Annotated in this window: 49 protein-coding genes (1 of these 49 running past the window's edge); 33 read left to right on the top strand and 16 right to left on the bottom strand. The window is 66.9% G+C overall.

Going from position 1 to position 57,671, the window contains the following annotated elements; genetic code table 11:
• Positions 1-43 precede the first annotated feature (43 nt).
• Positions 44-643, bottom strand: coding sequence for an ArsR/SmtB family transcription factor (locus tag GUY23_RS17630; RefSeq protein ID WP_166974966.1), 600 nt, complete (start codon positions 641-643; stop codon positions 44-46).
• Between the two features lie 103 nt (positions 644-746).
• On the opposite strand from GUY23_RS17630, the gene GUY23_RS17625 reads away from it, so the two are divergent.
• Both GUY23_RS17625 and otsB read left to right on the top strand, forming a co-directional pair.
• Positions 747-1,583, top strand: coding sequence for an HdeD family acid-resistance protein (locus GUY23_RS17625; protein ID WP_208085401.1), 837 nt, complete (start codon positions 747-749; stop codon positions 1,581-1,583).
• Positions 1,584-1,668: 85 nt separating this feature from the next.
• The gene (gene otsB, locus GUY23_RS17620) at positions 1,669-4,314 is read left to right on the top strand and encodes a trehalose-phosphatase (RefSeq protein ID WP_166974964.1); all 2,646 of its coding nucleotides are present in this window, start codon (positions 1,669-1,671) and stop codon (positions 4,312-4,314) included.
• 198 nt (positions 4,315-4,512) lie between these two features.
• Here the strand turns inward: otsB and GUY23_RS17615 are convergent, their stop codons facing one another.
• Positions 4,513-4,965 carry a MaoC family dehydratase gene (locus GUY23_RS17615; protein WP_166974962.1) on the bottom strand — a complete coding sequence of 151 codons (453 nt, stop codon included), beginning with the start codon at positions 4,963-4,965 and terminating at the stop codon, positions 4,513-4,515.
• A gap of 130 nt (positions 4,966-5,095) precedes the next feature.
• Between GUY23_RS17615 and GUY23_RS17610 the strand changes: the two genes are divergently transcribed.
• Positions 5,096-5,635: a DUF1990 family protein gene (locus GUY23_RS17610; RefSeq protein WP_166974960.1), complete on the top strand. Its 540-nt coding sequence runs from the start codon at positions 5,096-5,098 to the stop codon at positions 5,633-5,635.
• A gap of 123 nt (positions 5,636-5,758) precedes the next feature.
• Here GUY23_RS17610 and GUY23_RS17605 read toward each other — a convergent pair whose 3' ends face one another.
• From GUY23_RS17605 to GUY23_RS17590, 4 genes are all read right to left on the bottom strand, one after another.
• A complete protein-coding gene (locus tag GUY23_RS17605) occupies positions 5,759-6,850 on the bottom strand; it encodes a M15 family metallopeptidase (protein ID WP_166974957.1) in 1,092 nt (363 codons plus the stop codon).
• Between the two features lie 243 nt (positions 6,851-7,093).
• The gene (locus GUY23_RS17600; RefSeq protein WP_166974955.1) at positions 7,094-8,380 is read right to left on the bottom strand and encodes a sensor histidine kinase; all 1,287 of its coding nucleotides are present in this window, start codon (positions 8,378-8,380) and stop codon (positions 7,094-7,096) included.
• A gap of 4 nt (positions 8,381-8,384) precedes the next feature.
• Positions 8,385-9,347: a response regulator transcription factor gene (locus GUY23_RS17595; RefSeq protein ID WP_166974953.1), complete on the bottom strand. Its 963-nt coding sequence runs from the start codon at positions 9,345-9,347 to the stop codon at positions 8,385-8,387.
• Positions 9,347-10,123: a hypothetical protein gene (locus tag GUY23_RS17590; RefSeq protein ID WP_228282517.1), complete on the bottom strand. Its 777-nt coding sequence runs from the start codon at positions 10,121-10,123 to the stop codon at positions 9,347-9,349. Before GUY23_RS17590 ends, GUY23_RS17595 begins: the two co-directional genes overlap by 1 nt.
• A gap of 214 nt (positions 10,124-10,337) precedes the next feature.
• Here GUY23_RS17590 and GUY23_RS17585 point away from each other — a divergent pair, with 214 nt between their 5' ends.
• Positions 10,338-10,619 (top strand): hypothetical protein, encoded by a 282-nt coding sequence (locus GUY23_RS17585; protein WP_166974951.1) that lies wholly within the window; start codon positions 10,338-10,340, stop codon positions 10,617-10,619.
• Positions 10,620-10,757: 138 nt separating this feature from the next.
• Here GUY23_RS17585 and GUY23_RS17580 read toward each other — a convergent pair whose 3' ends face one another.
• From GUY23_RS17580 to GUY23_RS17570, 3 genes are all read right to left on the bottom strand, one after another.
• Positions 10,758-13,124 (bottom strand): heavy metal translocating P-type ATPase, encoded by a 2,367-nt coding sequence (locus tag GUY23_RS17580; RefSeq protein ID WP_166974948.1) that lies wholly within the window; start codon positions 13,122-13,124, stop codon positions 10,758-10,760.
• Complete coding sequence (locus GUY23_RS17575) at positions 13,124-13,336, bottom strand: heavy-metal-associated domain-containing protein (RefSeq protein ID WP_166974946.1); 213 nt, start codon at positions 13,334-13,336, stop codon at positions 13,124-13,126. Before GUY23_RS17575 ends, GUY23_RS17580 begins: the two co-directional genes overlap by 1 nt.
• A gap of 78 nt (positions 13,337-13,414) precedes the next feature.
• On the bottom strand, positions 13,415-13,708 hold the full coding sequence (locus GUY23_RS17570; RefSeq protein WP_166974944.1) for a metal-sensitive transcriptional regulator: 294 nt from the start codon (positions 13,706-13,708) through the stop codon (positions 13,415-13,417).
• Between the two features lie 114 nt (positions 13,709-13,822).
• On the opposite strand from GUY23_RS17570, the gene GUY23_RS17565 reads away from it, so the two are divergent.
• From GUY23_RS17565 to GUY23_RS17545, 5 genes are all read left to right on the top strand, one after another.
• Positions 13,823-15,682, top strand: coding sequence for an MOSC domain-containing protein (locus GUY23_RS17565; protein ID WP_166974941.1), 1,860 nt, complete (start codon positions 13,823-13,825; stop codon positions 15,680-15,682).
• Between the two features lie 52 nt (positions 15,683-15,734).
• Entirely contained in the window at positions 15,735-17,690 is a 1,956-nt protein-coding gene (locus GUY23_RS17560; RefSeq protein ID WP_166974938.1) for a sensor histidine kinase, read from the top strand.
• Positions 17,691-17,796: 106 nt separating this feature from the next.
• Positions 17,797-19,014, top strand: a complete 1,218-nt coding sequence (locus tag GUY23_RS17555) for an acetyl-CoA C-acetyltransferase (RefSeq protein WP_166974935.1) — start codon at positions 17,797-17,799, stop codon at positions 19,012-19,014.
• A gap of 72 nt (positions 19,015-19,086) precedes the next feature.
• On the top strand, positions 19,087-19,821 hold the full coding sequence (locus GUY23_RS17550; RefSeq protein WP_166974932.1) for a response regulator: 735 nt from the start codon (positions 19,087-19,089) through the stop codon (positions 19,819-19,821).
• 282 nt (positions 19,822-20,103) lie between these two features.
• Positions 20,104-22,086, top strand: a complete 1,983-nt coding sequence (locus GUY23_RS17545) for a penicillin-binding transpeptidase domain-containing protein (protein ID WP_166974929.1) — start codon at positions 20,104-20,106, stop codon at positions 22,084-22,086.
• 37 nt (positions 22,087-22,123) lie between these two features.
• Here GUY23_RS17545 and GUY23_RS17540 read toward each other — a convergent pair whose 3' ends face one another.
• Positions 22,124-23,776 carry a succinic semialdehyde dehydrogenase gene (locus tag GUY23_RS17540; protein WP_166974926.1) on the bottom strand — a complete coding sequence of 551 codons (1,653 nt, stop codon included), beginning with the start codon at positions 23,774-23,776 and terminating at the stop codon, positions 22,124-22,126.
• Between the two features lie 49 nt (positions 23,777-23,825).
• Between GUY23_RS17540 and GUY23_RS17535 the strand changes: the two genes are divergently transcribed.
• Entirely contained in the window at positions 23,826-25,037 is a 1,212-nt protein-coding gene (locus tag GUY23_RS17535) for an amino acid deaminase/aldolase (protein ID WP_166974923.1), read from the top strand.
• A complete protein-coding gene (locus GUY23_RS17530) occupies positions 25,034-26,392 on the top strand; it encodes a D-arabinono-1,4-lactone oxidase (RefSeq protein WP_208085400.1) in 1,359 nt (452 codons plus the stop codon). Before GUY23_RS17535 ends, GUY23_RS17530 begins: the two co-directional genes overlap by 4 nt.
• A gap of 11 nt (positions 26,393-26,403) precedes the next feature.
• On the opposite strand, the gene GUY23_RS17525 is transcribed toward GUY23_RS17530, so the two are convergent.
• Complete coding sequence (locus GUY23_RS17525; RefSeq protein ID WP_166974920.1) at positions 26,404-27,393, bottom strand: alpha/beta hydrolase family protein; 990 nt, start codon at positions 27,391-27,393, stop codon at positions 26,404-26,406.
• A 178-nt stretch (positions 27,394-27,571) separates the two neighbouring features.
• Here GUY23_RS17525 and GUY23_RS17520 point away from each other — a divergent pair, with 178 nt between their 5' ends.
• Both GUY23_RS17520 and GUY23_RS17515 read left to right on the top strand, forming a co-directional pair.
• Positions 27,572-28,957 carry an MFS transporter gene (locus tag GUY23_RS17520; protein ID WP_166974917.1) on the top strand — a complete coding sequence of 462 codons (1,386 nt, stop codon included), beginning with the start codon at positions 27,572-27,574 and terminating at the stop codon, positions 28,955-28,957.
• A gap of 233 nt (positions 28,958-29,190) precedes the next feature.
• Positions 29,191-30,003, top strand: coding sequence for a transcriptional regulator (locus GUY23_RS17515; RefSeq protein WP_166974914.1), 813 nt, complete (start codon positions 29,191-29,193; stop codon positions 30,001-30,003).
• A gap of 113 nt (positions 30,004-30,116) precedes the next feature.
• Here the strand turns inward: GUY23_RS17515 and purB are convergent, their stop codons facing one another.
• Complete coding sequence (gene purB, locus GUY23_RS17510) at positions 30,117-31,550, bottom strand: adenylosuccinate lyase (RefSeq protein WP_166974911.1); 1,434 nt, start codon at positions 31,548-31,550, stop codon at positions 30,117-30,119.
• Between the two features lie 323 nt (positions 31,551-31,873).
• Here purB and GUY23_RS17505 point away from each other — a divergent pair, with 323 nt between their 5' ends.
• From GUY23_RS17505 to GUY23_RS17480, 6 genes are all read left to right on the top strand, one after another.
• Positions 31,874-32,119, top strand: coding sequence for a hypothetical protein (locus tag GUY23_RS17505; protein ID WP_166974908.1), 246 nt, complete (start codon positions 31,874-31,876; stop codon positions 32,117-32,119).
• The gene (locus GUY23_RS17500) at positions 32,116-32,979 is read left to right on the top strand and encodes a hypothetical protein (RefSeq protein WP_166974905.1); all 864 of its coding nucleotides are present in this window, start codon (positions 32,116-32,118) and stop codon (positions 32,977-32,979) included. The genes GUY23_RS17505 and GUY23_RS17500 overlap by 4 nt, the downstream gene beginning before the upstream one ends.
• Positions 32,979-34,496, top strand: coding sequence for a hypothetical protein (locus GUY23_RS17495; protein ID WP_166974902.1), 1,518 nt, complete (start codon positions 32,979-32,981; stop codon positions 34,494-34,496). The genes GUY23_RS17500 and GUY23_RS17495 overlap by 1 nt, the downstream gene beginning before the upstream one ends.
• Before the next feature lie 360 nt (positions 34,497-34,856).
• Positions 34,857-36,011 carry a pyruvate dehydrogenase (acetyl-transferring) E1 component subunit alpha gene (gene pdhA, locus GUY23_RS17490; RefSeq protein WP_166974899.1) on the top strand — a complete coding sequence of 385 codons (1,155 nt, stop codon included), beginning with the start codon at positions 34,857-34,859 and terminating at the stop codon, positions 36,009-36,011.
• Positions 36,011-36,988 (top strand): alpha-ketoacid dehydrogenase subunit beta, encoded by a 978-nt coding sequence (locus tag GUY23_RS17485; RefSeq protein WP_166974896.1) that lies wholly within the window; start codon positions 36,011-36,013, stop codon positions 36,986-36,988. Before pdhA ends, GUY23_RS17485 begins: the two co-directional genes overlap by 1 nt.
• Positions 36,989-37,006: 18 nt before the next feature.
• Positions 37,007-38,488, top strand: a complete 1,482-nt coding sequence (locus tag GUY23_RS17480; protein ID WP_166974893.1) for a dihydrolipoamide acetyltransferase family protein — start codon at positions 37,007-37,009, stop codon at positions 38,486-38,488.
• A 108-nt stretch (positions 38,489-38,596) separates the two neighbouring features.
• On the opposite strand, the gene GUY23_RS17475 is transcribed toward GUY23_RS17480, so the two are convergent.
• Positions 38,597-39,553: a protein kinase gene (locus tag GUY23_RS17475; protein ID WP_166974890.1), complete on the bottom strand. Its 957-nt coding sequence runs from the start codon at positions 39,551-39,553 to the stop codon at positions 38,597-38,599.
• Positions 39,554-40,240: 687 nt separating this feature from the next.
• Between GUY23_RS17475 and rpmB the strand changes: the two genes are divergently transcribed.
• From rpmB to GUY23_RS17435, 8 genes are all read left to right on the top strand, one after another.
• Positions 40,241-40,477 (top strand): 50S ribosomal protein L28, encoded by a 237-nt coding sequence (gene rpmB, locus GUY23_RS17470; RefSeq protein WP_025779147.1) that lies wholly within the window; start codon positions 40,241-40,243, stop codon positions 40,475-40,477.
• Positions 40,477-40,644 (top strand): 50S ribosomal protein L33, encoded by a 168-nt coding sequence (gene rpmG / locus GUY23_RS17465; protein ID WP_166974887.1) that lies wholly within the window; start codon positions 40,477-40,479, stop codon positions 40,642-40,644. Before rpmB ends, rpmG begins: the two co-directional genes overlap by 1 nt.
• 6 nt (positions 40,645-40,650) lie before the next feature.
• Positions 40,651-40,956 carry a 30S ribosomal protein S14 gene (rpsN, locus tag GUY23_RS17460; protein WP_166974885.1) on the top strand — a complete coding sequence of 102 codons (306 nt, stop codon included), beginning with the start codon at positions 40,651-40,653 and terminating at the stop codon, positions 40,954-40,956.
• A 69-nt stretch (positions 40,957-41,025) separates the two neighbouring features.
• A complete protein-coding gene (locus GUY23_RS17455) occupies positions 41,026-41,313 on the top strand; it encodes an HU family DNA-binding protein (protein ID WP_166974882.1) in 288 nt (95 codons plus the stop codon).
• Between the two features lie 165 nt (positions 41,314-41,478).
• Positions 41,479-43,536 (top strand): cytochrome c oxidase assembly protein, encoded by a 2,058-nt coding sequence (locus GUY23_RS17450; protein WP_166974879.1) that lies wholly within the window; start codon positions 41,479-41,481, stop codon positions 43,534-43,536.
• Positions 43,537-43,925: 389 nt separating this feature from the next.
• Positions 43,926-45,275, top strand: coding sequence for an MFS transporter (locus tag GUY23_RS17445; protein ID WP_323127136.1), 1,350 nt, complete (start codon positions 43,926-43,928; stop codon positions 45,273-45,275).
• Between the two features lie 79 nt (positions 45,276-45,354).
• On the top strand, positions 45,355-46,101 hold the full coding sequence (locus tag GUY23_RS17440) for a 3-hydroxybutyrate dehydrogenase (protein ID WP_166974876.1): 747 nt from the start codon (positions 45,355-45,357) through the stop codon (positions 46,099-46,101).
• 320 nt (positions 46,102-46,421) lie between these two features.
• Positions 46,422-47,489 (top strand): IS110 family RNA-guided transposase, encoded by a 1,068-nt coding sequence (locus tag GUY23_RS17435; protein WP_166969435.1) that lies wholly within the window; start codon positions 46,422-46,424, stop codon positions 47,487-47,489.
• 72 nt (positions 47,490-47,561) lie between these two features.
• Here the strand turns inward: GUY23_RS17435 and GUY23_RS17430 are convergent, their stop codons facing one another.
• On the bottom strand, positions 47,562-48,437 hold the full coding sequence (locus tag GUY23_RS17430; protein ID WP_166974874.1) for a LysR family transcriptional regulator: 876 nt from the start codon (positions 48,435-48,437) through the stop codon (positions 47,562-47,564).
• A gap of 139 nt (positions 48,438-48,576) precedes the next feature.
• Here GUY23_RS17430 and mmsB point away from each other — a divergent pair, with 139 nt between their 5' ends.
• Both mmsB and GUY23_RS17420 read left to right on the top strand, forming a co-directional pair.
• Positions 48,577-49,482, top strand: coding sequence for a 3-hydroxyisobutyrate dehydrogenase (mmsB, locus tag GUY23_RS17425; protein WP_166974871.1), 906 nt, complete (start codon positions 48,577-48,579; stop codon positions 49,480-49,482).
• Between the two features lie 78 nt (positions 49,483-49,560).
• Positions 49,561-50,301 carry a YggS family pyridoxal phosphate-dependent enzyme gene (locus GUY23_RS17420; protein WP_166974868.1) on the top strand — a complete coding sequence of 247 codons (741 nt, stop codon included), beginning with the start codon at positions 49,561-49,563 and terminating at the stop codon, positions 50,299-50,301.
• Between the two features lie 84 nt (positions 50,302-50,385).
• Here GUY23_RS17420 and GUY23_RS17415 read toward each other — a convergent pair whose 3' ends face one another.
• Positions 50,386-51,762: an enterochelin esterase domain-containing protein gene (locus GUY23_RS17415; protein ID WP_166974865.1), complete on the bottom strand. Its 1,377-nt coding sequence runs from the start codon at positions 51,760-51,762 to the stop codon at positions 50,386-50,388.
• A gap of 212 nt (positions 51,763-51,974) precedes the next feature.
• Here GUY23_RS17415 and GUY23_RS17410 point away from each other — a divergent pair, with 212 nt between their 5' ends.
• From GUY23_RS17410 to GUY23_RS17395, 4 genes are all read left to right on the top strand, one after another.
• Entirely contained in the window at positions 51,975-53,006 is a 1,032-nt protein-coding gene (locus GUY23_RS17410; protein ID WP_166974862.1) for a heme/hemin ABC transporter substrate-binding protein, read from the top strand.
• A 26-nt stretch (positions 53,007-53,032) separates the two neighbouring features.
• Positions 53,033-54,115, top strand: a complete 1,083-nt coding sequence (locus tag GUY23_RS17405; RefSeq protein WP_228282515.1) for a FecCD family ABC transporter permease — start codon at positions 53,033-53,035, stop codon at positions 54,113-54,115.
• A complete protein-coding gene (locus GUY23_RS17400; protein ID WP_208085399.1) occupies positions 54,109-54,918 on the top strand; it encodes a heme ABC transporter ATP-binding protein in 810 nt (269 codons plus the stop codon). The genes GUY23_RS17405 and GUY23_RS17400 overlap by 7 nt, the downstream gene beginning before the upstream one ends.
• A 130-nt stretch (positions 54,919-55,048) precedes the next feature.
• Entirely contained in the window at positions 55,049-57,103 is a 2,055-nt protein-coding gene (locus GUY23_RS17395; RefSeq protein ID WP_166974859.1) for an NHL domain-containing thioredoxin family protein, read from the top strand.
• 142 nt (positions 57,104-57,245) lie between these two features.
• Here the strand turns inward: GUY23_RS17395 and GUY23_RS17390 are convergent, their stop codons facing one another.
• Positions 57,246-57,671: the final stretch of a hypothetical protein gene (locus GUY23_RS17390; protein ID WP_166974856.1), read on the bottom strand. It continues 534 nt past the right edge of the window; only the last 426 of its 960 coding nucleotides appear in the window; its start codon lies off the right edge, out of view — the gene reads right to left on this strand; it ends in the stop codon at positions 57,246-57,248.

The following is a 57,671-nucleotide window of genomic DNA, read 5'->3' as shown; positions in this document are numbered from 1 at the left end:
ATGCGGTGGTGAACGGTGTGCGCCGGTCAGTGCGAGCCGCCGGTCAGTGCGTGCCGATGAGCACGAGCGTGAGTAGCGGGATGATCCGCTGGGCCGGCACCCGCCAGTGTCCTCGGCGGGCGTTCTCGAGCCAACCGGCCGAGGCCAAAGCATGGACATGGTGATAGATCTGCCCGGTCGTGCCGAAGCGTTCGTCCTTCCCGAGCTCGGCCACGGTGGTCGTGCCCTCGTAGATCGACTGGAGCAGCTGCAGACGGACGGGGTGCCCGAGCGCGGCCAGGGGGCCGGCCGCCTCGGCGAAGTCGATCTGAGCCAACCCCTCACTCGACATCCCCACCTGCCACGAGACGGGACCCTCGGATCCCGGCGGAGTCGTGTGCCCGGTGTAGGTCACCCCGTCGCCGAGGTGGTCGACCAGTCCGTGCAGAGCCCAGAACGTGTCCGCATCGCCGGGGAGACCGGCGCCGGTCGTGCCGCCGTCAAGCGCATGGTCGGCAACGGCCGAAGCGTCCTCGGCCTTGGGTGCGCTGGTCGCGTCGGCTTCGAGCTCGGCGACCCGACGTTCGAGTGCGGACAGGCGGTCGCTGACGTCGACGTGGCTGTCGTCGTGGTCGCGTTGCTCGGGTGACGATGTCGATTCCATGCCGCAATCATACATAAATTACGTAATTACGTAAATACCGCGCATAACGCTGAAAGGGGGCTGATCGGACAGACTCGGCCGGGAGACTTAGACTGGTGCCGTGATGAGTACCGAAGAACCGCGCACCGAATCCACGCCCCAGCGTTCCGAGGCCTCCCCCGAGGCCGTCGCCGCGGCGAAGCGGTTCGGCGCCCCGATGATCGTCCGCGGCATCCTCGGTGTCGTCTTCGGCATCGTCACCGTCTTCTGGCCCCGCGATGCCACGAATCCCGCGCAGCTGAGACTGCCGACCGACGTCGTCGACCACCTCGCCATCGCCTATCTCATCCTTTTCGCCCTGGTCCTCGTGTTCGAAGCCGTCCGCGCACCGCTGACCATGCGCACCGCGATCTACGGGCAGGCCGTCATCACCGTTCCGGCCATCGTCTTCCTCTTCCTCGCCGACCAGCCCGCCGAGCTGCGCGCGGCCCTGAGCATCTGGGCCCTCCTCCACGGGGCGCTCGAGTTCTGGAGCTACCGACAGCTGCGCAGCCAGCCGATGGCCTCGGACTTCCTCATCGCCGCCGGGGTCCATGTGCTGCTCGGCGTCATCCTCATCTTCGGCGACGGCATGGAGGCCCTGTCGATCCTCGGCTTCACCGGCGCGGCCACCCTCATCGTCGGCGTGATCTTCATCATCGGCGGGTACTCCCGCCTGAGCAAAGCCCGTCAGCTCGCCCGCCGGACAGACCGTTCCGATCTGGCCGACAACTCTGAACAGGCCGACCGTCCTGAACAGATCGACACCCCCGCCGAGGCGGCCGCACCCACCCCCGCCGCCGACGACTCCGAGGCCGCCGACACCCCGGTCGCCCCTGCAGGGCCGTCTTCCGACCCCACTGAAATCGATCCCTCCGACGACGAGACTCCCGACGAGACCGCCACGAAGAATGAGCCCTGACCGGCAGGACCTCTCCTGACCGGCAGTACGGAAACACCGCCCCGACGCCCAACGGCACCGAGCCGACCGAGACACCCGAGGTGAGATGAGCACTGTCGAGCACGAGAGCGCAACCGAATCCCGACTGGCCACCATCGCCGCCTCAGTGAGGTCGTCTGAACTCCTCGGCGACCTCGCCGAGGCCAGCCGTGCCCTCGACCCCATCCTGTTCCGGCGGCTCTTCGAACTCTCCCGCGCACCATCCCTCCTCGTCGCCACTGACTACGACGGCACGATCGCCCCGATCGTCGACGTCCCCAGCCAGGCGTTCCCACTGGAGAGCTCGGCCGATTCACTGCGCGCGCTCGCCCTCCTGCCGACCACCTCGGCGGGGGTGATCTCCGGTCGGAGCCTCCGCGACCTCGCGGCCATGTCGCGCCTGCCCCGGGAGGTCCACCTCTTCGGATCGCACGGAGGGGAGACGGACACGTTCACCGTCGACAGCCTCGACGAAGAGCAGCGGGCGAGCTTGGCCGACTTCCGCGCCGACCTCACCCGCTCCCTGCCCCGCGAGGTCATCGAACACAAGACGACCGGGGCCGCGGTCCATCTGCGCGGCCTCGCCGAGGCGGAGCGGGACCGCATCGAATCCGCGGTCGAGACGCTCGCTGCCGCCCATCCGATCCACCCGACCCGCGGCAAGCAGGTCATCGACCTGTCCGTGGTGCCCTCGTCGAAGGCCGATGCGCTGACGCGGCTGCGGGAGCGCACCGGGGCCGAATCCGTGGTGTTCATCGGCGACGACACCGCCGATGAGTTCGCCCTCGAGACCCTCGGAGACACCGACCTCGGACTCAAGGTCGGCGACGGCCCCGAGACCACGCATGCCGACTTCCGGCTGCGCTCGCCTGATGAGGTATCCGTCGTCCTCGGTGCCCTGTTCGAGCTGCGCAAATCCTGGCTCTTCGGCCGCCGCGCCACCCCGATTCAGCGACACAGCCTGCTCGGCAACGGGCAGTCGACCGCGCTCGTCGACCCGGCAGGCAGCATCTGCTGGATGCCGCACCCGCTGCCGCACTCGGCTTCGATGTTCTCCGAGATCCTCGGCACCGAGGCGGCCGGCTTCTTCGCCGTCGCACCCGCCTCGGGGGCGGCCCCGATGACGCAGCGCTACCTCGGGAACTCGACCCTGCTCGAGACCCGGTGGGCGGGGCTGAGCTGTGTCGACTACCTCGCCCCTGTCGACGGGCACAGCGATGACACGATCGTCGTGCGAGTCCTCACCGGCGATGCCCCCACCCGGGTCCGCTTCTCCCCACGCCTCGACTACGCGACCGTGCCCACCCGCATGGTCCGCAGCGCCGACGGGGTGTCCGTGCTCGGGACCTCGGAACCGATCGAGCTCCACGCCCCGGGTCTGGACTTCGAACTCATCGAGACCGGCGACTCCCACACCGCCGAGGCGACCGTCGTACCCTCGCAGCAGCCAGGCGGCCGGGTCGTGCTCGTGCTCGCATGCGGCACGGGCACCGGGGATGCCGGCTATATGGCCACCGGCGGGGAGCACCATGTGCGCGACCGTGCCCTGAACTTCTGGACGAACTGGGTCGAGTCACTTCACCTGCCCGGCCACCACCGCGAAGAGGTCATCCGCTCCGCGATCACCCTGCGCGCCCTATGCCACGAACCCACCGGCGGAGTCCTCGCCGCCCCCACGACCTCCCTGCCCGAGGGCATCGGCGGCGTGCGCAACTGGGACTACCGGTACACGTGGCTGCGCGACGGGTCGATGACCGTGCGCGCCCTGCTCGCGCTCGGCTCGACCGGAGAGGCCGAGGGGTTCCTGTCCTGGCTGGCCAGGATCCTCGCCCGCACGGTCTCACCCGAACAACTCCACCCCCTCTACGCCGTCGACGGTTCGGCACTGACCACCGAGGCGGTCCTCGCGGACCTGCCCGGATACGCCGGATCCCGTCCGGTGCGAGTCGGCAACGCCGCGGAGCACCAGGTCCAGTTGGACGTGTTCGGCCCGGTCACGGAGCTGCTCGACGAACTCAGCGGCCACCTCGGCGAGCTTCCCGATGATTATTGGACGCTGACGTGTCAGATGGTCGAGGCGGTCGGCAAGAGGTGGTTCGAGGCCGAACACGGGATCTGGGAGGCCAGGCGACCGCCGAAGCACAATGTGTACACGCGGGTGATGTGCTGGGTGACGGTGGATCGGGCGCTGCGGATCGCCGAGCGGTTCGATCGGGAGCCGCCCGGGGCGTGGCGGCAGCTGCGCGAGGAGATCGCCCAGGACGTCCTCACGCACGGCTACGACGAGGAGGTGGGAGCCTTCACCGTCGCCTATGGGGAGAAGGATCTCGACTCGGCGGCACTGTTCGTCGGGCTCTCGGGGCTCGTCGACGCCGACGACCCGCGGTTCGTGGCCACCGTCGATGCGGTCGAGCGGGAGCTGCGGGTCGGTCCCACGGTCTTCCGGTACCGCTACGACGACGGACTGCCCGGGCTTGAGGGCGGATTCCACATCTGCACGACCTGGCTCATCGAAGCCTTCATCAAGGTCGGGCGCATCGACGACGCGTGGGACCTGTTCCGGCAGGTCGACAACCTGCTCGGGCCCACCGGCCTGCTGTCGGAGGAGTACGACCCGGTCGCCGAGACGCACCTGGGCAACCACCCGCAGGCGTACTCGCACCTCGGTTACATCCGCGTCGCCCAGCTCCTCGACGATTACCGTCCGGGCTGAGGCTCGTTCGCGCGGGGCTCCGCGGAGTCGATGCTGGCGTGCGAGGGGCCGGAGCCCGCACTAGGTGGGCGAAATGGTCCACTCCACCGCGCGGACCATTTCGCCCACCTAGCGCGACCCGAGCGGACCATTTCGCCCACCTAAGGCCCTGTTCGGGGCGGCATCACGGGCGCTCCGGCCCACCCCGCGCGGTAAGCCTCACTCGACGAGGAGGGTGACCACCTCGGCGATGCAGGCGGGGCGCTCCTGGCCCTCGATCTCGATCGTGTGGGCTAGGACGACCTGCGTGCCCTTGTCGCCGCGAGTGACTTCCTTGACCTCGACCCGACCGCGCAGGCGTGAGCCGACGACGACGGGCTGGAGGAAGCGGACCTTGTTCAGCCCGTAGTTCACGCGGATTGACACGCCTTCGATCGTGAAGATCTCGGACGAGAACTTCGGGACGAGAGCGAGGGTGAAGAATCCGTGGACGATCGTCGCGCCGTAGGGGCCCTCGGCCGCGCGGGCCTCGTCGACGTGGATCCACTGGTGATCGTCGGTGACGTCGGCGAAGGTGTTGATGGCGTCCTGGTCCATCGTCGTCCACTCGGACGTGCCGAGCTCCTGACCGATGAGCGATTCGATCTCGTCGATGCCGTTGATGGTGCGCATGAGGGTCCTCCTTGACTGAGCGGACAATCGATTGAAATGCGTCGTCCTCAGCATCATACGCGGCCGACCGTCCGATGCGGCCGAGTCGTCCGGACTGTGAGTGGGTGGCAAGGGAGGATAGGTTGGAGGAATGGCCGAACCCGAGCACGACCGTCCCGTGACGCTCACCGATCCCCTCTCGCCGAGGTGGCTGGAGCGTCCCGACGGCTACCGGCACTTCGAATCCGCGTACTTCGTCGGACGCGGGAAGGAGGCCTTCGACCGCTGCGCCGAGGAGGTCCTCCATTGGGAGGTCAAGACCCGCAGCGGCTTCGAGATCGCGCTCGCCGCGGGTGATGGGGATGACGGACGGAGGCCACCCAGAGTCGATCCGGGGCAGGAGCCGACGATCCGAGTCCGGCTCGGACCCTTCCGGCTGCCCGAACCCTCCCGCGTCATCGAGGTCGTCGAGACCGAGGACCGCCGCGGCTTCACCTACGGGACGAAACCCGGCCACCCGATCACGGGCGAGGAGTCCTTCATCCTCGAGCACCGACCAGACGATCGGGTCTTCCTCGTGCTGCGGTCGGTCTCACGTGCGGGTTTCGGGATCTGGCGCCTCGGCGAACCCTTCGTCCGACTCGCTCAGGTGATCTACCGACGTCGCTACGGACGCGCACTGCGTCGATGAGGCTGCGTGTGATGATCGTGCGAATCGGCGCTGAGATCAGCAGTCTGAGAGGTGGGACCCGGGAGTCGCGCTGAGGGGCCCGTGCTCGGACCCCGGTCGTGTCGGCCCAGAACGTGACGCGGCTCAGTTGCCCTTGATCGTTTTCCGGGCGGGCGTGTACTCCCAGTGCCACGGTTCGTACTTGGACGACTTCGCCCAGTCGGGATTCTCCCACCCGTATTCGTCACCGTGCTCGACCAGCCAGCCCCAGGCTCCGGTCTTCGAGGCGACTCCGCCGCCGAGGTCGAGAGCGATGCCCCAGCCGTGCAGCGAGGTTCCCGGCTTGGCGGCCAGTCCTGGTTTGCGGCCGGCGACGGAGAGCTGACCGTCCAGGTCACGGTAGGAGTCGGTGATCTCGAACTCCTTGCCCGTGTCCTTCTTGTAGGCGGCGTTCATCTTCGCGAAGGAGACCGCAGCGTCCGCGCGGAGCTGGTGGTCCTCTTTGCCCAGATCGCAGAGCCATTCGTCGGGCAGTTCGCCGTTGCCGACGGACTTGTCGAAGTCCTGCTTCTCGTCGCAGCCGGGCAGCGCGCTCTTCTTGATCGCGCGGCTGGCCGCCTCGACGTTCTTCTGCTTCGCGCTCGGCGCGCCGATCTCGATCGAGGACTTGCCCTTCGAATCGTCGACCTGAGCGTCGACCTTCTCCGGGCTGATGGCCGCAGATTCGCCGGCGGCCGTGGGGTCGGTCTTGACCTCGGCTCCACCGCCGAGGTTGTTGATGAGTACCGTTGCCGCAGTTGCGGCCCCGGCCACGGAGACTGCGGCCAGTGTCGAAACCGTGCGCAGTCTCTGCTTGCGCACGGACTTGAGGAGGACGCCGTCGGATCCGCGGGCTCCGGCATCACCGGCGCGGACCTTGCGGGAGCCGGCAGTGCCGAGCGATCCGAAAGCCGAGGACGACCGCGCCTCGGCGGCCTCCCGGGCCATGGCGGCCCGTCGCGGCGAGGGTGCCTCCGCGCGAGCCTCAGCGGCCATTGCGGCCCGGCGTGGGGAGAGATGCGTGGCGGGAGAAGAGATGTCGCGCTCGGAACCAGGGGAGGGCTTTGTCGCGGGCCCGATCGGCGTCGCGCCGCCGCGGTTCGCGGTGCGTCCTCGTGCGAACAGGAACGAGGACCGTCGCCTGTGCAGATCCCGTCGACGCATTGGTGCTTCCGCGTTCGAGGATGACTCTGACATAACTCTCCGTGTGTGCCGCTGACTCGTCGAGGCTGCCGGACGTCCCGACCGCTTCAACACAACATCACAAAAGTGTAACGGTCATATTTACAAACTGTCATATTTAAGTGACGAGACACACGTGTGCGTGTCGGAGCCGCGGCTGTTCGCGCTCACGGTCAGAGTCCGAGCATAGGTCGGTGCCGCGAGGGTGGCGCCGCCCCGGGTGAGCGATTGCGATAAGGGAGGGCCGCCTCGGCGAGGTTATTCGGTCTTGCTCTCCATGTACTGTTCGAGGGCGCGGTCCTGGGCGTCTTCGTCGGGGAAGATCGCCTCGGTGCGGGCGCCGCCAGTGACGGGATCATTGCTGAAGACCAGGGTGATGCCGAGCAGGCGGGCCTGGCCCTGGGCGATGACGAGGCCGAGGCCCATACCGCCTCCGCCGGCGGAGACGAAGCGGGTCGGGCCGGTGTTGACGATGTCGGGCGGGTATCCGGAGCCGGAGTCGGTGACGATGATGCTGCGAGTGCTCGTCTCCAGGCGGATCGGGTCGCCGCCGTGCTTGATGGCGTTGACGAGCAGATTCGAGATGATGCGCTCGAAACGGCGGACATCGGTGACCAGGGTCGAGTTGAGGGCCGCCAGGTGAGTGTCGATGGAGTGCCCGGCCAGGGCCCCGGAGGCCTCCATCGTGACCAGCAGCGACCGGATCGCCTGGTCGACGTCGACGCGGGTGAACTCGGGGTTCGCCCGTCCCGCGTCGAGACGGGAGACCTCGAGGAGATCCTCGACGAGGATCTGCATGCGCTGGACCCGGTCCTTGACGAGCTCGGCCGGGCGGGAGTCCTCTTCGAGCAGATTCGCCGCGTTGACCAGGCCGGTCAGTGGGGTGCGCATCTCGTGCGCGAGGTCGGCGGTGAAGCGCTGCTCGGAGTCGATGCGCTCGGTCAGCCTGGCCACGGCCGTGTCCACCGCGGTGGCGAAGGCCCAGACCTCCTGGTCGGATTCGTCGATGACGTCGGCGATGCGCGTCGACGTGTCACCGCCGGCGATCTTGCGGGCGGCTTGAGCGCCCAGGGTCAGTCGCCGGGAGATGCGCCCGGCGACGATCGAGCCGACGCCGCCGACGACGAGTGCCGAACCGATCATGCCCACCAGCAGAGCCTGGTCGATGCGGCCGATGAGCTCCTGGCTGTCCTTCGTCGAGGCCCGCACGGAGATCACCTGGGTGTACTTGCCGACCTCGATGGGAGCGGCCGCCCACACGATCTCCTCGCCGTTGACCTTCGACCGGATCGTCACGGACTGGCCCTTGAGCGCCGAGGCGCGCGCATCCTTGGGCAGCTGCGGGTCGTCGATGCGGGCGTTGAGGGTGAGCACGCCCGTCTCGGAGAAGATGTTCGTCGCGTTCGTCAGCTGTTCGGTCACCGTCGAGCGCATGCGGTCGTCCTCGGCCCGGGCCGCGGACTGGCGCAGCACGATCGAGCAGGAGAGGACGGCGATGATCACCGAGGCGACGATGAGCAGGGAGATCTTCCAACGCAGCGACATGCGATCAGCCCGCGAAGCGGTATCCGAATCCGCGCACGGTCTCGATCATGTTCGCCCCGATCTTCTTCCGCAGGCGCTGGATGTGGACGTCGACGACGCGGGAGTCACCGGCCCATTCGTACCCCCAGACCGTGAACGCGATCTTCTCACGGGAGTACACGTGCTCGGGCTGTTCGGTCAGCAGCAGGAGGACCCGCAGCTCCGTCGGGGTGAGGTGGACTTCCTCGCCGTCGATCTCGACGGTCAGCCGTCCGGTGTCGAGGACGAGTGATCCCAGCCGGGTGCGGAACGGACCGAGTCCGTCGTCCTCGGCGGATCCCGACTGCACGGACGGCGCCCCGCTCGGGCGCGGAGGAACCCCGGTGTCACCGCCGATGGCCTCTTCGTCATCGGCCTCTGGGCCGGTGGTGAATTTCCCGCCCGCGCCGAGGTAGGTGTCATCGGATTCGAGCTGCGCTCGCAGTCGATCCCTCGTGTCCATCCCGGGGCTGGCACCGAGGACCTCGGGGATGCCGTCGCCGGTGACCATGCCGCCGGGACCGATCACGGTCTCGTGCTCATCGGCCGCCTCGGGGGCGGGGGAGTATCCGAGCTTGTCGGTGCCGGTGGTGATGAAGCGGCGGACGACGGCGCGGATGCGGGCGTTGAGCACCTGCATGTCGAAAGGCTTGGTCAGGTAGTCGTCGGCGCCGGCTTCGAGGGCCTGGACGATGTCGATGGCGTCGGAGCGGGCGGAGATGATGATGATCGGAATCGTCGAGCGTTCGCGCACGGCACGGCAGATGGAAGCGCCGTTCATCGTCGGCAGCATGAGGTCGAGGAGCAGGACGTCGGCGCCGTTGGCGGAGACGAATTCGTACCCCTCGCGGCCGTCGGCGAAGGCCGAGACCGTGTAATCGAAGCGTTCGAGCCCGATCTGGGTCGTTTCGCGGATGACCTCGTCATCTTCAACCAGAACAATATGCATTACGTTTCTCCATTAAGCCGCGTGAGGCGTTGACCCGGTTCAAACCTACCGTCATGCAGGCGAAAGACCTGCACCGACCATCCCGACGGGCAGCAGGCATCGTCCCCATCGGCGAACATCGCCTCCTGCACCACCACTGTGCCCCTCTTGCCGGGGCTGAGCGTGAGCTGATTGCCGGTGGCGATGAGCTCGAGGCGAGGTTCTCCGTCGTGTTCGCTGATGACTGCTCCGGCGATGGTCTCGTCCATCTGCTTCGGGTTCGCCACCGTGACGAGCTGGAACTTCTTCTTGCCGTTGAGGAACGGGGTGGAGAACTTCAGGCACTTGTCACAGTCGGCGACGACCTTCGCCGTCTCGGCGGCGCTCCCGGTCACCGCGACTCCAGAGGAGTCGACGATGAGTTCGCGGATCTGCTTGAGCGAGAAGGGCTCGTCCGGCGGGCCGGAGTCCTTCTTGTCCGGGGCGAAGAGCGACGGCGAGGGGTGGCCCTCGGGGGAGGCCTTGAGTCCCCGGTCGGGTCCGCAGGCGGTGACGGCGAGGACCATGACGGCGATGAGCAGGACGGAGGCGAAGGTCCGCAGTGCTGCAGGTGGGTGAGCGGCGGTGCGGGTGTTGGTGGCTGTGTGGGTGGTGCGGGTTCGAGCGGCGCGTGGGTGAGCGGCGGCGCTGCTGCTGAGTCGAGGGGTGTCGGCGCAGTGTTCGCGACCAGGCAGGGCCTGGCCGGCGCGAATTGGGCACAACGCCTCCCCGGAGGCGTGTCGAGAGGGGATGGACACACACTCATTTTTGCCTGTTCCAGGCGCGTAGTCCACCCGGTCAGCCGACAGGCGAGTCGGAGCACACCCGCATGACCTGCGGCCGGACGGCGTCGGGGAGCTTCAAGGTGCCTTGGGGCAACCTCGGCGAGGGTGCGGGAAGGCGGCGGCAGGAAGAAGGCAGGGGAGGCCACGGAATGGGTCGGTTCTCAGGTGGGGTCGTTAGGATGGAGACATGGCGCCAACGAACACCCCGAAGAAGAAGTCCTCAGGCGGCAAGCCCACGAGCACCGTGTCGTACAAGGACGCGATCAAGGTCGGCGTCGTCTGCGGAATCGTCACTCTCATCCTCGCGCTCATCGTGACCCGCGCGTGGCAGGACGAACGCGCCTTCGGCTACGCATTCATCTACGCGGGCGCGGCCTTCGTCATCGTGTCCGCCTTCGCGAGCTTCCTCAACTGGGTGATGCGCAAGGACACGCAGAACAAGGACCAGTCCTTCCCGGTTCTGCGGTAAGGCACGCGCTTTCGCTCCTCCGCTCCCGGCCCGTTCCCACCCACGTGATCTTCGAGGGAAGGGAATGTCGGATTTCGCAACCGAATCCGACATTCCTCTCCCCTCGAAATCTACTTCTGGGGGCAGGGAGGACTCGCCCTACTCGAAGCGGAGCAGGCGGAGGCTGTTGAGGACGACGAACACCGACGAGAACGCCATCGCGGCTCCCGCGATCATCGGATTGAGCAGTCCGAAGGCCGCGAGCGGAATCGCCGCCGTGTTGTAGGCGAAGGCCCAGAACAGATTGCCCTTGATGAGCCCGAGTGTCCTGCGCGAGAGCCGGATGGCCTGCGGGATCTGCCGCGGATCGGACTTCACCATCGTGATGTCCGAGGCCGCCATCGCCGCATCCGTGCCCGAGCCCATCGCAATGCCGAGGTCGGCTCCGGCCAAGGCCGCGGCATCGTTGATGCCGTCGCCGACCATCGCCACGGCCCGACCGCGCTGCTGGAGCTCGGCGATCGCGGACACCTTGCCGTCAGGACGGACGTCGGCACGCACCTCGTCGATGCCGAGTGACTCGGCTACCACCTCGGCGGCTTGGGCGTTGTCTCCGGTCAGCAGGACCGTGTCGAGGCCGAGTGAATGCAGCTCGGCGATGGCGTCTGCCCCGGACGGTCTGGCCTCGTCGGCGACGAAGCTGAGCCCCCGGAACTCTCCGTCGATCGCCAGCGCGATGATCGTGGCTCCGCGCGGAACCGACTCAGTCGCGCAGTCGACCGTGATGCCGCGCTCGCGCAGCAGGTCCGGACGACCGGCGAGCACCTCGGCGCCGTCGATCGTCGCACGCAGTCCGCCGCCGGGGATGTTCTCGAAGTCGGTGAGAGAGATGCCCTCCGACGAGGGAAGAGCCGACGATTCGGAGGCCGTCGCCGAGGCGGCCGGATCCGATGCATCGTAACGTACCGGATCATCCGGCTCCCCCGTACCGAGACCCGCCGACGCAACGAGATCCGCCCCCGCACCGAGATCAACGGGTGCCGCATCGACGATCGCGCGGGCGATGGGATGCTCGCTGCGGGATTCCAGCTGCGCCAGCGTCGCGAAGTCCCGAGCCGATAGTTCGGTTCCGGTCAGGCTCATGACACCGGTGGTCAGGGTCCCGGTCTTGTCGAGCACGACGGTGTCGATCGACCGTGTCGACTCCAGCGCCTCCGGCCCGGAGACGAGGATGCCCAACTGCGACCCGCGCCCCGAGGACACGGCCCGCGCGGTCGGCGTCGCCAGCCCCAGCGCACACGGGCAGGCGATGATGAGCACCGTGAGTGCGGCATGCAGACCCATCGCCCACTCGCCGGTGGCCAGCCCCCAGATCAGCAGGGTGAGCACGGCGATGCCGAAGACGATCGGCACGAACACGGCAGAGATCCGATCGGCCAGACGCTGCACCGCCGGCTTCCCGGTCTGGGCGCGGCTGACGAGGTCGGCCATGGCTGCCAGCGTCGTGTCCGCACCCACCCGTGTGGCCCGGACCTCGAGGACTCCCGAGGTGTTGATCGTGGCGCCGGTGACGCTGTCGCCCGGAGCGACCTCGACGGGCACGGATTCGCCGGTGAGCATCGATTCGTCGACGGCCGAATGTCCGGTCAGCACGTCCCCGTCGGTGGCGATCTTCTCGCCGGGTCGGACGAGGAAGACATCCCCGACGCGAAGCCGGTCGATCGGCACCTCCACCTCGGTGCGGGTGTCGCCGTCGCGCAGCACCGTAGCGGACTTCGCACCGAGGTCGAGCAGCGCCTTGAGAGCGGCCGTCGCCCGGGTCGTCGCGCGGTCCTCGGTGAGCTTGCCGATGAGCAGGAACACCGTGATCGCCGCGGCGGCTTCGAACCACACGTGAAAGTGCTCGGGCACGTTCCAGCCGTAGCCCTCGGCCAGCGCACGGCCGAGTGTGACATAGGAGTAGCCGCTGGCGACGATGATGCCGACGCTGACCAGGGTGTCCATCGTCGTCGATCCGCCGCGCGCGGCCTTGAACGCCGCCGTGTGGAACGGCCAGGCGCCCCACGTGACGACGGGTAGGGCGAGGACGGCGGCGACCCACTGCCAGCCGGCGAAGTGCCAGCTCATGACCATGGAGATCGCCACGATCGGCACGGCCAGGATGAGCGAACCGACGAAGCGAGGACGCAGGTGGCGGGGATCGTAGTCGACGACCTCCGGCCCGGAGCCACCCGAACCGCCGGAATCATCCGAACCACTCGCACTGCCCGAACCGTCGGATCCGCCCGAAACTCCCCCGCCGCCGGCTCCGGAACGCTCCCGCACCGTCGCCCCGTATCCGGCCTTCGCGACGGTCGCCGTGATGTCGTCGTCGCCCAGATCGGAGTCGATGACCACGTGCGCGGTCTCGAGCGGCAGGTTGACCTCAGCGGTGACGCCGTCGAGCCGGGAGAGCTTCTTCTCGATCCGCGCCGAGCAGGACGCGCAGGTCATTCCCGTGATGTCGAGATCGACCTCGCGCGACATCACTTCACCTCGTAGCCGGCCTCGTCGACGGCGGCACGGATCGCCGCATCATCGAGTCCGGCCGCCGAGGTGATCGTCACCGGGGACTCGCCCCCGGGGTTGAGATCGACGGCGACGTCGGTGACGCCGCCCAGCGCGCCGAGCTCCTCCTTGACCGCGGCTTCGCAGTGTCCGCAGGTCATACCCGAAACGGTGATGGTTGTGGTGGTCATCAGATTCTCCTATCAGCGATGAGGTGCCCGAACTCTGAGGATTCAGCTTGAGTCCCAGCGGAGTCAGCTTCTGCCGGCTCAGCTCTTGACGAGTCGGGCGATGGCGGCTGATGCCTCCTCGATCTTCTTCCGCGCGGCTTCGTCGTCGCCGGATGAGGCGGCGTCGACCACGCAGTGAGCGATGTGCTCTTCAAGGAGGTTGATGGAGACCGCGTGCAGCGCGGCTGTCGCGGCGGAGATCTGGGTGAGGATGTCGATGCAGTACTTGTCGTCATCGATCATCTTCCCGATGCCGCGGACCTGACCTTCGATCCGCTTCATCCTCCGCGCGAGAGCGTCCTTCTGCGGGGTATATCCATGATGCTCAGTCATGCACACACCGTATACCCCTATAGGGTATGAATCAAGAGCGCCCTCCGCCGAGGCGGCTGTGCGTTTGGTCTCACCATGGCCCCCGCGTGCGCGTCGGCTCCTACAATCGGAGGTATGCGTGTTGCCAGCCTGTTCCGCTTCCCGGTCAAGGGATTCCCCGCCGAGGAGCTCACCGCGGCCCGCGTCGTCAAGGGCCGTGGGATCCGCGGTGACCGCGTCGCCGCGTTCACGAACGGCAGCCTCGACATCCCCGATGACACCTGGCATTCCTACTCCGCTTTCACGGTGCTGAAGAACGACACCGAGCTGCAGAGATGGCGCGTGTCTGTGTCTCTCGCCGAGGCGGTCGAGCCCGAAGCCGTGACCGTGACGCTGACCGATCCGCATGGGGAGTCGACGACCTTCGCTACGGACGACCGGGAGGGCAGGGCCACCTCGGCGGAATTCCTTTCCGCTCGCATACCCCCTCAGGGTGATTTCCCGCGGGCGCTGGCGGTCGCGGACCAGGGGATGTTCGACTCGCGGAAATCGGGGATCTCGATCATCAACCCGGCCACAGTCGCCGCGATCGCCGACACCGACGAGGGGCGCGCTGCCCTCGGTCTCGCCAGCAACTCGGCCGACCCCGCCGGCGCACCGACAGGCCCCACCGGCACCGCAGCCCTCGGCCTTGCTGCGCACGGCCGCACCGACCTCGACCCCCTCCGCTTCCGCGGGAACGTCCTCGTCGAGGGACTCGAACCCTTCGAAGAGTTCGCGCTCATCGGCCAGGTCGTCCGCCTCGGCGGGGTGAGGCTCGCGATCCGCTCGACGATCGAACGCTGCCCGGCGACGACCGTCAATCCGAGCACCGCCGATGTCGACGTCAACGTCCCCCGCGTGCTCAACTCCGCCTGTGGGCACCTGCACTGCGGGATCTACGGGCAGATCCTCGACACCGGCGACGTCTCCGTCGGCGACGAGATCACCGTCGAGGGTCCGGCCCCGCGCGAATTGATCAAGGTCGCCCGCACCCCGCGGTTCATGACCGTGACGGGCAAGCGGCAGATCTGCAACGACATCGTCGAAGTGGCGCTGCGGGACGATCTCGGCTGGATCCGCGAATTCGACGAGCCGGGCACGAACCTGCGCGTCCACCTCGACCTCGGCGCGCCGTTCTGGCGGACCTACACGATCACCGACGTCGACGACGACATCGTCCGCATCGCCGTGCGCACCCAGGGCAAGGGGTCCCGCGCCGTGGCCGCACTCGAGGCCGGGCAGTCCGTCCTCACCTCCGGACCGCACGGAACGATGACCGCCTCCCGCGTCTTCGGCGGCACGACCGCCCTGGTCACCGCCGGAATCGGCATCACGCCGAGCCTCGGCCTGCTGCGCGGCGACGGCCTCACCGACCTGCCCGCCACCGACCGGATCCGCCTCTTCCACGTCGACCGCGACCACCGCACCGCCTGCCTCTGGAACCGGCTGCAGGACCGGGCCCGCGCCGGTGCCGTCCCGGTCGAGACACACCACCGTGACACTGCGACCGCCGGACGTCCGAGCCATCGTGACCTCGTCGACTGGGTCGCCGGATGCGACAACGTCATGGTCTGCGGACCCCGCGACTTCACCGCCGCCGTACTCGCCGCAGCCGACGAAGCGGGTGTCCCGGCCGTCCACCAGGAGACCTTCGCCTCTCCGAACACGGGCATGAGCGAGGTCATCGCCGGATGCTCACCCGCCGAGGTGACGCTTGAGAACTCGGGGACGAGCTTCGTCTGGGAGCCCAAGGTGGGAACCCTGCTCGAGTCCCTCGAGGCGCGCGGATTCCGCTCGCCGAGTTCGTGCCGGGGAGGCTCGTGCGGCACGTGCGCAGTGTCCCTGGCCGCCGGATCGGTGCTCTACCCCGTCGAACCGGCCGCCCGGATCGATGACGACGAGGTGCTCGTGTGCTCGGCGGTGCCCGCCGGCCCGATCAGCCTCGTCCTCTAGGGCCCGCAGAATCCCGGCCGACGGCTGACTGACGGGTGGCACAATGGGACGCATGCCCAAGGAGAAGCGAACCGTCCTGGCGAAGGGACCCGTCGGATCGACAGGTGCCGCCAGTCGGCGATTCCGCCTCGGCGTGGCCGGACGGATCATGTTCGGAAACTCGATCATGCTCGTGGGCATCATGGTGCTCACGACGAGTCTCCTCTACATCCAGCTCTCCCAACTGAACACGAAGAGGGAACAGGACCTGCTGCGCTCGGCCGCGGACAACATGTCGATGTCGCTGGGCCTGGTGGGCACCGGCGAGGCGGGCAACGACGACTTCCTCGACGCCGAGTCCCGCGCCGATGTCGGAACCATGCTGGACAACGTCATCAGCCAGTACGGCTTCGACGTCGCCGCCGTCGTGCCCATCGACTACCTGCTCACTCCGCCCACCCTCGGCTCGCCGGACCGGCAGCAGGCGCTCGAGGACAAGATCGCCTCGGCGAACTCCGGGAAGATCCCCGAGGACTCGGTCGATCAGCTCGCGCAGTCCATCGATGGGGACGCGATCAAGAGCGGTAGTTCGAGCGTGCGCTTCATCGACGACGGCGGGCCCGGCGACGGCACCATGTACGTCATCACCCCCGTCCACGCCGAACACGTCGGTGCCGACGAGGTGGGGCCCGACACCGTGGTCGGCGCCGTCATCGTCGGAGCCTCGGCCGACACGGTCCGGGAGGGCTTTCTGCCCCAGAGCCAATGGCTCATCGGCATCGCCGTCCTCACCCTCATCCTCGGCATCGGTTCGTCATGGGTGACCTCCCGCGGCCTGCGGCGGGTCACCGGCGACTACGGCGCCGAAGAGCTCAAAAGCATGCTCGACTTCTACTCCTCGGTGCTCAAGGCGGTCTCCGAAGGTCTGCTGCTGGTCGACCGCTCACGCGGAATCGTGCTCATCAATGCCGAGGCCAGAGAGCTTCTCGGCCTACCTACGGGAGACGGGGCGGCCCCGGCAGACGACGCGGACCCGGCCCCCGCCTCGGCGGCGGAGATGCCCCTCGACGAACTCAACCTGCCCGAGGAACTCCACGATCTGCTCGCCTCCGGGCGCTGGGCCCGCGACGAGATCCACTACACGGACGACCGGGTGCTCGTGGTCAACCAGCAGCCGACCGATGCCGGCAGCGACACCTGGGTCGTGACCATGCGCGACCACACCGAGCTGGCCGAGCTCTCCGGCGAACTCGTCTCCGTCCGCTCCTTCTCGGACTCTCTGCGCGCGCAGACCCACGAATACGCGAACCGGCTGCACATGGTCGTGTCCCTCCTCGAGACCGGGCACGTCGATGAAGCCATCGACTTCGCGGCCAAGGACATCGACGATCTCAACCGGGTCAACGGGGACGGATCGATGACCTTCGACCATCCCGTCCTCTCGGCCCTGCTGCTGTCGAAGATCGCCCAAGCCGCCGAGGTGGGCATCGAGATGACGGTCGACACCGCGGATCTCACGGGCAACCTCGGCGGGGACGATCGGGATCTCGCGACGATCCTGGGCAACCTCATCGACAATGCCTTCGACGCTCTGAGCAGGCAGGACGTGCTGCCCGAGGATAAGCGCGTGCATGTGCACCTGTCCGGCGGGGGCGGTCCCGGCGGATTCACGATCGAGGTCAGCGACGACGGGCCGGGCATCGACGAGGAGCACCTCGATGCGATCTTCGAGCGTGGCTGGTCGACCAAGCACGACGGCGTCGAGACCGATCAGGGCCACGGTCGTCAGCAGACGGGAACCCGCGGGGTCGGGCTGTCGCTGGTCGTGCAGGCTATCCGCCGCCTCGGCGGGGCCGTCGACGTGCAGGGACGCGGCGAGGAGTGCGACCGGTTCAAAGGTGCGGTGCTCACGGTCTGGCTGCCGGACGTCAACGCCGGTGCAGGCGTCGGCGCGGGTGGGACTCACAGTCCGGGCGGAGCCCAGGGCGCGGGCGGGGCCCGCGGGCCGGGCGCGACTCACGCCGACTGATTTCCCATTGAACGAAACCGGCCTCTGTGGTCTGCGTCTCTCGGCCTAGACTGCACCCGTATGCGCACGGCCGAAGTGGGCCGACTGCCGAGGAGATGGAGGAGCCATGGACCAGGACATCGTCGTATGTGAACCGCTGCGAACCCCGATCGGAGCATTCGGGGGCCAATTCCGCGACATCCCCGCCCACGAGCTCTCCGCCACCGTCGTCCGGGAACTGATCAGCCGCACTGGCCTCGACCCCGAACTCGTCACCGACGTCATCATGGGTCAGGGCTACGCCACCTCCGAGGCTCCCTGCATCGGCCGTGTCACCGCACTCGACGCGGGCCTGCCGGTGACCGTGCCCGGCAAACAGGTCGACCGCCGCTGCGGATCCGGACTGCAGGCCGTTATCGATGCGGCCCTGGTCGTCGGCTCCGGGAACGGGGACTTCGTCATCGCCGGCGGCGTCGAATCCATGTCGCACGCCCCCTTCTACAACGACACCATCCGCTGGGGTGTGCGCGGCGGCAACGCCGACTTCGTCGACTCGCTCGGACGCGGACGGGTCACCCCGGGCGGCAGATTCCATCCTGTCGAGGGCGGCATGCTCGAGACCGCGGAGAACCTCCGCCGCCAGTACTCGATCGGGCGTGAGGAACAAGACGAACTCGCCTACGCCTCTCATCAGCGGGCAGCCGCAGCGGCTGCGGACGGGCGCTTCGCCGAGGAGATCGTTCCCGTGACGATCCCCGCCACCCGCAAGGTCGCCGAACACCAGATCGACTCCGACGAGCACATCCGTCCCGACACGAGCCTCGAGAAGCTCGGAAAACTCAAGCCCATCCGCGGAAAGGTCGACGACGCGGCGACTGTGACCGCCGGCAACGCCTCGGGCCAGAACGACGGGGCCGCGGCCTCCATCGTCACCACCCGCGCCGCCGCCGAGGCGCAGGGACTCAGGCCGTTGGGCCGTCTGGTCAGCTGGGCCGTGGCAGGTGTGCCCCCGGAGACCATGGGCATCGGCCCGGTCCCGGCGACCGCCAAGGCACTGGAGAAGGCCGGACTGACTCTGGCCGACATCGACCTCATCGAACTCAACGAGGCGTTTGCCGCGCAGGCGCTCGCCGTGACCCGCGAATGGGGACTGGGCAAGGACGACTTCGAGCGCCTCAACGTCAACGGTTCGGGCATCTCGCTCGGACACCCCGTCGGAGCCACCGGCGGTCGGATACTGGCCACGCTGCTGCGCGAGATGGACCGCCGGGAAGCTCGCTACGGACTCGAAACCATGTGCATCGGCGGCGGCCAGGGCATCGCCGCGATCTTCGAACGCCTCTGAAAGGCGGGCGATGTGCCCAGGCTGGAACACGTTTCGCCGCCGCGTCGCGGAGGGGTTGGCTAGACTGGCGGCATGTCAGATACGTCCATTCCTGAGTCGAGCATCGGTGTGCTCGTCGTCGAGGACGAGGTGGTCGCCGCGCGTGCTCACGCGAAGTACCTCGATCGACTCGATGGTTATCACGTCGCGGGAGTGGCGAAGAATGCGACTCAGGCCATGGCCGCTCTGACGGGCCAGATCTACGGCCTCGACCCTGCAGGCATCCACCTCGTGCTCCTGGATATGAACCTGCCCGACGGGCACGGCCTCCAGGTCTGCCGTGCCATCCGAGGTCAACGTGTCGACGTGGACATCATCGCCGTCACCGCCGCCCGGGATATGCAGATCGTGCAGGAAGCCCTGTCCTACGGGGTCGCGCAGTACATCATCAAGCCGTTCACCTTCCCGGTCTTCAAGTCCAAACTCGAGGCGTATTCGTCCTTCCGCAACCGCCTCGGCGGGGATTCGAACGAGGGTGAAGTCACCCAGACGGAGGTCGACAAGGCGATTTCGGCTCTGCGCACCCACACCGTTGCCGCGACCGCGAAGGGCGTGCCGGATGCGGTGCAGGACGAGGTGAAGGCCCTGCTCGGCGACAATCCCGGACAGTCCGCCGCCGAAGTGTCCGAAGGTCTCGGAGTCTCGCGCGTCACCGCCCGCCGCTACCTCGAATCCATGGCCGACGCAGGGATGCTCGAACGTCGCCCCCGCTATGGAGCGGCGGGTCGCCCCGTGCTCGAATACACCGTCGTCGCCGACGCGAACTGAGGCCGTTCCTGGTCCGGCAGCAATTGTTTGGTCGATCCACGGCGTTCTGAGCGCGGCAACCACGGTGGACCGACCGAACATCTGTGCAAGCGGCGGGAGTCGATTCGGCGGATGCATCTGTCGGACCGTGAGCGCTTCGGCGCCCGTTTCCCGTTCGCCTGCGTTAGGTGGGCGTTCTGGTCCACAGATTCCGAAGGTCAGCCGACCATTTCGCCCACCTAGCGCGGCCGGGTCGGCGGCACAGCAATGGACATTGCAGGAACCGCGGTAGAGGATGGACCTATGTCGAAGAAGTCGCGGGTCTGGTCGGCCGTCGCCCTTGTCCTCGTTCTCCTCGCCGGCGCCGGTGTCTTCGCGATCTTCCGACTGCCGATGCTGGCCTCCACTGCGGCAGAGACCGCGGCCCGCGATCTCGCCGAAGAGCAGCTGTCATCCGATGTCTGGCATGAGAAGGAACTGGTCCAAGGCACCTTCGACCGGGTCACGAAGTCCTTGGGCAAGCGAGTCGATCTGCGCTCGGTCACCGTCGATGACGTGACGGAGTCCGACGGACAGACTGTGGCGACACTCGACTGGACGTGGGCGAACCTCGACGGTGAGGCCTGGAGATACAGCTCCGAACTGCCGCTGGAGAAGCACGGGCTCTTCTGGTGGGCCGACCTCACCGAAAAGGCCATCCACCCGAAGCTCGGCAAAGGCGGCAGCTTCGAACTGCGAGCCAACCCGGGCAGACGCGGAAAGATCCTCGGCGCAGATGACGACGTCCTCATGGAAGAGGGAAAGGTCGTCGACATCGGAGTCCACCCGAACCGGCTCGAACCCGACACCCTGAGCACCCTCGTCAAGCAGCTCAACGACGGCGTCGATTCCCTCGACCTCGACGCCGATGATCTCGATGACGCGGTCGACGAGGCCGAGGGCAACCAACTCGTCCCCGTCATCACCCTGCGCGAAGACGACTACAAGCATGTCAAGGACGACATCCACGACCTGCCCGGTGTCCTCTTCTCCGACGGCAGCCAGAACCTGACGCGCAGCCGCGGCTTCGCTCAAGCCACCCTGGGATCGACCGGGCAGGCCAGCGCCGATGACATCAAGAAGTCCGACGGGAAGATCATTGCCGGCGACATCGTGGGCCGCACGGGGCTGCAGAAGACCTTCAATGACCGCCTCGCCGGCCCCGGGAGCGTCGAAGTCTTCGCCAAGGGGGATTCGACCGACGACACAGGCGGGAAGACAAAGCTGACCAGCCTGCACGCCTTCGAGCAGAAGGACGGCGACGATCTCGAGACCACCCTCGACGTGAAGACGCAGGACGCCGCGGACAAGGCGGCCGCGACCGCGAAGAAGCCGGCCGCCGTCGTCGTCATCCGGCCCAGCGACGGCCACGTCCTCGCCGTGGCCAATCGCGACCCGAAGGGTGCGGCGTGGGACCGGGCGCTGAGCGGCCAATATGCTCCTGGTTCGGTGTTCAAGATCGCCTCCGGACTCGCCCTCCTCGAGTCTGGAGTGAAGCCCGACGATGACATCGCGTGCCCGAAGACAGCGAACATCGGCGGCAAGAGTTTCAAGAACGCCGAGGACGAGGTGCTCGGAAACGTCAGCTTCGCCGACGACTTCGCCCACTCCTGCAACACCGCGTTCGTGACCTCCGGTGAGAAGGTCACCGGCGCCGAGGTGGCCGAGGCAGCCGCCCAACTCGGCATGACGATCGGGGCTGAGAACAATGAAAGCGGGGCCGGGTCAGAAAAGGACAGCACCGGAGCGCTGGGCATCGGAGCGAAGATGGCCTCGGTCCCGACCGACGATGACGCCGTCGCCCACGCCGCGCAGATGATCGGTCAGGGCAAGGTGCAGGCGAGCCCACTGGCGGTGGCGACGATGGCGGCCTCGGTGAACGCCGGGGAGACCGTGACTCCGCAGCTCGTCCTCGGCGATGCCCTCGAGGACTCAGACACGGCAGACGCCACCGACACTGCCGGCGACGCCCCACAGCTCGACGCGGACGCGGCGAAGGAGCTCAAGGACATGATGCGCCGAACGGTCACCGAGGGCACCGCCACCGATCTCAAGGACGTCCCGGGCAAGGACGTGCACGGCAAGACCGGCACCGCCGAATACGGCACCGACTCCCCGCCGCGCACGCATTCGTGGTTCGCCGGGTTCCAGGGAGACCTGGCCGTGGCCGTGCTCGTCGAGGACGGAGGATTCGGCGCCGAGGCGGCCGTACCCGTCGCGCACGAATTCTTCGACCGCATCAACTGAGGAGGGGAGAGCTGCCCGCCTACCGCGGCGCGTCCCCCTACTTCATCCGCAGGGACTTCATCACCGACAGCGCCCCGGACATGAGGCCCGCGAACTTCTTCTGGTCGAGCACCGAGGTGGGGGCGATCGGGTGGAGCCGCTGCTCGGCGATGGTGTGGGTATGCATGAACTGGTGGATGCCGTCGATTCCGTGCCGGTGGCCCAGTCCCGAAGCCTTGACTCCGCCGGCCGGGGCGTCGATGGATCCCCAGCTGGCCGGGTAGACCTCGTTGACGTTGATCATTCCCGCCTCGATCTGCCGGGCGTACTCGCGTCCGTGGGAGCGGGAGTACACGACGGCGGCGAGGCCGTATTCGCTGTCATTGGCCGCCGCGACCGCCTCGGCGTCGGAGGACACCGGGTAGACCGAGACGACGGGACCGAAGGTCTCCTCACGGTGGAGCTCGGCGGAAGCAGGAACATCGGTGAGCACGGTCGGGGCGTAGAAGTACGGGCCGACCTCGGGCACCGGGTGCCCGCCGGCAATGACCGTGGCGCCTGCCGCGCGGGCCTGATCGACATGGGCATTGACCCTCTCGAACTGCTTCGGTCCGCCCAGCGATCCCATCCCGGGCCCGTACGCGAAGTCGGCGCTCAAGGTCAGGGCTTGGGCCGCCTCGGCGAAGCGGGTGCAGAACTCCGGATAGAGATCCTCGTGGACGTAGATGCGCTCGACCGAGATGCACAGCTGACCGGCTGAGGAGAACGACCCGCGCACCGCCCCTTCGACGGCTTTCGCCAGATCCGCGTCGGAGAGCACGACCATGGGATTCTTGCCGCCGAGTTCGAGGGCGGTCGGCAGCAGACGCTGCCCCGTGTCCGCGGCGATCGACCGGCCAGCGGGCGTCGACCCGGTGAACGAGACCCCGTCGGCGCCGGCGATGATGGCGGAACCGATCTCGGAGGAGGGGCCGGGCACGAGCTGCCACAGTTCGGCCGGCAGGCCCGCGGCGATCGCCAGCCTGCGCATGAAGATCGCGGTCAGCGTCGTCGACGAGTCGGGTTTGTGGACGACGGCGTTGCCGGCGGTCAGCGCCGCGAACAGGTCGGTCGCTCCCAAGGTCAGGGGGTAGTTCCACGGAGTGATGAAGCCGATCACGCCCAGGGGAGTGTGGGTCACCTCGGTGCGGGTGAGGACCGGGATCGCACCGCGCCGACGGTCGGGACGGAGGTACTTCGCGGCCATCACCCCGTAGTGGCGGAGCACGTTGTAGGTGTCGAGGACCTCGTCGTAGGCGTGGATGCGTGCCTTGCCGGACTCGAACTGCACGATGTCGAGCAGCAGGTCCTCGTGCCGACGCAGTGAGTCGTGCAGCCGCATGAGCACCTTCGCCCGATGTTCGACGGACTGGGCGGCCCAGGCCGAGCCGGCGATGCGGGCGGTCCGGTAGGCGGCCTCGACATCGGCGGGGGTGTTCCGGGCGAACCGGACGACCTCCTCGCCGGTGAACGGCACGACACCGCGTTCCCGCTCGCCCGACCCGGAGGCCTCGGCGTACGGGTCGGTATCGAGGAAGTCCCGCAACGCTGCGGTATACGGGGCGGACACGGGCCGGGCAGTGCCGGATGCGGAAGGGCCGGTGCCCGGCCGGGAGGCGGTCGCTTCGGCGGCGGATTCGCTGCGCGATGCTGTGGTGGTTTCGGATCTCATCGGATTCCTTCCCAAATGACGTGGGTCACGTGCGGATAGACTATCTGACATGGTTTCGAGTGATCTGCGTCGTGCGTTGGACGGCACGGGCGCACCGACCGCCGTGATCGACCTCGGGGCCTTCGACGCGAACCTCGACGCCTTGGCCGACCGTGCCCGAGGGCTGCCGATCCGGGTGGCCTCGAAGTCCCTGCGGGTACCTGCGGCCATCGAACGCGCGCTGGCGCATCCCGCGTATTCCGGCGTGCTCGCGTACTCCGTGCCCGAGGCTCTGGCCCTCCACGCGCGCGGCATCCGTGACATCGTCATCGGCTATCCGAGCCTCGACAAGCAGGCGCTGGCCAGGATGTTCGCCGAGGTGGGCGCGTGCGACAACATCACCGTGATGATCGACTCCGTGACCCATCTCGATGTCATCGACGCGGCGCGCGATTCCCTCGCAGATGCCCACGCCGAGGCGGCCGCCGCCTCGGTGCGGGTGTGCATCGACGTCGACGCCTCCTTCCGGCTGGCCGAGGCCTGGATGGGCGATCGGTTCCACATCGGCTCCAGGCGCTCGCCGATCCGCGATGAGAACTCCGCGGTCGCCCTGGCCAGGCAGGTCGCGGCTCGGCCCGGCTTCGACCTCGTCGGTCTGATGTTCTACGAAGGGCAGATCGCGGGCACCGCCGACGCCGGTCGCTCGGTCAGGCAGGCCATCGTGCGTCGTATGCAGAAGGCCTCGATCGCTGAGCTCGCGAAGCGCCGGGCCGCGGTCATCGCCGCCGTCCGTGAGGTCGCCGACCTCGAATTCGTCAACGGAGGCGGCACCGGCTCCTTCGAATCCAGCGCGATCGAGGGCACGCTGAGCGAACTCGCTGCCGGGTCCGGACTGTTCTCCCCGGGGCTCTTCGACGGCTACACGCATTTCCGGCACCAACCCGCCGCCTTCTTCGTCACCCCGGTCGTGCGCCGACCCGCGCCCGGCTGGGTGACCGTGTTCAAGGGCGGCTTCATCGCCTCGGGAGTGCCCGGAACCGACCGCCTGCCGACCATCGCCTGGCCGCCGGGGCTCGAATACTCCGGCCTCGAAGGCCCCGGCGAGGTGCAGACGCCGCTGACCGGGCCCGGAGTCGACGATCTGCGCATCGGCGACCTCGTGTGGTTCCGGCATGCGAAGGCCGGGGAGCTGGCAGAACATTTCAACGAATTCCTCGTCGTCGAGGGCGCGGAAGTGGTCGACACGTGGACGACATATAGGGGAGAAGGACTGGTGCTGTGAGCACAGTGAAGACGGGGAGCACCCGGCAGGCGTTTCGGAACTGGTCCGGGCACGTTCACGCCCATCCGCACACGTACTGTCGCCCCACCTCGGCGGAGGAGCTGTCCGCAATAGTCTCCCGCGCCTCCGCGGACGGGGATCGTCTTCGGGTCGTCGGTGCCGGCCATTCGTTCACCCCGGTCGCTGCGGGCGACGATGTCATGGTCAACCTCGACGAGCTCAGCGGGATCGTCGCCGTCGACGAGGCCAGCGGGCGTGTGCGCTTCCACGCCGGCACCCGGCTGCGGGACATTCCCGGGCTGCTGGCGCCCTTCGGTCTGGCCCTGGCCAACCAGGGCGACGTCAACCCGCAGTCGCTGGCCGGGGCGGTCTCGACGAGCACGCACGGCACCGGCCTCGGGTTCACCGGTTTCGCCGGCACCATCACCGGACTCTCCCTCATGGGTCCCGACGGCAGTGTGCGCGATCTGTCCGCGGAGACCGAGCCCGAGGTCTTCGATCTCGCCCGGGTCAGCCTCGGTGTGCTCGGTGTGCTCACCGAGGTCGAGCTCCAGTGCGTTCCGGCCTTCGACCTCATCGCCGAGGAGAAGGTGGCCGGTCTCGCCGAACTCCTCGACGGACTCGAGGAGCGGATGCGCTCGGCCGACCATTTCGAGTTCTACTGGTTCCCGCACACCGATTCGGCGCTGACGAAGACGAATACCCGTGTGGATCCGGGGCAGGCCGGACCCGGTCACCTCGCCGAGGCGGGGGTGCGCAACCGATGGCTCAACCTCCTCGACAAGGAGGTCGTGGAGAACGGGGCCCTGCGCCTGGCCGTCGAACTCGGGGCCAAGCTCCCGGGTGCGGTGCCGTCTATCAATCGCATCGCCCAGTCCGTGGTCTCGGACCGGATCTACCGGGCGCCGGGCCATGACGTGTTCGTCACCCCGCGTCGAGTGCGCTTCAACGAAATGGAGTACGCACTGCCCTTCGCCGCCGGCTCGCAGGCGATCCGTGAGATCCGGGCGGCGATCGAAGCCAAGGGGTGGACGATCTCGTTCCCCCTCGAGGTCCGGTGTGCGGCCGCCGACGATGTGCCGCTGTCGACGGCTTCGGGTCGGGAGACGATGTACATCGCCGTCCACCGGTTCAACAAAGAGGACTTCGCGGAGTACTTCCGCGTCGTCGAACGGATCGCGCTCGCTCACGGGGGACGCCCGCACTGGGGCAAGATCCACACCCTCGGTGCGGAGCGACTGCGCGGACTCTACCCGCGCTTCGACGACTTCTGTGCGCTGCGGGCCCGACTGGATTCGGAGGCGATGTTCGGCAACCGGTTCACCGATTCGCTGTTCGGCCTCACGGTGCGCTGAGCGGCGGACGGTCACGTTCTGACCCGCTCGGGTCGCGTGGGTGTCTGCACCACCCTTGTGGCTCGCATATCTGCAGCCTGCACGTCCGCAGGCTGTGCGTCCGCTGCCCTCACGTCCGCGGCCTGCACCTCCGTGGCCCGTGCCAGCCAGTCGATGATCTCCGGCCAGGCCCCGCGGCCGACCGAGCGGCGCATCAGCCCGTGATGGCCGATCTGCCTGACTCCGAGCTCGGACGCGGTGAATGTCCGACGCTCCACCGGGGCGAGGAGCAGACGGTCGACGAGTTCGTCGATCTGCCCGGGCGAGGCCCACAGATCGTCCGCGGCCCCGACGGAGAGGACGGGTGTGCGCATGCGTGCCATCCGTGCAGCGGCGGCGAGTTCGGGAATGTCGAAGAAGTAGTCGGGCCTGCTCACCCAATGCGACCATTCGAGCAGAGCCGCTCGCGGAATGTCCTCCCCGAGCCCGAGTCGCTCACCCGGCGCATAGCCGAGCAGCCGGGTCAGGGCCGGACCGAGGACGGCAAGGATGGCGCGGACGCGCATCCGTTCGGTGCGGGTGATGATGTCTCTGGTGGCCGCCCGATGCGTGGCGACGGTGACGATGCCGCTGAGCTGTTCACCGCCGAACCCGAGGAGCAGGGCATGCCCGCCGAGACTGTGCCCGAGGGCGAACTGCGGCAGCCCGGGAAATCTCTCCTCGGCCCACGCGGACACGGCCGGAACATCCTCGGTGATCCAGTCGCTCATGCGCAGTCTGGGATTCGTCCGTGCGGCGGGACTGCCGACCCCGCGCATCCGATAGGTGACCACGGCGAACCCGTGATCGACGAGGGCATCGGCGAAGGAGAAGTAGAAGCGCTCCGGTGTCGCGGTGGCCGGATGGATCGTGACCACTCCGCGCGGGGCAGCCTCGGGCACGCGGAGATGACCGGCGATGGTCCCGTCGCCGAGGCGGCTTCTCACCGGAATCTGCAGAGGCTGCGGTGCTGATCTCTCCATGTCATCGAGCGTAGCCACCGATTCGTCACTTGGCTACTGATCGGTAGTAACATTTCTGTCGTGATCGGTTCGGGATGTCACACCCGACTGGTACGCTCGGGACGACGAGCGATCCGGCCGCCTGTCCCCAGCGGCATCGACCCCACGATCACATATTCCCAACGAACTGGAACCGACGATGTCAGAGTTCGATCAGCACACCCCTTCGGATCCCACTTCTTCGGGCCCCGCCTCCGAACGGCAGCCCAGGAGCGAGAGCGGACGCCGTCGCTCGATGTTCGTCGCGGCGTTCGGCACAGTCGTCGAATGGTACGACTTCTCGATCTTCTTCTACGTCGCCACGACGCTGACCGCCGAATTCTTCGGCGACCAGACCGACTCCCTGCTGCTCACCCTCGGAGTGGGAGCGGCCGGCTTCCTCTTCCGGCCTCTGGGCGCGATGGTCTTCGGCCACCTCGGCGATCGGATCGGACGGCGCTCCACGCTCATCATCTCCGCGGTCCTCATGGCCATCTCGATGCTCGGGATCGCAGTGATCCCGAACTATGAGACGATCGGCATCTGGGCGGGGGTCCTCATGGTCACCCTCCGGTGCCTGTCCGGGTTCTCCGTCGGCGCCGAATACACCGGCATCATGGTCTTCCTCATGGAATCGGCCGGACCGGGCAAGCGCGGACTCGCGGCCAGCTGGGCGGCGGCCAACAGTGAGGTCGGGGCCCTCCTGGCGGTCGGATCCGGCGCCTTGCTGGCCAATACCCTCAGCACCGAGGCGATGGATTCGTGGGGGTGGCGGCTGCTGTTCGTCCTCGGCGCCGTGCTCGCGATCCTCATGGTGCCGCTGCGGTCGATGATGGAGGAGACGGAGACCTTCAAACGGCTGCAGCAGGCGGAGAAGGAGAAGAAGGACACTGCACTCGAGCGTTCGCCGCTCATCACCGCGATCCTCGAGCAGCCGCGGGCGATCCTCGTCGCCTTCCTCATCTCCTCGATCGGCTCGGTCAGCTACTTCCTCAACATCACGTACGTGCCCACCTACATCGAAGAGGTCGCAAAGGTCCCGAACTCGGGGTCCCTGGCGTTGGGCACCGTGGCCGCCGTCGTCGCCATCGTCGTCACGCCGTTCTTCGGCCTGGCTTCGGACCGGTTCGGCCGCAAGCCCGCCCTGGCCGTACTCATGGCCGTCTTCGTGTTCACGATCATTCCCGCCTACGCTCTGTTGGGCGGCAGCTCCTCTGGTGGGGCGGTCTTCGGTGTTGCGTTCCTCGCGATCCCCGCAGCCGGATGGAGCGCGGTCGCCGCGGCCATGGTGCCCGAGCAGTTCACCGGTACGAGTCGGTTCTCCGGCATGGCCATCGGCTACAACGTCGCGACCGTCCTCTTCGGAGGGCTCTCACCGCTCATCGCCACGGCGCTGATGTCCTCCACGGGCATCAACCTGGCTCCGGCGATCTACGCGACCGTCGTCATCGTCGTCGCCGGTGTTCCTACGCTCTTCCTCGCCCGCAGCATGGGGAAGAAGACCCTCGCCGAGGTGGACGCGGACAGGCATCTCGTCCCCGCCTGAGGGCTGGGCCGGGTGGTCGTCCGGCCACGGGCCCGGATGGGCGTCTCGCCCGGTCAGGAGCGATATCTGGGCTCGACGACGTCGGCCGGGTGGGATGCATCCGATCGATGACAGACGTGACGGTTCTGCCACACACAGCGCACATCTGTGCGCCGATGGGCTCATAGGTTGGTTCCATAAGAGGCATTCGGGCGCTCGGTTCCCGGGTGCGAGGAACCGACCTAGGAGTCATCATGAAACGCACGAATCGCGCCGTTCTCACCGCAGCCGCCGTGCTCAGCTGCACCCTCGCCTTCTCCGGCTGCTCGCTCATCGACCAGGTGGTGCCGGACCAGGACGGAACCTCCGGGGAGCAGGGCGGAGCCGATGGTCAGCAGCCGAGCGGTGAGGACGAGGCCTCGCAGAACTCGAATGGCGACGAGGCAGCCTCCGACGCGGGATCCTCCTCATCGGATGCGGGCACTGAGAGCGCCGATGACGGTACAACCGCTTCTGACACCGGGACGAGCGGCTCGGACGGCGGAACCACAGGCGGCGGGACTTCAGACAGTGGATCCTCGAGCTCGGACTCGGGGCAGTCGTCGGGCAGTCAGGGGGAGGCCAGCATCGGGAAGAGCTTCGAAGATCCCGAGATGGAGGACAAGATCGAGGTGCTCTCGGCCGTGCGGAACTTCGACTCGGCCAGGAAGGCGACGTCCATCGAACTCGGCGGTGAAGTCGTCCTCCTCGAAGTCAAGATCACCCCAGGTCAGAAGTACAGCGGACTCATCCAGTCGGGAGCGTTCAAGATCTCCGACGACGGTGGTGCCGAATACCGGTACGACCAGACGGACGGCCTCAAGGAGGAGATGAGAGCCGCCGGTTACGATCCCTTCGAGGACGTGTCGCGCCGCGACGGTGGAACCCATCAGGGCTGGATTGCGTACGTCCCCGATGAGAAGAAGGACACCTACACGATCCGTTACGAACGCGGAGCCGGCAAGGTGATGGGAACCGACGAGAAGGTCCCGGCGTTCACAACGACCTTCGACATTCCCTCCAGCTGACGGCCCTCCAGCTGGCGGCCGATCAGTGAGACACATCGGGGCCGGTCTCCGAATTCGGAAATCGGCCCCGATGGTCGTTCCAGGCTCATGGAAGAGTCGTCGACAGCAGTGGATCAGGCTTCGCTGAGCTTCTGCCAGTCGGCGACCTCGGCCTCGGCCAACTGCGCAGCCACGCCGATGTAACTGGCCGGCGTCAGCGCCTTGAGCAGCTCCGCCCGCTCCTCGGGAAGCCCGAGCCCGGAGACGAACTCCTGCAGGTCGGCCTGGTTGATCCGCTTGCCGCGGGTGAGCTCCTTGAGTGTTTCGTACGGGTTCTCCATTCCCGGAGTCCCCTGCAGGCCGGCGGCGCGCATCACCGACTGGACGGCCTCGCCGAGGACCTCCCAGTTCGCATCGAGGTCGGCGGCCAGGGCGTCCTCGTTGATGGCCAGGGCACTCAGCCCCTTGACGAGGTTGTTCAGCGCCAGCACCGAGTGTCCGTAGGCGACGCCGATGTTGCGCTGCGAGGTCGAGTCCGTGAGATCGCGCTGCATCCGCGAGGTCACCAGGGTCGACGCGAGCGAATCGAGCAGGGCACAGGAGAGTTCGAGGTTGGCCTCGGCGTTCTCGAACCGGATCGGGTTGACCTTGTGCGGCATCGTCGAGGAACCGGTCGCTCCTGCGACGGGGATCTGCTTGAAGTAGTTCATCGAGATGTAGGTCCACATATCGGTGGCCAAGTTGTGGGCGATGCGGTTGAACCGGGCGATGTCGGCGAAGAGCTCGGCATCCCAGTCGTGCGATTCGATCTGCGTCGTCAGCGAGTTGAACGTCAGTCCCAGGCGGTCCTCGACGAAGGTCTGGGCGACCTTCGGCCAATCGGCTCCCGGGACGGCGGCCAGATGGGCCGAGTAGGTTCCGGTCGCGCCGTTGATCTTGCCGAGGAAGTCGGTGGAGGCGATGCGCTCGTACTGGCGGCGCAGGCGGTGGATGAATACCGCGAGTTCCTTGCCCATCGTCGTCGGGGTGGCCGGCTGGCCGTGGGTGTGGGCGAGCATGGGCACTTCTGCCAGGGCCGCGGCGGATTCGGCGATGCTGTCGATGAGCGCCTTTGCCCGCGGCAGCCACACCTGTTCGGTGGCGCCCTTGATGCCGAGGGCCCAGGACAGATTGTTGATGTCCTCCGAGGTGCAGCAGAAGTGCACGAGCTCGCTGAGATCGTCGGCGCCGATCTCCACTAGGGCTTCTTTGATTGTGTATTCGACGGCCTTGACGTCGTGGACGGTGACCGCCTCATGGGCAGCCAGCGTGGCGATGGTCTCGGCGTCGAAGCCGTCCGCGAAAGAACGCAGGGCGTCGACTTCGTCGGGAGTGAGGCGACGGACACCTTCGATCACGGAGTTCTGTGCGAGGTGGATGAACCATTCGATCTCGACGATGATGCGGTTGCGGTTGAGTGCCGCCTCGGAGAGGTGATCGACGAGGTCAGCGGTGTCTTTGCGGTAGCGACCATCAAGCGGTCCGAGAGCGATGGCGGGCGTGATTTCGGCAAGGGAAACAGTCGGCATGCCCCCATTTTCTCATGATCGGCCGAGTGAGGCGGAAACCGTCCGGCCGGGGTGGAACCCGCCTGACCGCAGCGTGCCGACGGGCGGGCGGGTCCGGCGGTGAGAGTGACGACTCGAACGTGATCGCCTGTGGACGCAGCGTCGACTCCGGCGTGCGAACCCTGTGGATGCCCGAGGGACTTCCCCAGGGTCGAGTTCGGGGCTTCCCAGCCTGGTCGGCGCTCTCCTACGGTCAAAGGGAAATCGAGCGCGGGCCAGTCCTGTGTGCACCGGAGGCGTGGGGATCGCACGGTCGCGAACTGCATCGAAGTGAGGAGTGAAGGGTGATCACGGACGAGCTGGCACGCAATCGTGAGCAGTGGCGAGGCCGTGCCCAGCTGCTGCGCAACCTTGCGCAGAACTGTCGGCAGATCGAAGGATGGGACTCTCCGGCCGGGGACCTGCTTGAGGACAGGGTGAGATCGTGTGCGGAGTCGATCGATGCGCTCGCGGACCGCGCCGACGACCTCGCCGAGGCGTACGAACTGCATCTGCAGGTCGTCTCCGTGGGAGGACGGATCCAGCTGTGAGCATCGCATCGGAGTTCGGGACCAGGGACCTCGAGAAGTGGATCGTCGTCGATCTCGAGAGGATCCGTCGGCTGCCCGACCGTCTGCGCCGACTGTGGCCGACCGAACTCTCGCCGAGGCGGCCCCACGCCGAAGACGATGACGTCGGTGCCAGCCCGGCGGGGGAGCGTGGCACCGGACCCCGTCCGGCAGGCGAGGACGATGCGAGACCCCGCCCGGCAGGCGACGACGATGCGAGACCCCGCCCGGCAGGGGAGGACGATGAGGGGTCCCTCTCAGCGGGCGAGAGCGACGGGAGCCCCGAATCGACGGGGGACGACGACGCGGGCGTCACCTCGGTGGGGGAGACCATCGAGCTCATCGACCTCGGCGAATCCGTCCCGGGGAACCGGGAACTCGACGTGCTCACGGCGTGGGTCGCGGGATTCGCCGCCGAACTCAACCAGGGCGATGTGCGGATCACGGTCGTCCTGTCCTCGGGCGTCGAATCCGTTCAACTCGCGCTCTGTCTCGGCCCGGCGACCAGCCAGGCTGTGCTGGCGCTCCACGGCGAGGGGTTCGACGGCTTCGCCCACCACCAGCTGCTGCGCAGAATCGACCCGAGGCGGATCGGCAACGTCGTCGACGAACTCGCCGGTCTGGTCGAACACGACTGCGTGCTCACCGTGAACTGGGCCGCCCGCGGTGGGGCCGCAGGTCTCGAGTTCCTCCACCGCAGGCACGGCGCCTGGTTCCGTCCTGTCCTCGAACGCCGCGGCGACTCGATCACCGTCGATGCGGACGTCGCCGCTGAGGATGATGCAGTGCGGATGCTGGTGGCGGCCGTGCTGTCCCGGACGATGTCGCCGGGGGTGCGGTGATGATCGCTTCGCGGACCCGCGGGGGCGGACGGGTCACCGTCGACCAGCGCGCCGACGACAGCGGGGAGGCGCTGCAGTCGATCATCGGCGATGTCGGCGATCTGTCGGTCCAGGCGGCTGTCGGCGACTTCGATCTCGCGACCCTGCTCACACAGGTGCCGGCGCCGCTCACGGCGCTCAACCTCGACGCCTGTCGCATGCGCTTCCACGGGCAGCTGGCGGCGTCACTGCTCGAGCTCGAGGCGACGGCCGTCGGTGTGAAGGCCGCCGCGTTCGCCTACCGGCAGGCCGAGAAGGGCATCAGCGAGGCCCTCGGGGGACTGCTCGACGCCATCGGCTATGCGACGGGACGCATCATCGCCATCAGCCTGCCCATCATCGTTCCGGTCGCCGTCACCATCGGCGTTCAGGTGCTCGTGGTCTCGAAGATCCTCGACGTCACCGGACTCGACGATGTCATCACCCAACACTTCGGCATCGATCTCGGCAAGACCAAGGCACAGGTCAAGGAGGCACTGGTCACCGCCGTGTTCGAACACTCCGATGTGGCCGGAGCCGTCATCGAGCACGTGCTGCCGGGCATCGTCGTGGGCTTCGTGGGGCTGCCTCCCGCGCTGCTGGACACCGATGCCGACCACGCCTATTGGCCGCACGACTCACAGTCGATGACCGTGTGGCTGCTGGCGGGGGCGAATCAGTTCGGGTTCTTTCTGCCCTCCGATGTGGAGGTCTGGGAAGCGGAAGGGGTGACCCCGCCGCATGAGAAGCCTCCGCGCGACCTCGAGGATCTCTACCTCAGGGAAGCGGCCTGCCATCGCGGCACCGACTCCGGGCAAGTGCGCATCGAGGAGATCGTCGGACCGGACGGGACCACCCGCTACATCGTCTACATTCCGGCCACCACCGACTGGTCGCCGAAGTCCGGAGACAACACGACGGACATGACGACGAACGTGCAGGGCATGGCCGGCAACGACACGGTGATGCGCGAGATGGTCCGCCAGGCGATCGCCGATGCGGGAATCGACCCGAACGACGAGGTCATGCTCGTCGGATATTCGCAGGGCGGCATCACCGCAGGATCCCTAGCGGCTGACCCGGCCTTCCTCTCCGATGTCAACGTCACGGCGCTCATGACGGTGGGCTCGCCGATCTCGGACTTCGCCATCGGCTCGGACATCGACGTGCTCTCGATCGAACACGAACAGGACCTCGTGCCCGACCTCGACGGCAACGAGAACCCCGCAGCCGACAACTGGTCGACGATCACCGTCGACTATGACCCCGACGAACTGCGCAAAGCCCCGGCGCTCAAGGACAAGTCCGATGCCGAGATCGCCGACATGCTCGACTCGGCCGGTGCCGCGCACTCGTCGACGGCCTATGCGGCGTCGATCGCGCTGCTGCTGCGATCGGGGAACGGGAGCCTCGACCGGTTCACTGCGAAGAATTCGGGGTTCTTCACCGGAGACCTGAAGAAGACCCGGGACTACCAGGGAAAGCGCAAGCACACATGAATCGCGCGTGACCGCGGGCGGGCCGGCCGCCTCGGCGGGGAGACCGGCGGTCATCCGGTGCTCGGACATGCGTTGGTCGGACGATGGACTAAGTCTGAGGGGATCGACAATTGTCCGCTGAGGCGATTGGAACTGGGCCACATGTGTCGAAGTCAGCCCATAGTCTGTTTCTGACCTGCACTTTTGATACTCGAACCGCACGGTGAGAGTGGCAAGCAGTGAGTGGATTCGGTATCGTGGGATCACCTGTGAATCAGATCACTCGAGGGCGAGTTCTCACATCCGAGGGCCTGCCCGACGGACTCGGTCCACCACTGGTCACCTCCGGTGATGATGGACCTCGAACAAAGGAGAACTGGAATGACCTCCAACATTTCAGTGGGAACCGGTGCTGCCCACAGTCAGTCCCAGGAGCCCAGAATGATCCAGATGCTCACCGAAGACGGAAACCGCGTCGAATCCGGTGAATACGACGCCTTCGCAGCAGAACTCACCGACGAGGATCTGCGCGGCTTCTACCGGGACATGGTCCTGGTCCGCCGCATCGACGCCGAGGGAGCCGCCCTCCAGCGTCAGGGACAGCTGGGCCTGTGGGCACCGCTGTTCGGGCAGGAAGCAGCCCAGATCGGCATGGGCCGGGCCGCCCGCCCCCAAGACTTCGTCTTCCCCACCTACCGTGAACACGGCCTCGCCTACACTCGCGGTGTCGAACCCGAGACCCTGCTCAGCATCTTCCGCGGCCAGAACCACGGCGGTTGGGATCCCCAGGAGCACCGGTTCCACACGTACACCATCGTCATCGGCTCGCAGACCCTGCACGCCACCGGCTACGCCATGGGCGTGAGTATGGACGGCGACGTCGGCACCGGCGACATCGATCGCGACACCGTGTCCATCGCCTGCTTCGGCGATGGCGCCAGCTCGCAGGGCGATGTCTCCGAGGCGCTGACCTTCGCCGGAGCCTTCCACGCCCCGGTTCTGTTCTTCTGCCAGAACAACCAGTGGGCGATCTCCGAACCCACCCACGTCCAGACTGCGGTTCCTCTGTGCAAGCGCGGCGAGGGCTTCGGAGTCCCCGGCATCCGCGTCGACGGCAACGACATCATTGCGATGTACTCCGTCGCCCGCGCCAGCCTCGACTCGGTCCGCGCCGGCAACGGCCCGATGCTCATCGAAGCCTTCACCTACCGCCGCGGTGCCCACACGACCGCCGACGATCCGACGAAGTACCGCGACAAGGCCGAAGAGGAGATCTGGGAAGACCGCGACCCGATCGTCCGCCTCAAGGCCCACCTCGACAAGCACACCGAGACCAGCGAAGAGTTCTTCGCCGAGGTGGACGCCGAAGCCGACACCCTGGCCGCCCGCATCCGCCACAACTGCATGACGATGGAGAACCCCGATCCCATCGAAATGTTCGCCCACGTCACCTCCGAACCTCACTCCCTCGTCGACGAGGAGCGCGCTGAATTCCTGGCGTACCAGGCTTCGTTCGCCGATGCGGGTGAGGCCTGATGGAGAAGCTTCCCCTCTCAAAGGCGATCACCGCCGGAATGCGCAAGGCCATGGAGGACGACCCGAAGGTCGTCCTCATCGGTGAGGACATCGGCAAGCTCGGCGGCGTCTTCCGCGTCACCGAGGGCCTGCAGAAGGACTTCGGTCCGCAGCGTGTGATCGATTCCCCACTGGCCGAATCCGGCATCGTCGGCACCTCGATCGGCATGGCCATCCGCGGCTACCGCCCGGTCATCGAGATCCAGTTCGATGCCTTCATCTTCCCGGCCTACGACCAGATCGTCACCCAGGTGTCGAAGCTGTTCAACCGCACCCTGGGCAAGGAGCGCATCCCGATGGTCATCCGTGTGCCCTACGGCGGCGGCATCGGCTCACCCGAGCACCACTCGGAGAGCCCGGAGACCGTCTTCGCCCACCACGCCGGACTGCGGCTGATCTCACCGTCGAACGCCCACGACGCCTACTGGATGATCCAGGACGCGATCAGGAGCGACGACCCGGTGATGTTCTTCGAACCCAAGCGGCGCTACTGGCTGCGCGGGGACGTCGACACCGCCGATCGCGGGGGACTGGGCATGCACGATGCCCGCGTCGTCACCGAAGGCACCGACGTCACCCTCATCGCCTACGGACCGCTCATGCCGACCGCCCAGGACGTGGTCAGTGCGGCTGCGGACGAGGGCAAGAGCGTCGAACTCATCGACCTGCGCAGTCTCAGCCCGATCGACTTCACGACGATCGAGAAGTCCGTGAAGAAGACCGGCCGCCTCGTCGTCGCCCACGAGGCCCCGACCTTCCTGGGGCTGGGCTCCGAGATCGCCGCGCGCATCACCGAACGCTGCTTCTTCAACCTCGAGGCCCCGGTCATCCGCGTCGGCGGCTACCACACCCCGTACCCCGGTTCGCGGATGGAAGAGCACTACCTGCCCGACCTCGATCGCATCTTCGACGGTGTCGATCGGGCCCTGTCCTACTGACCTCGAGGAGAGTCAAGAATGTCATTCGAATTTCCTCTTCCCGACGTCGGTGAGGGCCTGACCGAAGCCGACATCGTGTCCTGGAAGGTCGCCGCCGGCGACACCGTCACCGTCAATCAGATCCTCGTCGAGATCGAAACCGCGAAGTCCCTCGTCGAACTGCCGAGCCCGCAGGCCGGCACCGTCGACGCCCTCCTCGTCGAGGAGGGACAGACGATCGAGGTCGGCACCCCGATCATCCGCTTCGGAGGTGCCGATGACGGCTCCGGCGCCGAGGCTGCCCCCGGTTCCGCGGGTGACGCTGCGTCCTCGTCCGGTGGGCCTTCGGCAGGTGCGTCGTCGGGCGCGGAAGCATCCGGCTCAGCGACCGAGGCAGCTGCCGACGCCGACGGCGGAGCCACGCTCGTCGGCTACGGCGCGAAGGCGACGTCGTCGAAGCGTCGTCCCCGCCAGGGCGGTGCCGTCCCGGCCCCGGCTGCTGCGGCTCCTGCGCCTGCTGCGCCTTCCGTGTCAGCACCCGCCGCACCTGCGGCATCGCCTGCCCAGCCCGCTGTGCCGGCATCACATGCTCCCCCGGCCTCGACCGATGCGGCAACAGCCCCGGCCTCGTCCGGAACCGGCAGGCCGCTGGCGAAGCCACCCGTTCGCAAGCTCGCGAAGGACCTCGGCATCGACCTCACCCAGGTCGTCCCCACCGGTCCCCGCGGGGACGTGACCCGCGATGATGTGCACGCGGCGGCGAACTCGACCGCGTCGCAGACCGCGGGCGGCACGGCTTCGTCGGCCACCTCGGCGAGTGCCTCCGGCGAACTCGAAGAGCGGATCCCGTTCAAGGGCGTGACGAAGATGATGGCCAAGGCCATGGTCGATTCGGCGTTCACGATGCCGCACGTCACCGAGTTCCTCGATGTCGACGTCACCGAGACCATGGCGATGGTCCGGAGGCTGAAGTCGACGAAGTTCCTCGGCGAGGACGTCAAGGTCTCACCGCTGCTCATCGTGGCCAAGGCCGTGGCCTGGGCCGTGGGACGCAACCCGCGGATCAACTCGTGCCTCGAAGGCGACGAGATCGTTGTCAAGAAGTACGTCAACCTCGGCATCGCCGCGGCCACACCGCGTGGACTCATCGTCCCGAACATCAAGAACGCGCAGGCCATGGGACTGGGAGAACTCGCGCAGGGAATCCAGGACCTCACGGCACTGGCACGATCGGGGAAGACGCCGCCGGCCGATCAGTCCGGAGGCACGATCACGATCACGAACGTCGGCGTCTTCGGCGTCGATGCGGGCACTCCGATCATCAACCCGGGCGAGGCCGCGATCCTCGCCTTCGGACAGATCCGGAATAGGCCCTGGGTCGTCGACGACGAGATCGTCCCGCGTGAGATCACGACGCTCTCCGTGAGCGCCGATCATCGAGTCGTCGACGGCGAGATCATCTCGAAGTTCCTCGCCGACGTCGGCCGCGGACTGCAGGATCCGACGCTGCTGCTGGCCTGAGGGTCTGTCGGCAGCACCGCGAGACAAGGCCCGAGGCCCCTCGAGACAACGGCGGAGCGCCAAGACCACGGTGCGCACACAGTGGTCTCGGCGCGAGGCTGCCGCTGATCAGTTGTCGAGGTAGGCGCTGTTGTCCTTCGGACTTCCGTCCTTGACCAGCCGCTTGGCCAGGCAGTGGTCGCGGTCGAGACCCCAGGAGCGGCACTGGTCGAGGGCGGGCTCGGGTTCGCTGTAGCCGGTGTCGACGACGGTCACCCAGTAGCTTCCGTCTTTGTAGGACGCCCAGCCACCGCTGTGGATGAGGATCGAACCCGGGTACTTGACCTTGTTGGCTTCGTATTCGTTGAGGATGTCGGCGGCGGTCCAGGTCTTGCCGTCGGCTTTGAGCCCGACCTTCTTCGCGCTCACCTGCGTCACCCATTCGCCCTCGAGGTCGGCAGCCTTCTCAGTGCCGTCCTTCGTGTAGGCGTCGAGCTTGTCCTCGGGCGACTGCGAGGGCTGGACGAGTTCGTCGGACGGGGTCGGCGACGGTGAGGCCGGTTCGCTCGAACCGACATCGACGGGAACAGTCCCGGACGAGGGGGCGAGCCACCGGATTCCGAAGAAGGCGACGAGTGCGAGGACCATGACCAGGGCAATGATGACGGCTGTGATCTTGAGTCCGTTGCGCGGTCTCTGCGCACCCGATCCGACCGCGGGCGGGAACTGAGGTGGGGGAGGAGTCGGCGGATCCTGCCTGTTCGGCGCCCCGGCACCGGGGCCGTTCGCCGACGCCTGGATCCGATAGGAGCCACTGGACTGACCAGCATGTGCAGATGAAGGCTGATCACCGAATGGAGAGCGACCGGCCGGGGCGAAGACATTGCCGGTCCGGGCCTTCGAGATGGCCTGTTCCCCCGTGTGCCGCTCGAGGTATTCGTAATAGGTCGAGTTGTCGAAATCGGCAGGCGAACGCTCCGCCTCATTCCCGTACGACGGCGTCTGACCAGCAGAATCATGGTGATCCTTCTGCCAGTCGTCACTGGTCGCCGGACGAATGCGCGGCCTCTGTGGAACGTCGCTCATCGGTCCTCCGGAGTGCCATATGTGGTGGCAATCATCTTCTTACCTTGGCACGAGTCCGGCAGGCGTTCAACACGAACACCGGCAGGACGCATTGCCGACGAAAGCCTACTGTGCGTTTCCCGGAGTTGCCTTGAGCCCAGCTGAGTATGTCCCGCACCGGTCGCACTCGACGAACCGCGCCCGACGCACTGCGCCACCAAGACCGCGCCCCTGGACTGCGCCCCCAGCAGGTGACGAAGACCGCATCAGCGCAGTCCGGGTTGAATTTGCCCTGAGCCCTGCACTCTCAGTAAGATTGATTTCTGTTGTGTCGTACCAGAACGGTCGCTGATCGATCTGCTATGACCGACATGGTGCTCACCCACCGCTGCACTCCAGCTTCGGCCATCTCTCACAGGCTACGGCTTCAGCGCTGGTGAGACATCTCGCCCGAACGGGCAAACCTGTTTTGGCGTACACAATTTTCACGGCGAACGTCGCGCACCGAGTCTGCTCGGTGCGGGTCGGGCGAGGATCGGCTCCGGTCGATCCGATGGCGACCGTGGTCGGGCACGCTCGATCAGGCGGCATTCGCGAGAATTTGTTGATGTCTTCCGACATCGGCGCAAGCGAGCGGGAAGATCGCACAGACGGTGTTCCGCAGGAGCTTGTTTCGAGAGTCGGTAACTTGTGAACTGGAGGAGAGACATGGCAGCAACCTGCCAGGTAACCGGGGCGGTCCCCGGTTTCGGACACAATGTGTCCCACTCGAAGCGCCGCACGAAGCGTCGCTTCAACCCGAATATTCAGAAGAAGCGGTACTACGTTCCGTCTCTGCGCCGCAACGTCACCCTGACCCTGTCCGCCAAGGGCATCAAGGTCATCGACGCGCGTGGAATCGACGCCGTGGTCAATGAACTGATCGCTAAGGGAGTGAAGCTCTGATGGCTAAGGCCCAGGATATTCGTCCCATCATCAAGCTCAAGTCGACCGCCGGCACCGGGTACACCTACGTGACCCGCAAGAACCGCCGCAACAGCCCGGATCGCATCGTGCTCAAGAAGTACGATCCCGTCATCCGCAAGCACGTCGATTTCCGAGAGGAGCGCTGAGCGCACATGGCTAAGAAGTCAAAGATCGCCCGCGACAAGCAGCGTCGCGTCATCGTCGAACGCTATGCAGAGCGCCGCGCAGCTCTCAAGCGTCAGCTGACACACCCCGATTCCACCGACGAGCAGCGCGAGGAGGCACGCCTGGCGCTCCAGAAGCTTCCGCGCGATGCTTCCCCTGTTCGCGTCCGCAATCGTGACCAGGTCGACGGCCGTCCTCGTGGCTACCTCCGGAAGTTCGGACTCTCCCGAGTTCGCTTCCGCGAAATGGCTCACAACGGCGAGTTGCCCGGAATCACCAAGTCAAGCTGGTAATCTCGAGGAAGTTCGTCATCGGAAAAACGGACCGGTGACCTACCGACTTGTCCTAAGGAGGACACTTTTATGGCTAAGAACCGCAGCGAGCTCGTGGCAGAAGTTGCCGAGAAGTCCGGCCTGACCCAGAAGCAGGTCTCGGATGTTCTCGATGGTGTCTTCGACGTCTTCTCCGACGTCGTTGCCAAGGGCGACAAGCTCACCATCCCCGGCTGGCTCTCCGTTGAGCGCACCGAGCGTGCCGCTCGCAAGGGTCGCAACCCGCAGACCGGTGAAGAGATCCAGATCAAGGCCGGCTACTCTGTGAAGCTGTCCGCTGGTTCGAAGCTGAAGGGTGCCGCTGGCAGCCCGAAGTGATCTGCACCTAGCGTCGAATGGCCCGGACCGATCGGTCCGGGCCATTTGCCTACCCTCGCCGAGGCGGCGCCCCGAGATCTCGGCCACGACGGCCTCTCCCGGTTGGGTGGGGGCCGTTGCCGAGCGATAAACTTGAGTCATGTCAGAAGGGGCGGTCCGCGCGCAGTGAGTTCACCAGTCTTCGAGCCGGTCGTCCGGTTCACCCAACGGGCCGCGGTCCCCATCGTGGTCTTCCTCGGCTGTGTCGTCGGTCTCGCCGCACTCTTCTTCACCGGGGCTGCGAATGCCACTCTGCTCAATGATCCCGGATCCGTCGTGCGCTTCGGACTGCCGGCGGCGAAGTTCGTCTTCAACATTGCGATGTCCCTGACCGTCGGCGCGCTCATGTTCGCCGTCCTCATCCTCCCGCGCACCACCGGCCGCCGAAGCCGCCGGAAGGCGCACACCGACGAGGCTGCTCAACTCGATCCGCTGTGGACGAAGGCCCTGATGATCGCCGAGTACTCCTCCGTGGTGTGGACGCTCTCGGCTGTCGCGGTCCTCGTGTTCTCCTTCGTCGACACCGTCGGCGCTCAGGCCTACCTCGACTTCTCGAACCAGCTCGGCGTGTTCGTCACTCAGATCGCCTACGGGCAGCTGTGGGTGCTCATCGTCGTGCTCATCGCCGTTGCCTCGACGCTGTGCTTCGGTACCCGCTCCCACCTCGGCATCGCCGTCGCCGGTGTGCTGGGAGTCGGTGTGATGATCCCCCTGGCCCTGATGGGGCACTCCGCCGAGGCATCCGGGCATACGCAGGCCGTGAACAGCCTCGGCCTCCACATCTTCGGCGCCACGGTCTGGATGGGCGGTCTCTTCGTCATCGCCCTCCTCGGCGCCGCTCTCGCCCGATCCGCGCATCTGCGCTCAGTCGTCGAACGGTATTCGACCGCCGCGCTCATCGCCTTCTGCCTCATCGTCTTCTCCGGCGTGGTCAATTCGCTCCTGCGCGTGCACAGCATTGACGATCTCATGACCCCCTACGGGGAGGTCATCATCGCGAAGGTGTTCGCGACGGTGCTGCTCGGTCTCATCGGATTCTGGCACCGTCGGTTCGTCATCGCACGATTGGGCACAGCCGCCTCGGCGACGGTCGAATTCTGGCGCCTCATCACCGTCGAATTCATCATCTTCGGTGCCACGATGGGACTCGCGGTGGCGCTCGCGCGGTCTCAGCCGCCGGTGTCGCAGGAACCGGTCGGCAACCCCACCCCGGCCGAGATCCTCACCGGCGATCCGCTGCCGCCGGAGCCGAACTTCGCACGGTACTTCAGCGAATGGTCGATCGATCCGCTGTGGATCGCGATCGCCGCGGGCGCCTCCATCGCCTACCTCGTCGGGTTCATCAACCTCCGCCGCCGAGGTGACCGCTGGCCGGTGCTGCGTCTGATCAGCTGGCTGGTCGGGATGGCCTTCCTCGTCTACGTGACCTCCGCCGGGCCCCGTGTCTACGGCGAGGTGCAGTTCTCGGCGCACATGATCGAGCACATGCTCCTGGTCATGGTGGTGCCGCTGCCGATGGTCCTCGGCGCTCCGATCACGATGCTCATGCGGGCGACGAAGGCGCGGCAGGACGGTTCCGTCGGTGTGCGCGAATGGGTGCTGTGGCTCGTCCACACTCCGTATCTGCGCTTCTTCTCGAATCCGATCGTCGCAAGTGTGAACTTCGCCGGATCGCTCGTCGTCTTCTACTACTCGGGCATCATGTACTACGCCCTGGACACGCACATCGGGCACGAGCTGATGATCGCCCACTTCCTCGGTGCGGGGTACATGTTCGGGTCCGTGCTCATCGGCATCGACCCCGGGGTCAAGCGTCCGGTCTATCCGATGCGACTCGTCATGCTGCTGGTGACCATGGCCTTCCACGCCTTCTTCGGCATCTCGATCATGAGTTCCCACGTGCTCATCGCCGGCGACTGGTTCGGCAACATCGGTGCAGACTGGGGTTACACGGCGATCGAGAACCAACAGCTCGGCGGTGCCATCGCGTGGGGCATCGGCGAGATCCCGACGCTGTTCGTGGCGATCATGGTCGGTCTACAGTGGTCGAAGTCCTCGGATCGGGAGGCCAAGCGTATCGACCGGCGCGAGGACCGCACCGACGACGCCGAGCTGCGGGCCTACAACGAGATGCTCGCCTCGATGGCCGAACGCGACTCGAAGATGGGCGGTCGCCGCCGCTGAGTCGGGGCGCTATGCCGGCGGGCAGCCTCGGGGTGCGGGCACACCGCTTCGGTGGGGCTGTCGGCATCGGCACGGTCGGCCACCTCGGCGGGGGACCGGTCCCGGAAGCCGGTGAAGTACGGCCGCGTCTGACTGTGCACATCCGATGTGCACGAATACATACCGGAAATTCTCGGATTCCGCTCAGGAAAGCACCCGAAATTCCGTAATGTGGCGCACACTGTTGCATGGATGAGAAAAATGTCCCTGCGTCGCCGTGCCACGGAATGGACAGGAATCGTCGACCGCATCGAAGCGGTTCGCGATGACCGGGCCGTCCCGCCGCCGGCGCACATGCAAGTCGATTCGCGCATCAATGGTGACGCGGATTCTGGAATCGAAGGAGTCACATGAGTTCTCAGAGCAATACCGAGAGGAAGTCGATCCGCGCACAGCTGCGCAAGGTCGTCGCCGCCTCGATGGCCGGAACAGTCGTCGAATGGTACGAATTCTTCCTTTACGGTTCGGCCGCAACCCTGGTCTTCAACCACATTCTGTTCCCGCCCTCGGACAACCCGCTGACGCCGATTCTCGCCGGCTTCGCGACCTATGCGGTCGGCTTCATCGCCCGGCCCATCGGCGGCATCGTCTTCGGACACTTCGGGGACAAATACGGGCGCAAGAAGCTCTTGCAGCTCTCGATCATCCTCGTGGGCGTGGCAACCTTCCTCATGGGCTGCCTGCCGACCTATGACACCATCGGCGCGCTCGCTCCGATCCTCCTCGTGCTGCTGCGCGTCGTCCAGGGCTTCGCGGTCGGCGGCGAATGGGGCGGTGCCGTGCTGCTCGTCGCCGAGCACTCTCCGGACAAGGAACGGGGCTTCTGGGCTTCGTTCCCGCAGTCGGGCGTGCCCTTGGGCAACCTGCTCGCCACTGCTGTGCTCTTCATCCTCACCGCAACTCTGACCGATGAGCACTTCCTGTCCTGGGGCTGGAGAGTCGCTTTCTGGCTCTCGGCGGTCATCGTGCTCATCGGCTACTACATCCGCACCCGTGTCACCGACGCTCCGATCTTCGAGCAGATCCAGGAAGAGGAGATCGAAGAGGGCGTCGACTACGGCATCAAGGCCGTGTTCAAGCGCTACCCGCGGGAGGTCTTCGCCGCGATGGGCCTGCGCTTCGTCGAGAACATCCACTACTACCTCGTCGTGACGTTCTCGATCACCTACCTCGCCACTCAGGTCCACATCGAGTCGAGCGAGATCCTCGGCCTCCTCCTCGGCGCGCACGCGATCCACGCAGTGCTCGTGCCGATCGTCGGCGCGGCCACGGACAAGGTGGGACGCCGGCTGCCCTACGGTGTGGGCATCGTGCTCACCGCCACTTGGGGCTTCTTCGCCTTCCCGATGTACGACACGGGAAGCGGAGCGCTCATCTTCCTTGCCCTGCTGCTCGGCCTCATCTTCCACGCCCTGATGTACGCCGGACAGCCGGCGATCATGGCTGAGATGTTCCCAACGCGCATGCGCAACTCCGGCGTCTCGACCGGCTACCAGGTCACCGCCATCGTCGCCGGATCCTTCGCCCCGATCATCGGCACTGCCCTGCTCGACAAGTTCGACTCGTCGGTGCCGATCGCGATCTACCTGCTCGTCGCCGCGGTGATCTCGATGATCGCACTGTTCTTCACGCGGGAGACGAAGGGCATCGCACTGCGCTCGCTCGACCTCGCGGACAAGGAACGACGCGGAGTCATCTGATCCGACCGGACTGCACCGATGACAGCGCGACGGGGCGGCGTCGGCCGAACCGCTGAACCGAACCACGAAAGGACATCCCATGGGAGAACTCTCGAACAGGCGCGCACTCGTCACCGGGGGAGCCTCCGGGCTCGGCCGAGCCATCTGCGAGGCCTTCGCCGGGGCGGGCGCCCACGTCATCGTCGCCGATGTCGACGCGGAGTCAGCGGTTGCGGTGGCCGGTGAGATCGGCGGCGAAGCCTGGGCCGTCAACCTCGCGGACACCTCGGCGCTGGATGGGACCGACCTCGATGTCGACATCCTCGTCAACAACGCGGGGATCCAGCGGATCCATCCGATCACGGATTTCCCGCTCGAGGAATGGCGGCTGATCAACACGCTCATGCTCGAGGCGCCGTTCGTGCTCACGAAGGCCGCGCTACCGACGATGTACGAGCGCGGCTGGGGGCGCATCATCAACCTCTCGTCGATCCACGGCCTGCGCGCCTCGGCGAACAAGTCCGCCTATGTCGCGGCCAAGCACGGGCTGATGGGACTGACGAAGACCACGGCGCTCGAAGCAGGACCGCACGGCGTGACCTGCAATGCGATCAACCCCGGCTATGTGCTCACACCTCTGGTCAAAGGGCAGATCGCCGATCAGGCGAAGACGAACGGCATCGGCGAGGATGAGGTCCTCGAGCAGGTCTTCCTCGGCCACTCAGCCGTGCCGAAGCTCGCCGAACCCGAGGACGTCGCGGCGATCGCACTCTTCCTCGCCGGGGACAATGCGGCCGTCGTCAACGGCAGCGCCCACAGCATCGACGGAGGCTGGTCCGCCGCCTGACCACCTCCCTAATTACTACTGTGAGGATTGATAGTGGCTGGTCTGGGACTGGCTGGCAGAGTAGGAACTGACCGTCCCATCGATCATCATGACTCGAATTACTGCTGACTCAGACGATGTCATCGTCAGGATCTGTCTGATGATCGGTGGGCGGTCGGCCCCGGCTCGGCCCACATCGGTAACTTGATCAGAAGGTTGTCCGTTCCTGACCGAACGTGACTCATCACAGTAGTGTTCCGACGTGACTATCTCCCGGACCGGAGCCGACCGTTCGACGGTCGGACATCATCCGCTCTAACACGGGAGAATCACGAACCGTCATGACTATCATCTCGCACTTGTACGCGTTTGTCGTCGGCGTCGACACACACGCGAAGAACCACGTCTACGCCATACTCACCAACCGCGGTGAGCACCTCGATACCCGCGAATTCCCGACCACGAATACTGGCCTGGCACGCGCGTTGGACTGGGTCGGGCGTCGCACCGGCGGGCACCTGGACACCCTGTGGGTGATCGAAGGCATCGGCACCTACGGAGCGATCCTGGCCGAGAACGTCGCTGAGGCTGGGTATACGGTCGCCGAGGCCGCGAGCATGAGTGCCCGCGACCGTCACAGCACGGGTAAGGATGACCAGATCGACGCCCGCAGAATCGCGACCACCGTCCTGCCCTTGGAGCAGTCGCGGCTGCGTGTGCCCAGACAGGCCGATGGGCCGCGTCAGGGACTGCGGATCCTCGTGGGTGCCCGCGAGTCCATGACGCGGGAGAAGACCCGCACCATCAACGCGCTGACCGCGTTGTTGCGGGCGAACGATCTCGGTATCGATGCCCGACGGAAACTGTCAGTCGCCAAGATCCGCACGGTGTCGAAATGGCGGGGCCGGAACGAGCCTGTGGCCCGTTGTGAAGCACGTCGGGAAGCGATCCGGTTAGCCAAACGCGTCATCGAACTCGATGCCGACATCAAGGATTACGCCACACGGATTCTGGCTCTGGTGAAGGACAGTCCTGCCGCTGTGCTGCTGGCCCAGCCGGGGATCGGACCGATCACTGCCGCCGTGTTCTATCTGGCGTGGTCTCATCCAGGACGGGTGCATTCCGAGGCTGCGTTCGCGAAGCTGGCGGGGGTGAATCCGATCCCAGCATCGTCGGGCAATGTGGTGAGATTCCGACTCAACCGCAGCGGGGACCGCCGGTTGAACTCCGCGTTGTACATGGTGGCCATCACGAAGCTGTCCTTCGATGAGGAGACCCGAGCGTACATGGCTAAACGACTTGGGGAAGGGAAGTCGAAGAAGGAGGCTATCCGGTGTATCAAGCGGTTTGTGGCCCGGAGAGTTTATCGGCTTCTCGAGGCGACGAGCGTGGTTGGGCAGGCCGCTTGACAAGCATAGAAGGATCCTGACGGCGGCCCAGCAACCTCGCGCGAGGTTGCTGGGCCGCCGTCAGGTAGCAGATCAGAGGACTTCGAGGACGCTGCGGACGCCCTCGTTGCGCAGCGATTCGTGGCGCACCGAGGCCCAATAGGAGACCTTCTTCGAGAACAGCTCCGGCAGCACCTGCACCAGCCGCGAATTGTCGCGGGCGAGGAAGTCCGGCAGAATCCCGATCCCCACGCCGTTCGAGGTGGCGAGCACATGCGCATGCACCGAGGTGGATCGGAAGAAGCCGGTGCTGCGCGGCAGGGCATCGGCCGCCTCGTCGAGGTCATCGACCTGCAGCGAGTTCTCGATGTAGTAGATCATCCGGTGATCGGCCAGATCGTCGAGCGTTCGCGGCATGGAATGCGCGGCGACATAGTCCTGCGAGGCGTAGAGGGCCAGACGGTAGTCGCGGATGTGCTTGGCGATCGACCGCGGAGCATCCGGGCGACCGACGACGATCTCGATGTCGACGCCCGAACGGTATTGGCGGGCCCGCTGGGTGGCCGTGATGAGTTCGATCTGCAGCCCGGGATGCCGCCGCTGGAGCTCCGTGAGCGCGGGCACCGCGTACTCAAGCGCGAAGGCCTGTGGACAGGCCAGCCGGATCGTCCCGGCCAGCGCCGAGCTCTCATGCGCGTCGATGCGCCCGAGCGCAGCCTCGATGTCCTCGGCGATCGGCAGCAGCTGACGACCGCCGGCGCTGAGTTCCCACCCGTCGGGGGAGGCCACGAGCACCCGTTCGCCGTAGGCCTTCTCGAGCGCGGCGATGCGACGGGACACGGTCGTGTGGTTGAGGCCGAGGCTGTGCGCCGCGGCCGTGAACTTGCCCAGACGGGCGACCGCGAGCAGGGTGAGCAGATCCTCGGGGGCGATCTGCGGACCGGATCCGCCGGGTGCATAGGAGGCCATAGTCCTCCCATTCTATCTGCGTGTGCGCACATAACCGGTGCGCAAGAGGTAACGGCAGCCTCGGGCTTCGCCGGGTCGACTGGCGTACTGTGAGAGAGAACACTGCATACGAGCAGAACATGATGCGAGGAGGCATATTATGTCGACGATTGGATGGATCGGGCTGGGAAACATGGGCCGCCCGATGACTGCGAACCTGGTCAAGGCCGGTCACACCGTCAATGGCTTTGATCTCGTCCCCGAGGCGGTCGCCGCGGCAGCAGAGAACGGGGTGAACCCCGTGAATTCCATCGCCGAGGCGGTGGCCGGCGCCGATATCGTGTTTACGATGCTGCCCAAGGGTGAGCATGCCCGCACCGCCTACCTCGAACCCGACGGCGTCCTGGCCAACGCGGATACGAAGACCCTCCTCGTCGATTCCTCGACGATCGACTTCGACTCCGCCCGCGTCCTCCACTCCGAGGCGGCCAAGGCCGGTTTCCGCCTCATCGACGGTCCGGTCTCCGGCGGCGTCACCGGCGCCGAGGCAGGAACACTGACCTTCATGCTCGGCGGCTCCGAGGCCGATGTCGCCGAGGCCACACCCTTCATCGAGGCGATGGCCGGCAACATCTTCCATGCCGGAGGAGAAGCCGCTGGCCAGGCCGCAAAGATCGTCAACAATATGATGCTCTCGATCAGCCTGCAGGGTGTCGTCGAAGGTGCCGTGCTCGCCGATCGCTTCGGGCTCGATCCGAAGGTCTTCCACAGCATTGCGAAGGTGTCCTCGGGTGACTCGTGGCCGCTGCGCACGTGGTACCCGGTGCCCGGCGTGACCGAGACGGCCGCCTCGAACAACGACTTCAAGCCCGGGTTCGCTACGGCGCTCATGCACAAGGACGTCGGCCTCGCTCTCGCCGGCGCCGAAACGCAGGGAGTCGACCTGCCCGCCGCGGCCCTCGTCCATGCGCAGCTGCAGAAGCTCATCGACGACGACCTCGGCGGACTCGACACCTCGGCGCTGATCCGCAACATCGACCCGAACGCCGAAGGCCTGCCGAACTGATCGACTGCGAGCCCGCCGACCGCTCGGTGAGAATTCCGCCGAACTGAAACTTCGGCGGGCTCGTGGAAGACTGGAGACATGAGTACGCCTGATCCTCCTTCCTCCCTCACCCCCGAAGTCATCGCCGCCATCACCGCCAACCTCGACGAGGTGGCCGACCGTGCCCGTGCCGCCGCCGAGTCCAGCGGCCGCAGCGGGGACGATGTGCGAGTGCTGCTGGCGACGAAGACGCAGCCGGCGGAGAAGATCCGGGTGGCCCTCGAACACGGGTTCACCCTCATCGGCGAGAACAAGGTCCAGGAGATCACCGGCAAAGCTGACGAGCTCGCCGACCTCGATCCCGAGACCCACCTCATCGGCCCTCTGCAGAAGAACAAGGTCAACCACACCCTGCGTCACGCGCAGTGCATCCAGTCGGTCGACAATCTCGCACTCGCCGAGAAGATCAACAACCGTCTCGAGGTGCTCGAGACGACCGTCGACGCCTTCGTCCAGGTCAACACCTCCCGTGAGGACTCGAAGTTCGGAGTCGCCCCCGAAGACGCCGAGGCGCTCATCACCGAGATCCGCTCATTCGACCGGATCCGGCTGCGCGGACTGATGACCATCGGCCTGCCCGGCAGCAGCGCCGACGAGATCCGTCCCAGCTACTCAGATCTGCGCGAACTCAGTGGGCGACTGCGCGATGCCGGGGTCCTGCCCGCCGAGGCGGTCGAACTGTCGATGGGCATGAGCAATGACTTCGAACTCGCGATCGCAGAAGGGGCGACGATGGTCCGCGTCGGATCGAGCGTCTTCGGCGCCCGCGACTATTCCTGAGCCGCACCCGCGACACCTCCGCCAGCAGCGCGCCAACCGGCGGCGCACCCGCTCGGGGCGGGACCGACTCAGGGTGCCCACTCCTCAGTCCTGCGCAAACACCCGCCGCAGTCCGTCGATGAGCTCACCGCGCCAACAGGCGAAGTCGTGCCCGCCTGTGTAGACCGACAGCGAGGTGGCGAACCCGCGACTATCGAGCACCTCGGTCAGCCGTCGAGCACGGTCGACCATGAGCCCCTCCCGATGGCCCACGGCGAGGTGGAACTCCCGAGTACCCGCCCCCACGCCTGGCTCGAGGAACCGGCGGGTGGTCCAATCGTCCCCAACGATGCTCGCCAGATCCGCCGGAGTCGCGGTCCCTCCGGGGCTCCACCACAGCGACGGGGAATGGGCGAGCACGGCGTCGAAGGCGCCGGGACACGTCTGAGCCATGAGCAGGGCCGAGAGCCCGCCGAGGCTCTGCCCACCGATGATCCGACGGGCATCGGCCGGCAGCGCAGAACCCCAGACGGCGGCTTCGGCTTCGATCTCGGGAACGAGGTCGGCAGCGACGCTGCGCAGGAACTGGTGGTTACCGGCCAGGGTGTGTGTCCGCTCGACCGTCGAGTAGGTGCCGAGGCCGATGATGATGAGTCCGGGAAGCCCGGCCGCCTCCACCGCCTGTGCGACACGGAGGTGGTCGAACCACTGTCTGCCGTCGAAGAGCACGAGGAGCCCGGCCGGCGGCGAGGTCGGCAGAGACACTCGCACCGGGCATGTCTTCCCGTCGATCTCACGGTCAGCTGAGACCATGAGGGTCGGTGCAGCGCGGCGGACCCCAGGTTCCTCGCTGAGGTGGGGCCCGCCTGCCACGGCGAGAGTGCCCGTGACTTCGTCGTTCGTAGCAGGCACGCCCGCTCCCCGCGTTCCGTCGAGAAGCCATACGCTGTGATCCGGTGCGAGCGGACCCGAGAACACCGATGAGCCCTCGCCGTCGCCTGGCTGATCCGGCCGGGTGAGTGGGGGGTCGGGGTTGAATGGGTCGACGAGCACGGGAGGGCCCGGTCGGCTCGGACCGCCCAACGGCGGGGCGACCTCCTGATATGAGGGGCTGAAACCGTAGGAGCAGCGCAGATCGGCGGGCAGAGTGAGCGTGACGCCCCAGATGCCGGTGCCCGGGACCCGGGACATGATGCCTGCAGCCTGTTGGTCCTTGTCCGTGACCCGGTTGGCCGCGAGCCGGACGCTGCGGACGCGCACATCGGTGGACCGATAGACGAACGTGACGTCGCGCAGAGCCGGATCGGACGGACACGGGTCGACCAGCGGTGTGCCCGTCAGGGCGATCTGATCCCAGAACCGCTGTTCGCGCTCGCCTGAAAGACCGGGCCCCGCACCTGCACGGCCGGACTCTGCACCCGCCCTGCCGGGCTCTGCGGCGTCAGGCTCGGAGAAGTCGTCGAGGATGTCGGTGAAGCGCACGTGGTGATCCTTGCAGGTCGGAGCGGGCGACGGGTATCGCATTTCGGACAGCCGAACCAGTCGATTGGACAAGCAGACTGACAGCATTGATAGTCTATGCGATTAGGTTAGGCTTACCAATTGGCCGGAAAGAATTCCGGTCCGCCGACCTCGAACGCCACACCGTCTCGGGCCGAGGGCACATCGGCCGCCGCACTGTCTCAAGGAGAGCTATGAGAAAAGTCCTGCCGTTCATCGGCGCCGCCTGCGCCTTGGCGCTCGTCGGATGCGGAGGCTCGCCCTCCGGAGCCGCAGACGACTCCGCGTCCGACCAGGGCTCGGGCTCCGAACTCTCCGTGCCGCTACCGGAAGGCTGGAAGCAGATCTCGGGAAAGAGCGACTTCTCCGCGATCAAAGCCGACCCGAAGCTGCCCGTCGAGGTCGAAGACGGCACCGGCACCGACGTCGAGGTCAAGGACATCGACAAGATCATCGTCGCTGGTGACGGCGTCGCCTCGACACTGGGTGCGCTCGGCCTCGGAGACAAGATCGCGGCCGCCCCCGAGGACGCCGTCTCGCCCGAAGCCACGGACGCCCCGGAACACTTCGAGTTCAGCAAGAGCACCGGCGTCGAGGGTCTGCTGGCGATGGACGGCTCACTGTTCATCGGCGACAACGTCAAACGTCACGGTGACGTGGCCAAGCAGTTCCGTGACGCCGGGACCGACGCGGTCGTCATGGACGACCAGCAGTCGCAGGGGGACAAGCTCAAGGCCGTCGCCTCCTACGTCGGTGCGAAGGAGGCCGGTGAGGAGCTCGCGAAGACGGTCGACGACCAGCTCGCCGATGCGGCGAAGACCGCCGAGGAGACCGGTTCGAAGGATCTCTCGATCATCGAGGTCACGGCCACCGGTGCGGGCGGTCAGAATGCCGTCGCCGGCACCGGAACCCCCGGCAACGAGATGATCGAAAGGCTCGGATACACGAGCGTGGGAGCCGAATCCAAACTGCGCGGGTACTCCCGCGAGTTCAGCAATGAGGGCATCGTCGCCTCGGCGCCGGACGTCATCGTCATGGCCGAATCGGACTACGAGAAGTGGGGCGGCGAAGACGGCCTGTGGAAGGCGTTCCCGACGCTCGACCAGACACCCGCCGGCCAGAACTCGTCGATCTTCGTCATGCCCGACGCTCAGCTGAAGTACTCGAGTCCTGAGATCGGCGTCGGCGCGCAGGCCCTCGCCGAGGCGGTCGCGCAGCTGCCGTGACATCGAAGGTTCTCAACCGTTCCCAGATGCCAGTGCCGGCACCGGCGACGAGCAGTGCTGCCGCGAAGGCGGAGAGACGGCACAGCGTCAGGAGGCTCCCGCTGCTGACCTGCGTGGTCATCGGACTCGCGGTCCTCGCCCTGCTCATGGTCGTCTCGGCCTCGGTCGGACCGCTGCGGATCCCGCTCGGCGACGTCACCCGCATCGTCTGGGCGCAGCTGGGCATGGGCGACGGCGGAGGACTGAGCCAGCGCGACGTGTCCGTCGTGTGGCAGCTGCGCATTCCCCGCGTCCTCATGGGCGTGCTCGTGGGAGCCGCGCTCGCGATCTCCGGGGCGGCGCTGCAGAGCCTGTTCAACAACCCTTTGGCCGATCCGGGCATCATCGGCGTCAGCGGCGGAGCCTCGGCCGGTGCCGTCGGCGTCATCGTGCTCGCCGGCGGCAGCATCACCTGGCTCCTGCCGCTGGGTGCCTTCCTCGCGGGACTGGCGGTGACCGGGCTCATCTACGTCCTCGCCCGCCCCGGGCGGAACACCGGCACCTCGCGGATGCTGCTCGTCGGCATCGCGGTCGGATCCGGGTGCCAGGCGCTGACCGGGTTCTTCACCTTCATCGCCGATGACCAGCAGCTCCAGACCCTGACGTTCTGGCAGATGGGGTCGCTGGCGAAGGTGATCTGGCCGCAGTTCTGGGCCACCCTGCCCGTCTTCGTTGCCGGCCTCGTCGTCATCCTCCTCAACGCCCGCACCCTCGATGTGCTCACCCTCGGTGAGCGCGAAGCCCAGCATCTGGGCCTCAACGTCAAACGCAGCCGACTGATCATCATCATCGCCACCGCGCTGCTCACAGGTGCGGCCGTGGCCTTCGCCGGTGCCATCGGATTCGTCGGCCTCGTCGTCCCGCACATCGTGCGCATCGTCGTCGGCCCCGGCCATCGCGGCCTGCTGCCGATCTCGGCGATCGCCGGCGCGATCCTCATCGTCGCCGCCGACTGCGCCTCCCGCGTCGTCGCCCCACCCTCCGAGGTGCCGATCGGCCTCTTCACGGCCGCCGTCGGGGCGCCATTCTTCCTGTTCCTGGTCGTGCGGATGAGGAAGAGCTCATGGTGAGTCCCGATCCCGAAACCACGCTTCAGTCCAGGCAGACACCCGCCGAGGCGGTGGTGCGCGCCCGTGATGTCACCTTCGCCGTCGACGGCCGGGAACTCGTCTCCGGAGTCTCCTTCGATCTGCGCGGAGGAGAGGTCGTCGCCCTCGTCGGACCCAACGGTGCCGGCAAATCGACGATGCTCTCGCTCTTGGCCGGGGACGTGCCCCCGACGCGAGGGGCGGTGGAGATCGCCGGCACCGAGGTGGGCAAGTGGAAGTCCGGTCCGCTGGCTCGCATCCGGTCGGTGATGCTCCAGCACAACAGCTCGAACTTCGCCTTCAGCGTCGTCGAAGCTGTGCACATGGGGCGCCTGCCCTGGAACGTGGATACCGACCGTGATGCGGAGCTCGTCGCCGAGGCGATCACTGACGCCGACCTCCGCGGTTTCGAGACCCGTGACATCACGACGCTCTCCGGGGGCGAGGCGGCACGGGTGTCCTTTGCGCGGACGACAGTGCAGACCACCCCGATCGTCTTCCTCGACGAACCCACCGCGGCCCTCGACCTCAAGCATCAGGAATCGCTCTTGAGAACGGTGCGCCGCCTGCGCGCAGACGGCGCCGCCATCGTCGTCGTCCTCCACGATCTCAACCTCGCCCTGCGGTATTCCGACCGTGTCCTCGTGTTCGGAGACGGGAGGCTCGTCGCCGACGGCCGCCCCGCCGAGGCACTGACGGAATCGCTCGTCGAGGAGGTCTACGGGCAGCCCGTGCACCGTGTGCAGCCGGAGGGAATCGACCACCCGATCCTCATCCCCGTGTGACCTCCCCTGCGTGTGTCCGACCGCGGGCTCCCCGATGTCACAGCGCCCCGTGTGACGGCAGGGACGAGGTGCCGGTCACATCATGACACCGGCCCGGCCGTCTCGGTGATGGATCTGCGATCATTGAGGCATGAACACCAGCCCGGAAGAATCCACCGTCCCCGCTCCCGCCGCTGACCCGGCGGCCACCTCGGCGACGGTCGCATCCTCAGCTTCGACACGCGACGTCAAGGTCCGCGCACCCGAGCTCGTCGGGCGCCGGTGGATGAACTCCGGCGGCAAGGACCTGACCCTGGCCGACCTGCGCGGCAAGGTCGTCCTGCTCGACTTCTGGACGTTCTGCTGCATCAACTGCCTCCACGTCCTCGACGAGCTGCGTCCGCTCGAGGAGAAGTACGGGCGTGAACTCGTCATCATCGGCGTGCACTCGCCGAAGTTCGAGTTCGAACGCACCGTCGAGGCCGTCGATCAGGCGGTCGAACGCTACCAGGTCGAACACCTCGTCCTCGACGATCCCGACCTCATCACCTGGCAGGCCTACACCGCCCGCGCCTGGCCGACTTTGGCCGTCATCGACCCCGAGGGCTACCTCGTGGCGACGATGTCCGGCGAGGGCCACGCCGCCGGCCTCACCGAGATCATCGAAGGACTCATCACCGAGCACTCGGCCAAGGGCACCCTCCATTCCGGTGACGGCCCCTACGTGCCGCCGCCGGCCCCGGAGACCGACCTGTTCTACCCCGGCAAGGCCACACGGCTGCCCTCGGACAACCTCCTCGTCTCCGACTCCGGACACCACAGCCTCGTCGAATACGACGCGACAGGACGGACCATCATCCGCCGCATCGGCACCGGCGCACGGGGCGCGGATGACGGCGACTTCGCCACGGCGACCTTCAGCGAACCCGGCGGCATCGCCGTGCTGCCCGACGAGCTGGCCGCGAAGGTCGGCTACAGCCTCGTCGTCGCCGACACCGTCAACCACCTCCTGCGCGGCATCGATCTCGAGACCGAGACCGTGACGACGCTCGCCGGCACCGGCGAGCAGCACATGGTCGGCGCCATCGACAACGTCCGCGGCAAGCATGGTGAGCTGGGACGATACGACGGACCCGGGCGTGATGTGAAGCTGTCGTCGCCGTGGGACGTCCTCTTCGTCCCCGCCACCGCCGAGGTGGTCGTGGCGATGGCCGGCAACCACACCATCTGGTCCTTCGACCCTGCGGACGGATCGATCCGCATCCTCTCGGGCACGATGAACGAGGGATTGAGCGACGGCGACGCCGAGTCCGCCTGGTTCGCCCAGTCCTCCGGTCTCGACCTCGATTCCGAGGGGCGAGTGCTCATCGCCGACTCCGAGACCTCCTCGGTCCGGCGACTCGACCCCGCGACCGGCGGGGTCTCCACACTGGTGGGAGTCGGTCTCTTCGACTTCGGCTTCCGTGACGGACCGGCCGCCGAAGCGCGCCTGCAGCACCCCCTGGGTGTGCGCAGCCTGCCCGACGGGTCGATCGCGATCGCCGACACCTACAACGGCGCGATCCGCCGCTTTGACCCGACCACCGAGGAGGTCACGACGCTGGCCCGCGGTCTGCGCGAACCCTCGGACATCCTCGTCGTCGATGCCGCTGGGGCCGCCGGAGCCGCCGGTGAGAGCGACGCCGGGGCAGGCTCCGCATCGGACGCTGCCGGCGAGGCTGCCACGGAGACCGCCGGCGAGGCCGAACTCCTCGTCGTCGAGTCCGCCGCGCACGCGCTGACACGGGTGAAGCTGCCCAAGGACGCCCAGAAGGTCGACGAGGGCGCGCTGACGACGAAGCGCCCTTCGACGGAGATCGCCTCGGGACCGGTGTCGATCAGCGTGAGCTTCACGGTTCCGGCCGGACAGAAGCTCGATGACCGTTGGGGCGACCCGACGTTCCTGCAGGTCTCATCGGCTCCGCCGGAACTCATCGTCTCCGGCGACGGGGGCGCCGAAGGACTCGGACGCGACATCGTCATCAACCCCGACCTCGACGGCGGAGTGCTGCATGTGACCGCGCGTGCCGCGGCCTGCGACGGAGAGCCGGGGGGAGAGATCCCGCTGCACGCGGCCTGCCACCTCTACCAGCAGGACTGGGGCATCCCCGTCGACCTCGTGGACTCGGCGCCGAACGAGCTCAACCTCGACCTCCGCGGGGCCTGAGACCCTTTTCCAACGATTGTTCGGTCGATCCACCGTGGTTCTGACGCTTCAGAACGCGGTGGATCGACCGAACATTCAGGGTTGGCCGCTGACTTCGTGAAGAAGGCAGGAAATGAAGCCCGGAGGTGGTGCTGCGCCGCCCTTAAACGACGGAGACGTCGCCGAGGCGGCGCGGTTCGAAGCTGACCTGCGAGGACTTCACGACCACGGAGCCGCCGAGGACGAAAGAGAGCTTCTCATCGAAGTCGTGTTCGGCCGCGGTGACGATGTCGCGGTAGCGGCCCTTGACCCGGACCTCCACCGTCGAAGGCGTGACCTCGAGGTCGTTGCCCGACGAGGTGAGGCTGATCTGCGGCCTGCGTTCGAGTGACCAGCTGACATCGCCGATGATCTCGTTGTCCGTGTCCCAACCGAACACGCATCCGGAGGGCATGAGCGTCTTCGACTTCACGCAGTCCTCGAGGTGGTCGGTGACCTGTTCGGTCACGGTCTCTTCGAGCTTGGCCGTCGGTTCGGGCGCGAGCTTCACGGTGTGGGAATCGCCGGGGGCGGTCACCTCGGCGCGTTC

It is taken from the genome of Brevibacterium atlanticum, assembly GCF_011617245.1.
In the GTDB taxonomy this organism is placed as follows: Bacteria; Actinomycetota; Actinomycetes; order Actinomycetales; family Brevibacteriaceae; genus Brevibacterium; species Brevibacterium atlanticum.
Note: the sequence above shows the minus strand (reverse complement) of the source record. Positions and strands in the feature narration are given on the sequence as shown.

Bases quoted from the DNA above. Each gene is read 5' to 3' on its own strand.
- GUY23_RS17410 (WP_166974862.1), top strand. From the start codon at position 51,975: ATGAGAAAAGTCCTGCCGTTCATCGGCGCCGCCTGCGCCTTGGCGCTC.
- GUY23_RS17515 (WP_166974914.1), top strand. From the start codon at position 29,191: ATGAAACGCACGAATCGCGCCGTTCTCACCGCAGCCGCCGTGCTCAGC.
- GUY23_RS17565 (WP_166974941.1), top strand. From the start codon at position 13,823: ATGCGTGTTGCCAGCCTGTTCCGCTTCCCGGTCAAGGGATTCCCCGCC.
- GUY23_RS17545 (WP_166974929.1), top strand. From the start codon at position 20,104: ATGTCGAAGAAGTCGCGGGTCTGGTCGGCCGTCGCCCTTGTCCTCGTT.
- GUY23_RS17395 (WP_166974859.1), top strand. From the start codon at position 55,049: ATGAACACCAGCCCGGAAGAATCCACCGTCCCCGCTCCCGCCGCTGAC.
- GUY23_RS17485 (WP_166974896.1), top strand. From the start codon at position 36,011: ATGGAGAAGCTTCCCCTCTCAAAGGCGATCACCGCCGGAATGCGCAAG.
- purB (WP_166974911.1), bottom strand. From the start codon at position 31,550: ATGCCGACTGTTTCCCTTGCCGAAATCACGCCCGCCATCGCTCTCGGA.
- GUY23_RS17575 (WP_166974946.1), bottom strand. From the start codon at position 13,336: ATGACCACCACAACCATCACCGTTTCGGGTATGACCTGCGGACACTGC.
- GUY23_RS17430 (WP_166974874.1), bottom strand. From the start codon at position 48,437: ATGGCCTCCTATGCACCCGGCGGATCCGGTCCGCAGATCGCCCCCGAG.
- GUY23_RS17615 (WP_166974962.1), bottom strand. From the start codon at position 4,965: ATGCGCACCATCAACGGCATCGACGAGATCGAATCGCTCATCGGTCAG.
- GUY23_RS17570 (WP_166974944.1), bottom strand. From the start codon at position 13,708: ATGACTGAGCATCATGGATATACCCCGCAGAAGGACGCTCTCGCGCGG.
- GUY23_RS17555 (WP_166974935.1), top strand. From the start codon at position 17,797: ATGGACCAGGACATCGTCGTATGTGAACCGCTGCGAACCCCGATCGGA.
- GUY23_RS17405 (WP_228282515.1), top strand. From the start codon at position 53,033: ATGCCAGTGCCGGCACCGGCGACGAGCAGTGCTGCCGCGAAGGCGGAG.
- GUY23_RS17475 (WP_166974890.1), bottom strand. From the start codon at position 39,553: ATGAGCGACGTTCCACAGAGGCCGCGCATTCGTCCGGCGACCAGTGAC.
- GUY23_RS17400 (WP_208085399.1), top strand. From the start codon at position 54,109: ATGGTGAGTCCCGATCCCGAAACCACGCTTCAGTCCAGGCAGACACCC.
- GUY23_RS17625 (WP_208085401.1), top strand. From the start codon at position 747: ATGAGTACCGAAGAACCGCGCACCGAATCCACGCCCCAGCGTTCCGAG.
- GUY23_RS17435 (WP_166969435.1), top strand. From the start codon at position 46,422: ATGACTATCATCTCGCACTTGTACGCGTTTGTCGTCGGCGTCGACACA.
- GUY23_RS17420 (WP_166974868.1), top strand. From the start codon at position 49,561: ATGAGTACGCCTGATCCTCCTTCCTCCCTCACCCCCGAAGTCATCGCC.
- GUY23_RS17480 (WP_166974893.1), top strand. From the start codon at position 37,007: ATGTCATTCGAATTTCCTCTTCCCGACGTCGGTGAGGGCCTGACCGAA.
- GUY23_RS17535 (WP_166974923.1), top strand. From the start codon at position 23,826: ATGGTTTCGAGTGATCTGCGTCGTGCGTTGGACGGCACGGGCGCACCG.
- GUY23_RS17520 (WP_166974917.1), top strand. From the start codon at position 27,572: ATGTCAGAGTTCGATCAGCACACCCCTTCGGATCCCACTTCTTCGGGC.
- rpmG (WP_166974887.1), top strand. From the start codon at position 40,477: ATGGCTAAGGCCCAGGATATTCGTCCCATCATCAAGCTCAAGTCGACC.
- mmsB (WP_166974871.1), top strand. From the start codon at position 48,577: ATGTCGACGATTGGATGGATCGGGCTGGGAAACATGGGCCGCCCGATG.
- GUY23_RS17440 (WP_166974876.1), top strand. From the start codon at position 45,355: ATGGGAGAACTCTCGAACAGGCGCGCACTCGTCACCGGGGGAGCCTCC.
- GUY23_RS17600 (WP_166974955.1), bottom strand. From the start codon at position 8,380: ATGTCGCTGCGTTGGAAGATCTCCCTGCTCATCGTCGCCTCGGTGATC.
- GUY23_RS17585 (WP_166974951.1), top strand. From the start codon at position 10,338: ATGGCGCCAACGAACACCCCGAAGAAGAAGTCCTCAGGCGGCAAGCCC.
- GUY23_RS17560 (WP_166974938.1), top strand. From the start codon at position 15,735: ATGCCCAAGGAGAAGCGAACCGTCCTGGCGAAGGGACCCGTCGGATCG.
- GUY23_RS17610 (WP_166974960.1), top strand. From the start codon at position 5,096: ATGGCCGAACCCGAGCACGACCGTCCCGTGACGCTCACCGATCCCCTC.
- rpsN (WP_166974885.1), top strand. From the start codon at position 40,651: ATGGCTAAGAAGTCAAAGATCGCCCGCGACAAGCAGCGTCGCGTCATC.
- rpmB (WP_025779147.1), top strand. From the start codon at position 40,241: ATGGCAGCAACCTGCCAGGTAACCGGGGCGGTCCCCGGTTTCGGACAC.
- GUY23_RS17445 (WP_323127136.1), top strand. From the start codon at position 43,926: ATGAGTTCTCAGAGCAATACCGAGAGGAAGTCGATCCGCGCACAGCTG.
- GUY23_RS17605 (WP_166974957.1), bottom strand. From the start codon at position 6,850: ATGTCAGAGTCATCCTCGAACGCGGAAGCACCAATGCGTCGACGGGAT.
- GUY23_RS17550 (WP_166974932.1), top strand. From the start codon at position 19,087: ATGTCAGATACGTCCATTCCTGAGTCGAGCATCGGTGTGCTCGTCGTC.
- otsB (WP_166974964.1), top strand. From the start codon at position 1,669: ATGAGCACTGTCGAGCACGAGAGCGCAACCGAATCCCGACTGGCCACC.
- pdhA (WP_166974899.1), top strand. From the start codon at position 34,857: ATGACCTCCAACATTTCAGTGGGAACCGGTGCTGCCCACAGTCAGTCC.
- GUY23_RS17495 (WP_166974902.1), top strand. From the start codon at position 32,979: ATGATCGCTTCGCGGACCCGCGGGGGCGGACGGGTCACCGTCGACCAG.
- GUY23_RS17630 (WP_166974966.1), bottom strand. From the start codon at position 643: ATGGAATCGACATCGTCACCCGAGCAACGCGACCACGACGACAGCCAC.
- GUY23_RS17580 (WP_166974948.1), bottom strand. From the start codon at position 13,124: ATGTCGCGCGAGGTCGATCTCGACATCACGGGAATGACCTGCGCGTCC.
- GUY23_RS17455 (WP_166974882.1), top strand. From the start codon at position 41,026: ATGGCTAAGAACCGCAGCGAGCTCGTGGCAGAAGTTGCCGAGAAGTCC.
- GUY23_RS17540 (WP_166974926.1), bottom strand. From the start codon at position 23,776: ATGAGATCCGAAACCACCACAGCATCGCGCAGCGAATCCGCCGCCGAA.
- GUY23_RS17525 (WP_166974920.1), bottom strand. From the start codon at position 27,393: ATGGAGAGATCAGCACCGCAGCCTCTGCAGATTCCGGTGAGAAGCCGC.
- GUY23_RS17595 (WP_166974953.1), bottom strand. From the start codon at position 9,347: ATGCATATTGTTCTGGTTGAAGATGACGAGGTCATCCGCGAAACGACC.